This window comes from Streptomyces mangrovi (genome assembly GCF_900114215.1).
Taxonomy (GTDB): Bacteria; Actinomycetota; Actinomycetes; order Streptomycetales; family Streptomycetaceae; genus Streptomyces; species Streptomyces barkulensis.
This window is the reverse complement of sequence record NZ_FOSG01000020.1, coordinates 56,802-112,711: the sequence shown is the minus strand read 5'-3', so window position 1 is coordinate 112,711 and position 55,910 is coordinate 56,802. Positions and strand designations below refer to the sequence as shown.

Annotated in this window: 51 protein-coding genes, 1 tRNA gene and 1 pseudogene (2 of these 53 cut by a window edge); 31 read left to right on the top strand and 22 right to left on the bottom strand. The window is 74.2% G+C overall.

From position 1 onward, the window contains the following. Positions 1–35: the start of a response regulator transcription factor gene (locus tag BM237_RS23540; protein WP_093851717.1), read on the bottom strand. The gene continues 751 nt to the left of window position 1, outside the view; only the first 35 of its 786 coding nucleotides appear in the window; it begins with the start codon at positions 33–35; its stop codon lies beyond the left edge, outside the window. Between the two features lie 413 nt (positions 36–448). Here BM237_RS23540 and BM237_RS23535 point away from each other — a divergent pair, with 413 nt between their 5' ends. The 4 genes from BM237_RS23535 to BM237_RS23520 all read left to right on the top strand — a co-directional run bounded on the left by BM237_RS23535 (position 449) and on the right by BM237_RS23520 (position 4,460). Further along, positions 449–1,180 (top strand): ScbR family autoregulator-binding transcription factor, encoded by a 732-nt coding sequence (locus BM237_RS23535; protein WP_093851716.1) that lies wholly within the window; start codon positions 449–451, stop codon positions 1,178–1,180. Positions 1,181–1,366: 186 nt separating this feature from the next. Further along, a complete protein-coding gene (locus BM237_RS23530) occupies positions 1,367–2,524 on the top strand; it encodes a sensor histidine kinase (RefSeq protein WP_093851715.1) in 1,158 nt (385 codons plus the stop codon). Between the two features lie 119 nt (positions 2,525–2,643). Further along, the gene (locus BM237_RS23525; RefSeq protein WP_245793976.1) at positions 2,644–3,303 is read left to right on the top strand and encodes a ScbR family autoregulator-binding transcription factor; all 660 of its coding nucleotides are present in this window, start codon (positions 2,644–2,646) and stop codon (positions 3,301–3,303) included. 203 nt (positions 3,304–3,506) lie between these two features. Next, entirely contained in the window at positions 3,507–4,460 is a 954-nt protein-coding gene (locus tag BM237_RS23520; protein ID WP_245793974.1) for a ScbA/BarX family gamma-butyrolactone biosynthesis protein, read from the top strand. Between the two features lie 109 nt (positions 4,461–4,569). Here BM237_RS23520 and BM237_RS23515 read toward each other — a convergent pair whose 3' ends face one another. From BM237_RS23515 to BM237_RS23505, 3 genes are all read right to left on the bottom strand, one after another. Continuing rightward, positions 4,570–5,550, bottom strand: a complete 981-nt coding sequence (locus tag BM237_RS23515) for an NAD-dependent epimerase/dehydratase family protein (protein WP_245793973.1) — start codon at positions 5,548–5,550, stop codon at positions 4,570–4,572. Between the two features lie 165 nt (positions 5,551–5,715). After that, positions 5,716–7,275 carry an alpha/beta fold hydrolase gene (locus BM237_RS23510; RefSeq protein ID WP_093851712.1) on the bottom strand — a complete coding sequence of 520 codons (1,560 nt, stop codon included), beginning with the start codon at positions 7,273–7,275 and terminating at the stop codon, positions 5,716–5,718. Positions 7,276–7,312: 37 nt separating this feature from the next. Continuing rightward, on the bottom strand, positions 7,313–8,830 hold the full coding sequence (locus BM237_RS23505; RefSeq protein WP_093851711.1) for an MFS transporter: 1,518 nt from the start codon (positions 8,828–8,830) through the stop codon (positions 7,313–7,315). Positions 8,831–9,039: 209 nt separating this feature from the next. Between BM237_RS23505 and BM237_RS23500 the strand changes: the two genes are divergently transcribed. The 4 genes from BM237_RS23500 (at position 9,040) to BM237_RS23485 (ending at position 12,228) form a co-directional block, all read left to right on the top strand. Next, positions 9,040–9,363, top strand: coding sequence for a 2Fe-2S iron-sulfur cluster-binding protein (locus BM237_RS23500; protein WP_093851710.1), 324 nt, complete (start codon positions 9,040–9,042; stop codon positions 9,361–9,363). Further along, complete coding sequence (locus BM237_RS23495; protein WP_093851709.1) at positions 9,363–10,739, top strand: NAD(P)/FAD-dependent oxidoreductase; 1,377 nt, start codon at positions 9,363–9,365, stop codon at positions 10,737–10,739. Before BM237_RS23500 ends, BM237_RS23495 begins: the two co-directional genes overlap by 1 nt. Continuing rightward, positions 10,732–11,283 carry a hypothetical protein gene (locus tag BM237_RS23490; protein WP_093851708.1) on the top strand — a complete coding sequence of 184 codons (552 nt, stop codon included), beginning with the start codon at positions 10,732–10,734 and terminating at the stop codon, positions 11,281–11,283. The genes BM237_RS23495 and BM237_RS23490 overlap by 8 nt, the downstream gene beginning before the upstream one ends. A gap of 177 nt (positions 11,284–11,460) precedes the next feature. Further along, positions 11,461–12,228 carry a VOC family protein gene (locus BM237_RS23485; RefSeq protein ID WP_093851707.1) on the top strand — a complete coding sequence of 256 codons (768 nt, stop codon included), beginning with the start codon at positions 11,461–11,463 and terminating at the stop codon, positions 12,226–12,228. 106 nt (positions 12,229–12,334) lie between these two features. Here BM237_RS23485 and BM237_RS23480 read toward each other — a convergent pair whose 3' ends face one another. The 3 genes from BM237_RS23480 to BM237_RS23470 form a co-directional block, all read right to left on the bottom strand. Further along, complete coding sequence (locus BM237_RS23480) at positions 12,335–13,669, bottom strand: cytochrome P450 (protein ID WP_217655915.1); 1,335 nt, start codon at positions 13,667–13,669, stop codon at positions 12,335–12,337. A 115-nt stretch (positions 13,670–13,784) separates the two neighbouring features. Next, on the bottom strand, positions 13,785–14,963 hold the full coding sequence (locus BM237_RS23475) for an acyl-CoA dehydrogenase family protein (protein WP_093851706.1): 1,179 nt from the start codon (positions 14,961–14,963) through the stop codon (positions 13,785–13,787). A gap of 157 nt (positions 14,964–15,120) precedes the next feature. Continuing rightward, on the bottom strand, positions 15,121–15,588 hold the full coding sequence (locus tag BM237_RS23470) for an SRPBCC family protein (RefSeq protein WP_093851705.1): 468 nt from the start codon (positions 15,586–15,588) through the stop codon (positions 15,121–15,123). A gap of 210 nt (positions 15,589–15,798) precedes the next feature. Here BM237_RS23470 and BM237_RS23465 point away from each other — a divergent pair, with 210 nt between their 5' ends. The 4 genes from BM237_RS23465 to BM237_RS30360 all read left to right on the top strand — a co-directional run bounded on the left by BM237_RS23465 (position 15,799) and on the right by BM237_RS30360 (position 18,412). Beyond that, entirely contained in the window at positions 15,799–16,596 is a 798-nt protein-coding gene (locus tag BM237_RS23465) for an SDR family NAD(P)-dependent oxidoreductase (RefSeq protein WP_093851704.1), read from the top strand. A 107-nt stretch (positions 16,597–16,703) separates the two neighbouring features. Then, on the top strand, positions 16,704–17,222 hold the full coding sequence (locus BM237_RS23460) for a flavin reductase family protein (protein ID WP_093851703.1): 519 nt from the start codon (positions 16,704–16,706) through the stop codon (positions 17,220–17,222). Positions 17,223–17,264: 42 nt separating this feature from the next. Beyond that, positions 17,265–18,254 (top strand): MBL fold metallo-hydrolase, encoded by a 990-nt coding sequence (locus tag BM237_RS23455; protein WP_093851702.1) that lies wholly within the window; start codon positions 17,265–17,267, stop codon positions 18,252–18,254. Positions 18,255–18,289: 35 nt separating this feature from the next. Further along, entirely contained in the window at positions 18,290–18,412 is a 123-nt protein-coding gene (locus BM237_RS30360) for a hypothetical protein (RefSeq protein WP_277622935.1), read from the top strand. A gap of 157 nt (positions 18,413–18,569) precedes the next feature. Here the strand turns inward: BM237_RS30360 and BM237_RS23450 are convergent, their stop codons facing one another. The 3 genes from BM237_RS23450 to BM237_RS23440 form a co-directional block, all read right to left on the bottom strand. After that, the gene (locus BM237_RS23450; protein ID WP_093851701.1) at positions 18,570–19,028 is read right to left on the bottom strand and encodes a nuclear transport factor 2 family protein; all 459 of its coding nucleotides are present in this window, start codon (positions 19,026–19,028) and stop codon (positions 18,570–18,572) included. 147 nt (positions 19,029–19,175) lie between these two features. Continuing rightward, positions 19,176–21,962, bottom strand: coding sequence for a helix-turn-helix transcriptional regulator (locus BM237_RS23445; protein WP_093851700.1), 2,787 nt, complete (start codon positions 21,960–21,962; stop codon positions 19,176–19,178). Between the two features lie 392 nt (positions 21,963–22,354). Then, positions 22,355–24,130: a S8 family peptidase gene (locus BM237_RS23440; RefSeq protein WP_093851737.1), complete on the bottom strand. Its 1,776-nt coding sequence runs from the start codon at positions 24,128–24,130 to the stop codon at positions 22,355–22,357. A gap of 782 nt (positions 24,131–24,912) precedes the next feature. Between BM237_RS23440 and BM237_RS23435 the strand changes: the two genes are divergently transcribed. From BM237_RS23435 to BM237_RS23420, 4 genes are all read left to right on the top strand, one after another. Continuing rightward, positions 24,913–25,095 carry a hypothetical protein gene (locus BM237_RS23435; RefSeq protein WP_093657563.1) on the top strand — a complete coding sequence of 61 codons (183 nt, stop codon included), beginning with the start codon at positions 24,913–24,915 and terminating at the stop codon, positions 25,093–25,095. A 103-nt stretch (positions 25,096–25,198) separates the two neighbouring features. Then, positions 25,199–25,984: a hypothetical protein gene (locus BM237_RS23430; protein WP_093851699.1), complete on the top strand. Its 786-nt coding sequence runs from the start codon at positions 25,199–25,201 to the stop codon at positions 25,982–25,984. After that, entirely contained in the window at positions 25,981–26,916 is a 936-nt protein-coding gene (locus tag BM237_RS23425) for a DUF6895 family protein (protein ID WP_093851698.1), read from the top strand. Before BM237_RS23430 ends, BM237_RS23425 begins: the two co-directional genes overlap by 4 nt. 5 nt (positions 26,917–26,921) lie before the next feature. Next, positions 26,922–28,040 (top strand): serine hydrolase domain-containing protein, encoded by a 1,119-nt coding sequence (locus BM237_RS23420; protein WP_245793971.1) that lies wholly within the window; start codon positions 26,922–26,924, stop codon positions 28,038–28,040. 84 nt (positions 28,041–28,124) lie between these two features. Here BM237_RS23420 and BM237_RS23415 read toward each other — a convergent pair. After that, positions 28,125–28,562: pseudogene (locus BM237_RS23415) on the bottom strand (ATP-binding protein); the annotation flags it as partial. Between the two features lie 130 nt (positions 28,563–28,692). Here BM237_RS23415 and BM237_RS23410 point away from each other — a divergent pair. The 4 genes from BM237_RS23410 to BM237_RS23395 all read left to right on the top strand — a co-directional run bounded on the left by BM237_RS23410 (position 28,693) and on the right by BM237_RS23395 (position 31,674). Beyond that, positions 28,693–29,511, top strand: coding sequence for a helix-turn-helix domain-containing protein (locus BM237_RS23410; protein ID WP_245793970.1), 819 nt, complete (start codon positions 28,693–28,695; stop codon positions 29,509–29,511). After that, positions 29,508–29,690: a DUF397 domain-containing protein gene (locus BM237_RS23405; protein ID WP_093851697.1), complete on the top strand. Its 183-nt coding sequence runs from the start codon at positions 29,508–29,510 to the stop codon at positions 29,688–29,690. Before BM237_RS23410 ends, BM237_RS23405 begins: the two co-directional genes overlap by 4 nt. Before the next feature lie 83 nt (positions 29,691–29,773). Beyond that, on the top strand, positions 29,774–31,000 hold the full coding sequence (locus tag BM237_RS23400; protein ID WP_093851696.1) for an AAA family ATPase: 1,227 nt from the start codon (positions 29,774–29,776) through the stop codon (positions 30,998–31,000). Then, positions 30,997–31,674, top strand: a complete 678-nt coding sequence (locus BM237_RS23395) for a hypothetical protein (RefSeq protein ID WP_245793969.1) — start codon at positions 30,997–30,999, stop codon at positions 31,672–31,674. The genes BM237_RS23400 and BM237_RS23395 overlap by 4 nt, the downstream gene beginning before the upstream one ends. A 72-nt stretch (positions 31,675–31,746) precedes the next feature. Here BM237_RS23395 and BM237_RS23390 read toward each other — a convergent pair whose 3' ends face one another. From BM237_RS23390 to BM237_RS23380, 3 genes are all read right to left on the bottom strand, one after another. Continuing rightward, positions 31,747–33,045 carry an RNA polymerase sigma factor gene (locus tag BM237_RS23390; protein ID WP_093851695.1) on the bottom strand — a complete coding sequence of 433 codons (1,299 nt, stop codon included), beginning with the start codon at positions 33,043–33,045 and terminating at the stop codon, positions 31,747–31,749. A 24-nt stretch (positions 33,046–33,069) separates the two neighbouring features. Then, positions 33,070–33,489 carry a YciI family protein gene (locus tag BM237_RS23385; RefSeq protein WP_093851694.1) on the bottom strand — a complete coding sequence of 140 codons (420 nt, stop codon included), beginning with the start codon at positions 33,487–33,489 and terminating at the stop codon, positions 33,070–33,072. Between the two features lie 172 nt (positions 33,490–33,661). Then, positions 33,662–34,468 carry an aminotransferase class IV family protein gene (locus tag BM237_RS23380; RefSeq protein ID WP_093851693.1) on the bottom strand — a complete coding sequence of 269 codons (807 nt, stop codon included), beginning with the start codon at positions 34,466–34,468 and terminating at the stop codon, positions 33,662–33,664. Positions 34,469–34,651: 183 nt separating this feature from the next. Between BM237_RS23380 and BM237_RS23375 the strand changes: the two genes are divergently transcribed. From BM237_RS23375 to BM237_RS23365, 3 genes are all read left to right on the top strand, one after another. Next, a complete protein-coding gene (locus tag BM237_RS23375) occupies positions 34,652–34,996 on the top strand; it encodes a MerR family transcriptional regulator (RefSeq protein WP_093851692.1) in 345 nt (114 codons plus the stop codon). 116 nt (positions 34,997–35,112) lie between these two features. Then, a complete protein-coding gene (locus tag BM237_RS23370; RefSeq protein WP_245793966.1) occupies positions 35,113–35,658 on the top strand; it encodes a GNAT family N-acetyltransferase in 546 nt (181 codons plus the stop codon). A gap of 375 nt (positions 35,659–36,033) precedes the next feature. Beyond that, positions 36,034–37,020 carry a hypothetical protein gene (locus tag BM237_RS23365; RefSeq protein ID WP_245793963.1) on the top strand — a complete coding sequence of 329 codons (987 nt, stop codon included), beginning with the start codon at positions 36,034–36,036 and terminating at the stop codon, positions 37,018–37,020. Positions 37,021–37,070: 50 nt separating this feature from the next. On the opposite strand, the gene BM237_RS23360 is transcribed toward BM237_RS23365, so the two are convergent. After that, complete coding sequence (locus BM237_RS23360; protein ID WP_093851690.1) at positions 37,071–37,751, bottom strand: enoyl-CoA hydratase-related protein; 681 nt, start codon at positions 37,749–37,751, stop codon at positions 37,071–37,073. A gap of 268 nt (positions 37,752–38,019) precedes the next feature. On the opposite strand from BM237_RS23360, the gene BM237_RS23355 reads away from it, so the two are divergent. Next, the gene (locus BM237_RS23355) at positions 38,020–39,390 is read left to right on the top strand and encodes a PP2C family protein-serine/threonine phosphatase (RefSeq protein WP_093851689.1); all 1,371 of its coding nucleotides are present in this window, start codon (positions 38,020–38,022) and stop codon (positions 39,388–39,390) included. An 81-nt stretch (positions 39,391–39,471) separates the two neighbouring features. On the opposite strand, the gene BM237_RS23350 is transcribed toward BM237_RS23355, so the two are convergent. Beyond that, on the bottom strand, positions 39,472–40,140 hold the full coding sequence (locus BM237_RS23350) for a lytic polysaccharide monooxygenase auxiliary activity family 9 protein (protein ID WP_093851732.1): 669 nt from the start codon (positions 40,138–40,140) through the stop codon (positions 39,472–39,474). A 216-nt stretch (positions 40,141–40,356) separates the two neighbouring features. Between BM237_RS23350 and BM237_RS23345 the strand changes: the two genes are divergently transcribed. Further along, on the top strand, positions 40,357–41,001 hold the full coding sequence (locus tag BM237_RS23345) for a class I SAM-dependent methyltransferase (RefSeq protein ID WP_093851688.1): 645 nt from the start codon (positions 40,357–40,359) through the stop codon (positions 40,999–41,001). Positions 41,002–41,042: 41 nt separating this feature from the next. Here BM237_RS23345 and BM237_RS23340 read toward each other — a convergent pair whose 3' ends face one another. After that, positions 41,043–42,581 (bottom strand): AAA family ATPase, encoded by a 1,539-nt coding sequence (locus BM237_RS23340; protein WP_093851687.1) that lies wholly within the window; start codon positions 42,579–42,581, stop codon positions 41,043–41,045. 154 nt (positions 42,582–42,735) lie between these two features. Here BM237_RS23340 and BM237_RS23335 point away from each other — a divergent pair, with 154 nt between their 5' ends. The 6 genes from BM237_RS23335 (at position 42,736) to BM237_RS23310 (ending at position 47,215) form a co-directional block, all read left to right on the top strand. Beyond that, positions 42,736–43,221 carry an archease gene (locus BM237_RS23335; protein WP_093851686.1) on the top strand — a complete coding sequence of 162 codons (486 nt, stop codon included), beginning with the start codon at positions 42,736–42,738 and terminating at the stop codon, positions 43,219–43,221. Between the two features lie 171 nt (positions 43,222–43,392). Continuing rightward, positions 43,393–43,839 carry a DUF2267 domain-containing protein gene (locus tag BM237_RS23330; RefSeq protein ID WP_093851685.1) on the top strand — a complete coding sequence of 149 codons (447 nt, stop codon included), beginning with the start codon at positions 43,393–43,395 and terminating at the stop codon, positions 43,837–43,839. 71 nt (positions 43,840–43,910) lie between these two features. Continuing rightward, positions 43,911–45,335 (top strand): RtcB family protein, encoded by a 1,425-nt coding sequence (locus BM237_RS23325; protein ID WP_342746253.1) that lies wholly within the window; start codon positions 43,911–43,913, stop codon positions 45,333–45,335. A gap of 789 nt (positions 45,336–46,124) precedes the next feature. Further along, a complete protein-coding gene (locus BM237_RS23320; protein WP_093851684.1) occupies positions 46,125–46,307 on the top strand; it encodes a hypothetical protein in 183 nt (60 codons plus the stop codon). A 264-nt stretch (positions 46,308–46,571) separates the two neighbouring features. Beyond that, positions 46,572–46,823, top strand: coding sequence for a hypothetical protein (locus tag BM237_RS23315; RefSeq protein ID WP_093851683.1), 252 nt, complete (start codon positions 46,572–46,574; stop codon positions 46,821–46,823). Beyond that, positions 46,823–47,215 carry a type II toxin-antitoxin system VapC family toxin gene (locus BM237_RS23310; protein ID WP_093851682.1) on the top strand — a complete coding sequence of 131 codons (393 nt, stop codon included), beginning with the start codon at positions 46,823–46,825 and terminating at the stop codon, positions 47,213–47,215. Before BM237_RS23315 ends, BM237_RS23310 begins: the two co-directional genes overlap by 1 nt. 111 nt (positions 47,216–47,326) lie before the next feature. On the opposite strand, the gene BM237_RS23305 is transcribed toward BM237_RS23310, so the two are convergent. The 5 genes from BM237_RS23305 to topA form a co-directional block, all read right to left on the bottom strand. Then, positions 47,327–47,400: transfer RNA gene (locus BM237_RS23305), tRNA-Thr, on the bottom strand. Positions 47,401–47,505: 105 nt separating this feature from the next. Then, entirely contained in the window at positions 47,506–49,110 is a 1,605-nt protein-coding gene (locus tag BM237_RS23300) for an alpha/beta hydrolase (protein ID WP_093851681.1), read from the bottom strand. A gap of 75 nt (positions 49,111–49,185) precedes the next feature. Next, the gene (locus BM237_RS23295; RefSeq protein WP_093851730.1) at positions 49,186–50,415 is read right to left on the bottom strand and encodes a DNA polymerase III subunit delta'; all 1,230 of its coding nucleotides are present in this window, start codon (positions 50,413–50,415) and stop codon (positions 49,186–49,188) included. Between the two features lie 198 nt (positions 50,416–50,613). Further along, complete coding sequence (tmk, locus tag BM237_RS23290) at positions 50,614–53,751, bottom strand: dTMP kinase (RefSeq protein WP_093851680.1); 3,138 nt, start codon at positions 53,749–53,751, stop codon at positions 50,614–50,616. Between the two features lie 140 nt (positions 53,752–53,891). Next, positions 53,892–55,910, bottom strand: partial view of a type I DNA topoisomerase gene (gene topA / locus BM237_RS23285; protein ID WP_093851679.1) — the 3' portion only. It continues 831 nt past the right edge of the window; the window shows 2,019 of its 2,850 coding nt (coding positions 832–2,850); its start codon lies beyond the right edge, outside the window; the stop codon is at positions 53,892–53,894.

Genomic DNA, 55,910 nt, shown 5'->3' with positions numbered 1-55,910 from the left:
CCGGGGTCCAGGGATTCGATGGTCTGCAGTGTCATCTGCTGCTCCTGCTCGAGGCGGTTGGCGCATCACGAGTGGACCGTCGCGCCGGACATTACAAACCGGGTCGCTGGTTTGTCAACTTCCCCTCAAGTCCCGCACCGCCTCCGCGCGAGCGCCGGACCTCCCCGACGGGACCCTACCGACCTTCCGTCGCCGCAGGTCACAGGCGAAGCTGAGGGGAATGAGGCCTTCCGGCATATCCGGGGAGCCATTACCGCAGGCCAGAGCACACGGGTCCGCACAGGGAAGGGACCGGCCGTTTTCACGTGAGTGACTGGCATGTAAACCATCCAGTTGGTTTTATTGTTGCCATGATGGAGCCTCCAACTTCCCCCGCTCGGGTGCTCCCCGTCCCCGTCCTCCGCCACGGGCGGTCGGCACGACGCCCTCACCTCCCCCGGAGGTGCTCGTGACCAGACAGGAACGGGCCGTACGCACCCGCCACGCGCTCATCCGGTCCGCGGCCGAGCTGTTCGAGCGGCACGGTTACGTCCAGGCCCGCCTGACCGAGATCAGCTCGGGCGCGGGCGTGAGCCCCGGCGCCCTGCACTTCCACTTCGAGAACAAGGCCGCCGTGGCCGACGCCGTCGAGCACGCGGCGTCGCGGGCCCTCCACCGGGCCTCCCGGCACGTCCTGGGGTCCGGCGCCAGCGCCCTGCAGCAACTCACCGATCACACCCACGTCTTCGCCAGGATGATCCGCGAGGACGTGGTGGTGCGCGCCGGCTACCGGCTCAACCGCGACCCCGCCCGGCCCTCCGGACCCGACCTGCGCCAGGAGTGGCACTCCTGCGTCCACGGCATCCTGGCCCGGGCGGCCGACGAGGGCGCCCTGCGGGGGGCCGCGTCCCGCCAGGCCGTGGCCGCCACGGTCGTCGCCGCGACCACCGGGCTGGAATCCCTCGGGAAGAGGAACGAGCGGTGGCTGTCGCGCGGCGGGCTCACCCGCTTCTGGGAGGTGATGCTCCCGGCCATCGCGGCCCCGCACGCCCTGGAGTCGGTGGACCCCGCGGGGACGGAGTCCGTGGTGGCCTCCGCCGCACCTCCTCCCGCGTATCCCCCGGCCTCTCCCCCCGCCCCTCCTCCCGCGCTTCCGGCCTGGAAGGGGAGCGACGGACAGGCGGCCGAAAACCTTCCTTGACAAACAGGGAGCCCGGTTTGTTAGCTTCCACATGTCCTGCTTCTCGGGCGAACGCGAGAGGCGGTGGCCGCTCCGTCCGCCACCGCACCGGTGCGTGACGGCCCGCGGCACAGTCGATCGGGGGACGACGTGAGGACTGACGCTCCATTCGGAAGCGGCTCCGGGACAGACCTTCTGGAGGCCCTGGTGGGCCGCGGCTTCGCCGCCGCCCTGCAGGACGGCCTCAGCAGGTCCTTCCCTCCGGCGCCGGCGGCGGTCGGCAGGACCGCGCCGCCGGCGCCGGACCGCCCGCGCCCCGGCGGACGGCCCGGCGCGGCGCCCCGGGGCCCCCTGCTGCTGCCCGGTGAGACACGGGCGATCCTGCGCCGCTTCGAGGAACGGCTGCCCGTCCTGCTCGGCTCCCCGGGAACCGGCGACCCGCTCGCCCTGCGCCCCGCCCTGATCGCCCACGCCCGGCGGCTGCTCGGCGACGCGGCGGGGACCCCCGGCACCGGAGGGCCCCCCACCGGCGAGGACCGCACCGGGCCGGTGCACTCCGGAACGGACCGCACCGGCCCGGAGGTCCGCCGCCCCGCCCTGGACCGGGGGCTGGCCGCCGACGCGGGCGTCCTGCTGGTCGAGTGCGCGCTGCTGCACGTCATGGCGGTCTCGGCAGCCGAGGACGCACTGCCTCGCGCGGCCGCGCTCGTCGGCGCGCTGGGCCGGTCGCTGCGGGATCGGCCGGCGGCGTCCGGACGGCCGTCCGGAGGGGATCACGACGAGCCGTGGCGCGAGTGCCGCCGGGCCGCCCGCACCCTGCACGACGAGGTCGGCACCCAGCTCTCCGTGGCACTGCACCGGCTGGAACTGCACACCTCGCGGGCCGAGGACCCCGAAGGGCACCTGGCCACCGCCGGGGACTGCCTGCGCTCGGCGCTCGGCCGCACCCGGGAGCTCGTGACCGGCCTGGCCGAGGCGAGCGACGTACCACCGCTGGAGGAGGCGGTGCGCTCCTTCGCCGCGCAGGCCTCACCGGGCACGGAGGTCCGCGTCACCGCCCGCATGACCGGTGACGAGCAGGGCCTGCCGCAGGCCCTGCGGCGCGAACTCCTCCTCGCCGTGCGGCAGTGCCTGCACGAGGGCATCCGCCGTGCCCGGTCCACCCGGATCGCGGTCGTCGGCAGGGTGACCCGCCGCTGGGTCCACATCAGCGTCCGGGGCGACGGGGAGGGCACGCCCGGCCTGCGCACCGTCTCCGACCGGATCGAGGACCTCGGCGGCCGGGTGGCCTTCGACAGCGCGCCCGGCCGGGGCACGCGGATCGACATCCACCTGCCCCTGGGCGTCAGGGGCGGCCGCCCCTGACGGCGCCCGCGCGGGCTTCCGGCCGCCGCCCGGTGCCGCCACCCCGGCGGAAACATACCGGACGGTCTATACTTGACCGCGTACGGCGAACAGAGTCTCACCAGAGGACGGATGCCCATATGGCCAGACAGGACCGTGCCCTCCGGACACGCCGAGCGATCCTGGAGGCCGCCGCGTCCGTCTTCGAGGAGAAGGGATACGACGCCGCGAAGCTGACGGAGATCCTCGAACGCGCGCATGTCACCAAGGGCGCCCTGTACTTCCATTTCGCCTCCAAGGAGGAGCTGGCGCAGGCCGTCCTGGACGTGCAGACCAGGGAGGGCACGGTCTCGCTGGCCCAGCCGAGCAAGGCACAGGAGTTCGTCGACCTCGGGATGGTCTTCGCCTACCGCCTCACCACCGACCCCCTGCTGCGGGGCAGCATCAGGCTCGCCCTCGACCAGGGAGCCGGGCACGTGCCGTACCGCAGCCGCCCCTACCAGGAGTGGATGGAGATCTGCGTCGGCACGCTGCGGGAGGCGCGGTTGAACGGCGAACTCCTGTCGCACGTCGACCCGGTGGAGAGCGGCGAGCTGTTCGTCGGCGCCTACACCGGCATCAACCTGGTGGCGCAGATACTGGGCCGCCGCGACTCCCTGGAGAACTCCGCCGCGGCCCTCTACCGCCATCTCATGCCGAGCATCACGCTGCCGGCCGTCCTGTCCACGCTCGACCTCCGCCCGGAGCGGGGACGGGACGTGTGGCGACAGGCCAATGGAATGATCACTTCCGGAATCTGATCCCCCAATGTCAGCGATTCACCAAGATTTGACAAAGAACTCCTTAGAAAAAAACCGAGCACCAGGTATCTTTCCCTCGAAGCACGACACAGCAAGACGCCCGCCCATCCGGTCGTAAGCAGTGCTTGGGGGATCTCATGATCGATGCCTTCGTCGCCGGTTCCGCCGGTCCCGCCGGCTCCGCCGGTTCCGGTGCACCTTTCGTGCCCGCCGTTCCTCGCCCCCGCCTCCCCGGGGGGCTGACCACGACGGTCCCCCGGGAGTACGTCCACCGGGCCGCACTGGCCGAGGTCTTCCTGACCGGCTGGTCACCGCTCGACGGCGACCGCTGCACCGTGACCGCCCAGTGGCCCCGGGGGCACAGCTTCTTCGCGCCGGTCCCCGGGGACCGCGGACGCCACTACGACTCCATGCTGATGGCCGAGACGATCCGCCAGGCCGGAACGCTGATGTCGCACGCCTGCTTCGGCGTGCCCCTCGGCCACCCCTTCCTGATGTGGAACCTCAACTTCTCGGTCCTGCCCGGCAGTCTCGCGATCGGGGGGTCCCCCGCGGACCTCCGGCTGGACATCACCTGCTCGGACGTCAGCCACCGCGGAAACCGGCTGGCCGGAATGCGGTACACCGCCACCGTCCGGGTCGACGGCGAGGTCGTGGCCACCGGCGGGGCCCGTTTCACCTGCGTCTCCCCGGCCGTCTACCGCAGACTGCGCGCCGGCCGCACGCAGGTGTCCCGTCCCCCGGCCCCCGGCCTTCCCGTCACCCCCGGCCTCGTGGGCCGCTCCTCGCCCTTCGACGTCGTCCTCTCCCCCACCGGCGAGCCGGGGCGCTGGTCGCTGAGGAACGATCTCAGCCACCCCGTCCTCTTCGACCACCCGGTGGACCACGTGCCCGGCATGGTCCTGCTGGAGGCCGCCCGCCAGGCGGTCCACGCGCTCGACGGCACGGGGCGTCCGCTGCTGCTCACCAGCCTGGACAGCACCTTCGAGAAGTACGTGGAATTCGACCGGCCGTGCTGGATCGAGGCCGAGCCCGTGCCGTCGGCCCCCGGCATCCCCGGCGACACGGTCCGCGTCACCGCGCACCAGGACGGTGAGGCGGTCTTCACCACCACGGTCACGGCCATGTCGCGCGTGCCGGCCCTTCAGCCCGCCTGACCGGCCCCTCCCGGAGGCACCGCCCCGCACGCGGTCCCGGCCGGTCCGGCCGGCCCCCTGCCGGAGGGGCCGGCCGGACCGGCCGTGCAGCGCTCGTCGCGGTGCCTGTTCAGCGGCCGTCCCGGTCCGCCCGCCGTCCGGCGAGCAGGCCGCGGTACCAGGGCGCGGCCTCCTCCAGCCGCGCCAGCGGTCCCGGGCCGGCGGGGCAGCCCGCGACCCGCCAGACCTCGTCGCTGCGGTACCAGTGGTCGAGCCCCAGCAGGGCGAACCGGCGTTCGTCCACCGTGCCCGGTGTCTCCCGCAGCCGCCGCAGGCAGTCCTCCCAGGGCAGGTCCTCGAAGACCCCGGGCAGCACGCCCAGCGACGCCAGGCGGTCCATGAGGTCGCGCAGGCGCACCGGCCGCGGGTGGCCGGCGTGGTACACACCGGCCGGCGGCTCCCCGGGCGAGCACGCCAGGGCGGTCACCAGCCGGGCCAGGTCGCCGGCGTCCACCATCGACACCAGCGCGGCGCCGCCGTCCCAGCGGGCCGGCACGCGCTCCAGCAGTTCGGCGAGGGCCGGCACCACCCACCGGTCGCCCGCCCCGAGCACGAGGTTGGGGCGGAGCACGACACCGCCCGCCGCGAGGGCGGGCTCCTCCCCGGCCAGCCGGGTGACGCTCGCGGCGGACACCGGGGCGGGTTCGGTCTCGCCCACGCCGATGCCCCGGTGCGGGCCCGGCCCGTAGACCGCGGCGGTGGACAGGTGGACGATCCTCCTCACCCCGGCCTCGCGCGCCTCCTCCACGAGGGCCGCGGTGCCGCGCACGTTGACCGCCGCGCACTCCGCCTCGCTCCCGGTGATCCGCGAGGCGAGGTGGACCAGTACGTCCTGCCCGCGGGCCGCGCCCCGCAGCGAGGAGGGATCGCCCAGATCCGCCCGCGTCCACGAGAGCCCGGGGACGTCCGGCGCGCCGGACGGCACGGTGCGGCCCAGGGCCCGCACGGAGGCCGCCGGCCCGTCGGCCGTTCCCTCCCCCAGCAGCGTGCGCAGCACCCTGGAGCCGATGAACCCCGTCGCTCCGGTCAGCAGGATCCGCGGCCGGCTCACCGGACGGTCCCCCTTGCGGCCCTCCGGGCCCTCCCGCCGGGCCGCGCCCATCCGCGCGGCCCGGCTACCGGACCGCGCGAACACGGGTACGGATACGGGTACTTCACGGTCGGTCCCCCTCTCCCTCCGAGAACGGAGCCCCACCGTAGCGCCGCCCCGGGCGGGTCAGACGCCCGCCGGGACGCCCGGCGGAACGTCCGCCGGGGCATCCGCCGGGACGTCCGGGCGGGAGACCGTGCCCGGGCAGGTGGTGCCCGGGGGCGGGAGGACGCCGTCGGTCAGATAGCGCTCGACATGGGCGTCGACGCCGGGGTTGCCGGCCAGGGCGTAGACCTCGTGGTCGCCGGAGTCCTCCACGGTGAGCAGGGTGTGGCCGAGCAGCCCGGCCATGGCGACGCCGCCCTCGTAGTGATCCAGCGGATCGCCGTCGGCCTGGACGACCAGGCCCGCCGGGTAGCCGTCGCGCGTGATGCGGGTGGGCTCCTCCGGTGCCGTGAAGGTGCGGAACGCGCCGACCCACGGCTGGGCGCGCAGCACGCCGTAGCCGTAGGGGAACCGCTCGCGGAAGTCGCGCATGTCCTGGTGGTAGACCTCCAGGTCGGCGGGCCAGGCGTGTTCCAGGGTGATGGCCTCCAGAACGCCGACGCGCAGGTCGCCCTCGCTGTCCTCGGGCCGCCAGGTGCCCTGTTCGGCCAGGAGCTCGTGGCAGCGGTCCAGGTCGCCGGCGGCGGTCGCCTCCCGCAGTCCCGCCACCAGCAGGCCCAGTTCCTCCCATCTGCTCCGGTCGGTCGCGCGGTTGCCCACCGCGCCGTCGAGGAGGGTGCGCAACCGCGGTGTGTCGCACTGCTCGTCCAGGCGCGCGACGACCTCCTCCACCACGGCGAGCACCTGCTCGGGTCCGGTGCCCAGGCCGAAGTGACCGTCGCGCTCGCCGGTCCACCCGGCCCACCGGTCGACGTTGCGCCGGACGGCGTCGCCCTGCCACAGGAACTGCTCGCGCCAGGTCCACCCGGGGTGGACGCAGGAGTCGAGCACGCTGCGGTCCAGGCGGTCGGGGAACATGCTGCCGAAGACGGCGCCGACGTACGCGCCGTAGGCGTAGCCCACGAAGCTGATCCGCTCCTCGCCGAGGACGGCGCGGATGACGTCCATGTCGCGGGCGGTGTTGCGGGTGCTGATGTGGCGGCGCAGTTCGCCGCCGGCCCGCTCGCAGGCCAGCTCGCGCAGCCGCATGTCCTCGGCCAGGGCCTCGAACGCGGAGTCCGGGGGCCGGGAGTCGAAGGGGGCGGCGGGGACGGTGACCTCGGCGTACAGGCGGGTGGAGTCCCCGGTGCCGCGCGGGTCGAAGCCGATGAGGTCGTAGACCTCGTGGACGGGGCCGCCCTCGTACTTGCCCGGCAGCTCGCGGCCCAGGCCCCAGTCCCCGCCGGGCCCGCCGTTGACGGCCAGCAGGACGCCGCGGCGGCGGGCGGGGTCGGTGGCCCGGCGGCGGCTGAGGGCGATGGTGACGCGCTCACCCTCCGGGTCGGCGTAGTCGCGGGGGACCTCGATGGTCGCGTACTCCACCCGGGCCCCGGTGCCGCTCCCCCCGCTCCCCTCGCCGGTGCCTTCGGGGTCCTCGGGTCCGTCGGTGCCGCCGGGCGTGCGGACCGTCCACTGCGGCCGCTGGGAACCGAACGCGCGCAGCGCGTCGGCGCCCGCCGTTACGGGCGGATTGGTCGCCATCGGAAACCTCCGTTCTCGTCAGGGCGCCAGCGTCCCGTCACCGTCTCGAAGACGGCTGGAGCGCCCTTGGACCGGAGTGCCCTTGGACCGGAGTCCCCCGGCCCGGTACGGCGAGGGCGGCCAGCAGTCCCGCGGCGGTGAACAGCGCGGCGCCGGTCAGGGCCAGTCCGTAGCCGGAGGCGAGCGCGTCCTCCAGGGCCGCCCCGCCGGCGAGTTCGCGGTCCGCGCGGGCGGTGGAGAGGGCGGCCAGGGTCACCAGGCCGGCCGCGCTGCCGAGCTGGCGGGTGGTGTTCAGCAGGCCCGAGGCCAGTCCGGCGTCGCGGGCGGGCACCCCGGCGGTGGCGGCGTTCGTCGTCGCGTTGAGGACGGCGCCCATGCCGAAGCCCAGCAGCAGGGCGGGGCCGAGGACGTCGGCCGTGTAGGCGGAGCCGGCGTCCACCCCCGACAGCCACAGCAGCCCGGCGCACGACAGCGACAGCCCGCCCAGCAGCACCGGCCGGGGGCCGGTGCGGGGCACCGTCCAGGCGATGCCCCAGCCGCCGAGGGCGATGCCCAGGGACATCGGCAGATAGCTCAGCCCGGTGCGCAGCGGGCTGTAGCCGAGCACCTGCTGGAGGACCAGGGTGAAGAAGTAGAAGGTGCTGAAGAGGGCCGCGATACCGAAGAAGGCGACGAGGTTGGCGGCGGTCAGCGACCGGTTGCGGAAGACGCCGAGCGGCACCAGGGGGTGCCGGGCGAACCGGGCCTGGTGGAGCACGAACAGGCCCAGCAGGGCCGCGCCTGCCGCCGTCGTCCCCCAGACCCGCGGTGAGTCCCAGCCGTGGGCGCCGGAGGCGGCGACGCCGTGGACGGTGGCCATCAGGCCGCAGGTGACGGCCAGCGCGCCCGGCAGGTCCAGGCCCTTCCTTCCGCCCGGCCCGTCCCGCCGCGCCCCGGTCCCGGGGACGGCCCAGTACACGGCGGCCAGCAGCAGCAGGCCCAGGGGCACGTTGATCAGCAGTACCCAGCGCCAGGAGAACCACTGGGTGACCACGCCTCCGACCAGCACCCCGGCCGCCCCGGCGACTCCGGAGACAGCGCTCCACATCCCGAACGCCCTGGCGCGGGCGGCGGGTTCGGTGAACGTGGTGCCCAGCACCGTGAGGGTGGCCGGGGCCATGACGGCCGCGCCCAGTCCCTGGAAGGCGCGGGCGAGCACGAGCGTGACCGGGTCGTCCGCCGCCCCGCCGACACTGCTGGCCAGTGTGAACAGGGTGACGCCGAAGAGGAAGACGCGGCGCTGGCCGAACAGGTCGGCGAGCCGGCCGCCGAGCAGCAGGAAGCCGCAGACGGCGATGGTGTAGGCGTTGTTGACCCACTGCAGGGTGTGTCTCTCGAAGCCCAGTTCCTCCGCGATGACGGGCAGGGCCACGTTCACCACCGAGGCGTCGAGCACGTTCATGAACTGTCCCAGGCAGCAGGCGAACAGCACGAGGCCGAGCCGTCCGCCCCTCCCGCCGTCCGCTCTGGTGTCCCTGCCGGTGGTGCCCGATGCGCGCGGTGTCCAGGTGGTCATGCGGCGACGCTGCGGCGGCGGGGTGGACGGCCGGTAGCGGCCCGGTCGAGCCCGTCCGTGCGCCCGGTCCCCGGCCGCACCGTGCTCCGGCCCCGCCTCCGTCGTGCTCCAGAAGCGCTCCAGCGCGCTCCCAGTGCGCCCCCAGACACCGCTGCCACCGTTCGCTGCCTACCGATGTGCGGCCGGCCGATTTCGCCGAGGAGAGCGCCATGGCCAAGATCACCTACAAGCATCCCAACGGCACCGAGACCATCGTCGACGTGGCGGCGCCCAACACGGTCATGCGCGGCGCCAAGATCAACAACATCGACGGCATCGAGGCCCAGTGCGGCGGCTCCGCCCAGTGCGGAACCTGCCACGTCTACGTCGACGAGGCCAACACGCTGCCGCTGCCGGAGATCCACGAGTCCGAGGACGAGGTGCTGTACGGCACCGCCTGTCCCCGCCGCGACAACAGCCGCCTCAGCTGCCAGCTCCCGGTCTCCGAGGAGATCGACGGCCTGGTGGTGCACCTGCCGGAGGCGCAGAGCTGATGGCCGGGGCGACGGAGGAAACGGCGCGGGGCACGGCGGGAGGAACCGCCGGGGAGCCCGGCGCGCCGGACGTGGTCGTCGTCGGCGCGGGCCAGGGCGGCGTGGAGACCGTCGCGGCGCTGCGCGCCCGCGGCTTCTCCGGCCGCATCACACTGGTCGCGGAGGAGACCGCGCTGCCCTACCAGCGTCCGCCGCTGTCGAAGGGCTATCTGCTGGGGACGGTGGACCGGGCCGGCCTCGAACTGCGGCCCGACGACTTCTTCTCCGCCCTCGACATCGATCTGGTCCGCGGCGACCGGGCGGCCGGGATCGACCGGGACCGCAGGACCGTGGAGCTGGACTCCGGCCGTGAACTGCCCTACGGGCGCCTGGTTCTGGCGACCGGCTCGCGGCCGCGCCGCCTGCCCGTGGCCGGGGCGGACCTGGAGGGCGTGCGGACCCTGCGCTCCCTGGCCGACGCCGACGCGCTGCGCCACCGGCTCACCGGTGGCCGGGAGCTGGACGTGGTGGTGGTCGGCGCGGGCTTCCTGGGCCTGGAGCTGGCCGCCACCGCCCGCACGCTCGGCCACCGGGTCACGGTCGTCGAGGCGGCCGCGCGGGTCATGTCCCGGGCGGTCACCGGGGCCGTCTCGGAACACGTCGCGGCCGAGCACCGCGGGCAGGGCGTCCGCGTCCTGACGCGCCGCGAGGTGGTGGCGCTGCACGGCGGCACCGGCTCCGAGGACCCCGGGCACGTACGGGTGGTGGAGCTGGACGGCGGCGAGCGCCTGGCGGCCGATCTGGTCGTGGCCGGCATCGGCGCACTGCCCAACGTCGAACTCGCCACCGCCGCCGGACTGCTGGTGGGCGACGGCGTCATCGTCGACCCGCGGCTGCGCACCAGCGATCCGGACGTGTACGCCGTCGGCGACTGCGCCCGCTTCCCCAGTCCGTGGACCGGGCGGCACATCCGCCTGGAGTCGGTGCAGAACGCCTCCGACCAGGCCCGCCGCGTGGCGGCCGACATCCTGGGCGAGACCGGGCCGTACACCGCGGTCCCGTGGTTCTGGTCGGAGCAGTACGGGCTGCGGCTCCAGATGGCCGGGCTCACCGCGGGCCACGACGAGGCGGTGGTCGCCGGCGACCCGGCCGCCGGGCGTTTCTCGGTGTTCTGCTTCCGCGCCGGGCGCCTGACCGGCGTGGAGTCCGTCAACCGGCCCGCCGACCACGGCATCTCGCGCCGCCTCCTCGCCTCGGGCACGGACCTGACGCCGCAGGACGTCGCCCGCCCCGGCTTCGATCTCAGGGCCCGCGCACAGCAGCGGCCCTCACCACCGGCACAGCACGCACAGCACGCACAGCACGCACAGCACGCAGAGAGGCCAGTCCATGCCTGACACAGCGACCATCCCGCCCGCCACCGCCGCCCACTCCGCCTCCGGCACGCGACGACGCGTCCCGCCGCGCGTACTCGCCGTCTGGTTCGCGGTCCTGACGGTGTTCGCCGGCCTGCTGGTCACGGCCGCCGACTCCGACCAGGCCCGGGCGCACGGCCGGGGCCCGGCGATCACCGGCGCCTGGGAGGTGGCCGTCACCGTCGGCACCGGCCCGGACGCCACCACCGCCGTCTCGCGCTTCGTCTTCCACGACGACCGCACCGTGACGACCGACGGCACGCCCGACGAGAACGGTGTGCCGCAGTACCCGGGCACCGGCTACTGGACGGCCCGCGGCAAGAGCGCCTTCTCCTTCTACGTGACCCACCCCGGTCCCTCGGAGCCCGCCGAGGGCGTCTTCCCCGGCACCGTGCACGCCGTCCACCTGGGCAGGCTGTCGGGCAACGCCTTCGCCACGACCGCCACCGCCTTCACCGTGCTGGAGCAGGACGGCACCGTCTTCGGCCCCGTCACGGTCTCGGCGCGGGGCACCCGGCTCGGCTGAGCCCGCCGTCCCGCGCCCGTCCGCACCCCGCGCACCGCGCACCGCCCGTGCCCGGCTCCCCGCGAGCCGGGCACGGGCGCTTCTCGTCCGCCGCTCGAGCGCCCGCGGATAGCGTCCGGACGACCGCAGGACGTGCCGTGCACGACGAGGACACGACGTGATGGAGAGGAGCGGGACGTGACCGCTTTCGAGGCAGGGTTCCCCTGCTGGGTGGACGCGACGGTGCCCGACCTGGAGGCGGCGAAGCGCTTCTACGGCGAGCTGTTCGGCTGGACGTACCACGACACCGGCCACGGTGCCTCCGTGGTGGCGCTGCGCGACGGCAAGACCGTGGGGGCGCTGGCCGCGGACCCGGAGGGCGCCTCGGGCGCGTGGAACCTGTACTTCGCCTCGGCGGACGCGGCCGGCGCCGCGGACCGGATCGGGGAGGCCGGCGGCCGGGTCGTCGCCGGGCCGTCGGTGGTGCCCGGCATGGGCACCAGCCTGCTGGCCACCGACCCGGGCGGCACGGTCTTCGGCCTGTGGCAGGCGGACGGCCACGCGGGCTTCGACCTCCACGGCGCGCCCGGCTCGTTCTTCTGGCCCGAGGTCTACACGCGCGACAAGGAGCGCGTCGACCCCTTCTACGAGACCGTCCTGGGCTATCAGGGTCAGCAGGTCTCGGAGGGCACGGAGTTCGACTTCAAGCTCTTCTCGCTGCCCGGCAGCCCGCAGCCGGTCGCGGCCCGCCTCCAGATGGGGCCGTACCAGCCCGCCGACCTCCCGGCGCACATGCTGGTGTACTTCTCCGTCGAGGACTGCGACAAGGCCGCGGAGACGGTCCACTCCCTGGGCGGGGAGGTCCGGCGCGAGCCCATGGACAGCCCGTTCGGCCGTTCCGCCCTGCTCTCGGACGACCAGGGCGCGCGCTTCGCCGTGATGGGCCCGGTGGCCGACGCCGGCTGACGCGGCTCCCGTGCGGCGATTCGACGGAGCCGGGCCCGGACGCTGATCCCAGCGTCCGGGCCCGGCTCCGTCACGTCCGCGGTGGCCGCCGTGCGGCCGCGGGGGCTCACTCCCCCCAGGTGACCGGCAGGGAGGTGAGGGTGTGGTTGATCTCGCCGGTGTGCCAGGGCAGTTCCTCCTCGGGCACGGCGAGCCGCAGGCCGGGGAAGCGGCGCACCAGTCCCTCGATCGCGATCTCCATCTCCATCCGGCCCAGGTGCTTGCCCAGGCAGTGGTGGACGCCGTGGCCGAAGGAGATGTGCGGGTTGTGGGAGCGGGCCAGGTCGAGCCGGTCGGGGTCGGCGAAGACGGCCTCGTCGCGGTTGGCCGACGCCAGCGCCAGCAGCACCGCGTCCCCCTTGGCGATCGTCACCCCGCCGACCTCGACGTCGGCGGCGGCGATGCGCGGGAAACCGGTGGTGTCGGTGGCGAACAGATTGACGTGGCGCAGCAGTTCGTCGACCGCCACGGGGATGCGCCCGGGGTCCTCGGCCAGCCACAGCCACTGCTCGCGGTGGTGCGCCAGCAGGGCCAGCACGGAGTTGGCGAGCTGGTTGGCGGTGGTGTCGAAGCCGGCGCCGATCAGGGTGAAGCCGAAGGTGACCAGCTCCTCCTCGCTGAGCCGGTCGCCGTCGTCGCGGGCCGTGATCAGTTCGGAGAGCATGTCGTCGGCCGGGTCCGCCCGCTTGTCGGCGATCAGCCCGACGATGTACTCGCTCAGCTTGGCCAGGCCGTTGAGCGACTCCTCGCCGCCGGCGCGGTCGTCGACGGTGGCGAACGCGCGGGCCCACTTCTCGAAGTCGCGCAGGTCCTTCGACGGCACGCCCAGCAGTTCGCCGATGACGGTCAGCGGCAGCGGCAGCGCCAGCTGCTGGACCAGATCGACCGTGCCGCCCTTGGCCAGCATGTCGTCGAGCAGTTCGTCGGCGACGCGCTGGACGCCGTCCCGCATCCGCTGGACGCGGCGCAGGGTGAACGCGCCGGCCACCAGCTTGCGGAGCCTGGAGTGCTCGGGCGAGTCCAGCGAGATGATCATCTCGGGGGTGGTGTGCATCGTCCCGCCGATGCGCGGCGCGCCCGGCCCGCAGGCCAGGGCGCGGCTGAGCCGGGGGTCGGCCGACAGCTCGCGCACGTCCTCGTAGCGGGTGACCAGCCAGGCGTCCACGCCTCCGGCGGTGTGGACCTTCACCACCGGCTGCTCGGTGCGCAGCTTCGCGTAGCGCGGGTCGGGGCCCCGGTACGACGATCCGGGGAAGGGGTAGGTCTCCATCCCCCCGTGGGCGACCGGGCAGCCGGCCGCGGCCGAGGCGGAGGCCTCGGCCCCGGCGGCGGACTCCGCGAGGGGGCCGGCGAGAGGGTCGGCGAGGGGTTCGGCGGGGGATTCGACGGGTGAGACGGACAAGGTGGCACCTCCGTGGGAGCGGGCGGGAGACCGCGCCGGCGGGCGCGGGCGGGTGTGGCGGAGCGCGCGACGGCGGGGCCGCGGAGGCTCCGCCCCCGCACGGGCCCCGCCCGTCTCACTCCTCCTCGGGGCCGAGCAGGACGGCCGAGTAGTTCTTGCGGGCGGCGGTGTCGTACTGGAGCGCGACATGGCTGGTCGCCGAGGTGATGTCCCGCCAGAACCGCTGCAGCGGGCGGCCCTCGTCCAGTCCGCCGGTGCCGGCGGCGCGGATCAGCAGGGTGACGGCCTCGTTGACGATCTCCGCGGCGAACGTGGCGTTCCGCTCGTTGCGGGCCATCAGCGCGGGGGTGAACGCCCGCTCGTCGATGACCTCGGCGTTCTGCTCCACCAGGTGCCGGGCGGCGTCGATGCGGCCGGAGGCGCGCACCACCTTGATCTCATTGGACGGGTTGCGCCGGCGCCCGGTGACGGTCGCCGCGCACGCCTCCAGCGCCCCGGCCGCCGCCCCGACCACGGGGGCGATGAACGTCAGACCGCCCACCGCCTGGAAGGGCACGTTGTGGGAGGGCAGGTGCGAGCCGGCGTTGCGGCCGGTGAGCATGTCGGTGCGGTCGAAGGACAGGTGCGCGGGCACGAACGCGTCCTCGACCACCACGGTGTGGCTGCCGGTGGCCCGCATCCCGACGCTGTCCCAGCTCTCCACGACCGTGTAGTCACCGGCGGGCAGCGCGAAGAAGCGCATCCTCGGCGGGCCCTCGCCGCCGGCCACCGCGGCGCACACCAGCGCCCAGTCGGCGAAGTCGACTCCGCTGACGTAGCTCCACCGGCCGCCCAGCCGCCAGCCGCCCTCGGTGGGGGTGGCCCGGCCGGCCGGCATCAGGGCGGTGGCGATGACGGTGTCGGGCGTGGCGCCCCACAGGGCGCGGTGGCCCTCCTCGGGCAGGTGCGAGGCGAAGCGGGCCGAGTAGGCGCTCAGCGAGGCGCACCAGGCGGTGGCCGCGCACCCCTCGCCGACCGTCATCACGGCACGGGTCAGCTCGGCGAACGACCCCTCGGAGCCGCCCCACCGGGAGGACACGAAGTGGCGGGCGAAGCCGGACTCCCGCAGCGCCGCCACGACCTCGGGCGTCAGCGCACGGGAGGTGTCGGCCACGGCCGCGTCCCGGGCCGCGAGGATCCGCAGCTTCTCCGCGGCCACCGCCAGTCCGGCGTCCGACAGTGTGTCCGGCGGTACGTCCGACAGTGCGTCCGGCGTTACGTCCGGCAGGGTGTCCGGCAGTGTGTCGGCAGGCATCCTGGTGACCTCCTGTGGTGAAGGGCCTTCGTTGGCCGGGCCAGCTTGCGCACCCCGCCTCGAAGGCCGCTGCACCGTCACTGGACCCCGGCCCGGGCCCGGCGCGCACCGCCCGTCACCGCCGGACGGGCGCGCCCGGAGCGCCCGGAACCCGCGGTCAGAACAGCTTTCCGAAGCGCTCCAGGGTCTCGCCCGGGCTCGGGCCGTCCAGCGCCTGGAAGATGCGCCGCGCGCCCTCGCCGTGCTTGTGCAGCTTCACATGGGCCAGCTCCACCTTCGTGGTGCCCGCGTCGACCGGCGTGAAGTCGACCTCGATCTCGCTGGCGCGCTCGTCGTCGGTGATGGACTGCCAGTTGCCGTCGATCCGCCAGGTCATCACCAGCCGACGCGGCGGGTCCCACTCCAGGACGCGGCCCCAGGCGATCTCGTTGCCCTCCACGTCCCACTCGTAGTAGCGGCCGCCGACGCGCGGCTCGAAGGCGAGGCCGGCGCGCTCCTTCTTCAGCAGGACGTGGGACGGGGGCCACCAGTCGGCGGGGCGCCCGGTGAAGACCTTGAAGCTCTCCTCGGCCGTGGCCGCCACGGTCACCGACTTCCGCACGTCCGGGATCGTCTGCTCGGGCATGGGCTCCTCCTCGCTCCTGGGACGGCGCCTGGGGTGGCGCCTGGTCGCGCACAACGGACGGGCCCACCCTCACGGGCGGTGCTCGACCGGGTGTCGAGCACCGCTGGAACCCTTCCCTCCCGGGAGGTCTCCAGGAGGAGTCGAGAGACCCGCAAGGTGCGCCGGTCACGGTCGTCGTCACCCAAGCCCCTACGGATACGGGAGAGCACGATGACAGACGCGGGGACAGGCACGGGACGCCGGGTCGCTTTCGTCACCGGCGCCACCAGCGGCATCGGACTCGCCGTGACCGAGCTGCTGGCCCGGCAGGGCGTCGCGGTGTTCGGCGTGGCGCGTGCCGAGGAGAGCGTGAAGGCCGTGGTGAAGCGGCTGCGCGCGGAGGGTCTGGAGGTGTCCGGCACGGTCTGCGACGTCTCCTCGACCGAGCAGGTGCGCCAGGCGGTGACCGCGGCGGTGGCCGAGTACGGCCGTGTCGACATCCTGGTCAACAACGCCGGCCGGGGCGGCGGCGGCGTCACCGCCGAGATGCCCGACGACCTCTGGCTGGACGTGATCGACACCAATCTCAACGGCACCTTCCGCGTCACCCGCGAGGTGCTGAGCACCGGCCGGATGCGCGAGGGGGACTGGGGCCGGATCATCAACATCGCCTCCACCGGAGGCAAGCAGGGCGTGGAGCTCGCCGCGCCGTACTCCGCCTCCAAGCACGGGGTCATCGGCTTCACCAAGGCCGCCGGCAAGGAGCTGGCGAAGACCGGCATCACCGTGAACGCCGTCTGCCCCGGCTACGTCGAGACCCCCATGGCCCAGCGCGTGCGCCAGGGCTACGCGGGCCACTGGGGCGTGACGGAGGAGGACGTCCTGGAGAAGTTCCAGGCGAAGATCCCGCTGGGCCGCTACTCCACCCCGGAGGAGGTCGCCGGCCTGGTCGGCTACCTGGCCTCCGACATCGCCGCCTCCATCACCGCGCAGGCGCTCAACGTCTGCGGCGGTCTCGGCAACTACTGACCCGCCCACCCGCCGCGACCAGCCGGCCGGCCGACGACCGGCCGGCGGCCCCACCAGCCAACGACAGCGCGGACCGGGGACGGGCGCGCAGAGACGGAGCCGGGACCATGACCGACACGGGCACCACACTGCTTGCCGGGCCCGAGCCCGACATCAGCTCCTTCCGCACGGCGATGGGGTGCTTCCCCACCGGCGTCACGCTGCTGACCCAGGGCAGCGGGGACACCCTCTCCGTGATGACCCTCAACAGCCTGACCTCCGTGTCCCTCGACCCGATGCTGCTGCTGGTCTCGGTGAAGCGGGACGGCAGGATGCGGCCGCGGGTGGCGGCCGGCGGCGGCTTCGCCGTGAACGTACTGGCCGAGGAACACCGGCTGCTCTCGGGGGAGTTCGCCCGGCCGGACCGGCCCGTGGGCGAGGAGGCCATGCGGCGCATCGGCGCGGTGGAGGGGATCACGGGCAACGCTGTCGTCCCCTCGGCGTCGGCCTCCTTCGAGTGCCTGCTGCACGCCGAGCACGAGGCGGGCGACCATGTGCTGCTCGTCGGGCAGGTGGTGGCGCTGAGCTCCGAGCCCGGCGCCCGCCCCCTGCTGTTCCACCGGGGCCGGTACGCCTCGCTCCGCTGAGCGCCCCGGCACACGCCCCCTCGACACACGGACGGAGAACCGATGGCCACGCCCACGGCGGCGATCGGGAGCACCGCCTCCCCGATCACCGCCCACCCGACCGCAGCCTCCCCGATCACCGCCGCCCCCGCCTTGGAGGAGGTCGCCGACGGTGTCCACGCCTTCGTCCAGCCGCCGGGCGGCTGGTGCCTGAACAACGCGGGCCTGGTGACGGGCCGGCCCGGCGGCGAGGGTCCGCCCGTCCTGATCGACACCGCGGCCACCGAGTCCCGCGCCCGGCTGCTGCGCCGGGAGGCGGAACGGGTCGCCCCGGGCGGACCGGGCGTCGTCGTCAACACCCACTTCCACGGCGACCACACCTTCGGCAACAGCCTGTTCACACCAAGGGCGGTGGTCGTCGCGCACGAGGGCACCCGCGCCGACAGCGCCGAGGCGGGGCTGGGGCTGTGCGGGCTGTGGCCGGGGGTGGAGTGGGGCGAGATCCCGCTGACCCTGCCGACGCTGACCTTCCGCGACGGGCTCACCCTCCACGCCGGGGGCCTGCGCGTGGAGCTGCTGCACCTGGGCCCCGCGCACACCGCCGACGACACGGTGGCGTGGGTGCCCGAGCGCGGTGTGCTGTTCACCGGCGACCTGGTCTGGTCGGGGGTGACGCCGTTCGTGCTGATGGGTTCGGTGACCGGTTCGCTGCGGGCGCTGGAGCGGATGCGGGCCCTCGCCCCGCGCGTGGTGGTCCCCGGCCACGGGCCGGTGGGCGGACCGGAGCTGCTGGACGCCACCGAGGCGTATCTGCGATGGCTGCTGCGGATCGCGGAGGAGTCCGTGCGCGACGGGCTCCCCCCGCTGGAGGCGGCGCGCCGCGCGGACCTGGGCGGCTTCGCCCCACTGCTCGACCCCGAGCGCCTGGTCGGGAATCTGCACCGCGCCCGCGCGGAGCTGGAGGGGCTGCCGCCGGGGGCGCGGATGGACGTGGCCGGCCCCTTCGGGGAGATGGTCGCGTACCACGGAGGACTGCCGGACTGCCACGCCTGAGGCGGCGTGCCGGATCCGGTGGGGAGGAGATGAGGATGATCACCGATGCGCCGGAGCGTGAGCCCCTGAACCACGACTTCTGGGACATCCCCGTTCCCCTGCTGGCCGGAGAGGAGGAGGACGCATCCGAGCCGCACATCTGGCGGGGCATCGACTGACGGGCCCCGCGGAGCCCCGGAACGAAAACGAAAGGGTGCGCGAGCGGCGGCGGTGCGGGCGCCGCACGGCACCACGGCGGTGGCCCCCCGATGGGATTCGGGGGGCCACCGCCGTGGTGCCGTGTGCCGTACCGCGCGCCGCGCGGACCGGGGCGCCTCAGGAGGCGGGGAGCTCCACGGGGGTGTCGCGGTGGATGACCCGCGACCGCGTGAGCAGTTCGCCGTCGCGCCGCACCAGCACGTCGTCGACGGTGAAGGTCGGCTGGAAGGAGACCTTCCCCTCCCGGTCGGTCTGGGTGACGAGCGTGTAGTACGACACCCGCAGGGTGTCCTCGTCCGCGGGGTCGGTCTCGATCAGCAGGTGGTCGAACCAGTGCCGGACGGCGATGTCCCGGTAGCGCGGCAGGTTCGCCCGCATGCCCGCGACCATCCGCTCCCGGCCCTGCGCCCGCTCGCCGTTGGCGTGCACCACCACGCCGTCGTCGGTGAAGGTGTCCGCGAAACCCTCGATGTCCAGGGCGTCCACGCGGCGCATCTGCCGCGCGTAGAACGTCTGCACCTCCGCGTAGAGGTCCCCGGTGACCTTGCTCCTGACTGCCTGGACCGCCTGAGACACGGCGACTCCCTTCGATGACGGCCTGCGCCGCCGAAGGCCGGCGGCGCGATCGCCACCACGCTGCCGCGCCCGGCTTCAGCACCGCTGGAGACCGGCTCGTACGGAGCGGCTCACACGGGCCGGGCGGAAACCGGGGGGCCGCGCCGGTCAGTCGTCGCGCACCACCACGGCGAGCTGCGCCCGGCCGCGGACGCCGAGCTTGCGGTAGATGCGGGTCAGCCGGGCCTCGACGGTCTTGACGCTGAGGAAGAGCCTGGCCGCCGCCTCCTGGTTGCTCGCCCCCTGCCCGACGAGCAGGGCCAGGCGCCGCTCCGCCTCGGTGAGCCGCTCGGTGAACCCGGCCGGCCCGCCGGGGAACGGTTCGGCCCCGCCGCGCGGCGGGGCGCCGCCGGCCAGCCGCGCCCAGGGCCGGGCCCCGGCACGGTCGAACACCCCGGCCGCCTCGCGCAGTACGGCCTGCGCGGCCGCCCGGCGCCTGCGGCGCCGCTCGGTGCGCGCCAGCGCCAGCAGGGTGCGTCCGGCCTCGATGGGCAGCCCGTGCGCGGTGAAGCGGTCGGCGGTCTCCCGCAGCAGCTCCGCCCCCGCGTCCGGATCGCCGGTGGCCGCCAGGTACTGGCCGCGGACCCGGTCCAGCGCCGTCAGCACGGTGGTGCGCCCCAGCCGCCGCGCCACCGGGGTGACCTCCGCCAGCAGGTCGGCGGCCCTCTCCGGCTCCCCGCCGGCCACGTACGCCTCGGCCAGCTCCTCGTGCCAGCGCAGGACGGACGGGTCGGTGGCCAGGGCGGTGATCGGCAGGTCGCGGATGCCGCCGAGCGTCTCCAGGGCCAGGGCGGTCTCGCCCATGGCGAGCTGTACGCGCCCCAGCGCGTACAGGGAGCAGTGCACGAAGACCTGGTCGCCCTCCTCCTGGGAGGCGCGCAGGCTGCGGCGGGCGTAGTCGGCCGCGCGCCGGAAGCTGCCGCCGGCGGTCTCGGCCAGCGCCGCGCTGTACCACAGCGGCCCCGGGGAGAAGCCGGCCTCCAGCGCGATGGACACCGCGCGGCGGGCGTGGGCGAGGGCCGCGGCGCACTGTCCCTGGCGGGCCTCGACCTCGGCCAGCGAGCGCAGCGCCACCACCAGGTCCTCGGTGGTTCCCAGCCGTTCGAGTTCGGGCAGCAGGGCGAGCAGTCCCTCGCGCGCCTCGGTGAGCCGGTCGTCGAACAGGGCGTGGCGGCAGGCGAGCAGCCGCGGCCCGTTGCGCAGCGCGGGTGGGAGCCCCTCCCGCCACACGGTCAGGGCCTCCTCGGTGTGCGCCTCGGCCTCGGGCTCGCCCAGGGCACGGCTGATGCGGGCGCGGGCGGTGGCCGCCAGTACGGCGGTCCCCCGGTCCCCGGCGGCCAGGGCCAGACGGTACGCCTCCTCGGCGGTGGCGCGGGCCGCGGCGCTGTCGCCGTCGGCCAGTTGCTGCTTCCACACCAGCCGGACCAGCACGGCCGCGCGCATCGACGGGTCGTCGCCGGCGTCGGCCAGGGCGTGGGAGAAGGTCTCGTCCAGGTCGGTGAGGCCCTGGAACGCGGTGTCCAGGATGGCGAGCCGGGCGCTCAGCCGGGCGGCGGGCGGCACGTCGCGGGCGAGGATGGCGTCGGCGGCCCGCCTGGACAGGTCGGGCCGGGCGGCGCCGGCCGCGTCGGCGGCGGCCCCCAGCAGCCGCGCCACCTCCTCCTCCGGGTGCCCGGCGGGGGTGCGTTCGGCGGCGAGCAGGCCGAGTTCGGCGGCCAGGGCCCGGTCCCCCCGGCGGCGGCAGGCTTCCAGGGCCCGGTCGAGTTCCCCGGCGATCTCCGCGCCGGCGTCGCGGGGATCGGAGGCCAGGGCCCGGTGGCGTACGGCCTGCACGGGGTCTCCCACGGCTTCGGCCAGGGCCGCGTGGCAGGCGGCCCGCTCGTCCCAGTCCGCCTCGGCGGCCAGGGTCGCGGGCACCACTTCGGCGGTGAAGGCGACCGCTCCGTCCTCGCCGACGGTGACCAGCCCGGCCCGCTCGGCGGCCGCGAGGTCCGCCTCGGCCGAGGTCCGGCCCGCCCTGCGCAGCACGGTCGTGGTCGGTCCGGTGGCCAGCGCGGCGAGCAGCAGGGTGGGGTGCGCCTCGGCCGGCACCTCGGCCAGCATGCGGCGGGCGGCGGCGCGGGCCTCGCCGCCCGGCGGCAGTTCGTCGGCGTGGTGGACGAAGGTGCGGGTGCCCGCCAGGGAGCGGCCGATGGCCAGGGCGAGCCTGGGGTTGCCGCCGCCGGCCCGGTGGATGCGGCCGGCCAGCCGGGCGGGGAGTTCGTGGTCGGCCAGCAGCGCGGCGATGTGGTCGGCGCCCAGCGGCGGGACGTGGACGACGCGGGGGCCGGTGTGGCCGAAGAGGGTCTCCGCGTGCAGCGGGCTGGTGTGCTGCCGCTCCGCCACCAGGGCCCGTACCGCGGGCGGCGCCTTGTGCAGGGCGAAGCGGAGCAGGGCGGAGCTGTCGGGGTCCAGCCACTGGGCGTTGTCCACCACCAGCAGCACCGGCCCCCCGGCGGCGATCAGGCGCAGTGCCTGGGCCACGGCCAGCCGCAGGGCGACGCGGTCCTGTCCGGCGGCGGGCGCCTCCGTCTCGCGGCGGGCCACGGCGACGGCCGCGCGCTGCGGCCGGGGCAGTTGTCGCAGAACCTCCTCGGGCATGTCGTCCAGCAGTCCGGCCGCGCCGGCGCCGGGGATGTCCCGGTCCTCCTCCTCCGGGGCCAGCCACAGGACGGTCTCTCCCCGCGCCCGGCGTTCCCGAGGCCTGGCCACGGCGGCGACCAGGGCCGTCTTGCCGATGCCCGGCGGGCCGGTGAGGGCGACCCTGCCGTGGTCGCGCAGGGTCCGCTCCAGGTGGTCCAGCAGATCGCCGCGCCCGACCAGCGCCGGACGGGGGGCCTCCCGATCCAGACCCATACACCGCCTCCGGTCGTGTTCATGCCCGTGCTCCGCGAGGATACGGAGGAGACGGGCTACCGGTCGATGGTCTTCGGCGTGGACGTTCGACGGTTTTTCGACGGAGGTTCCGGCGCGGGCCCGGCGCGGGTTCCGGTGGATTCCCGTGCGGGCGCGGTGGATCGGGCGCCGGGAAGCCGTCAGGGCCTGCCGGCGGGTGCAGCGCCGGCAGGCCCTGGTTTGCCGGCCGGTGCGGACCGTCTCGGTGGCGGTCCGGATCAGCGGCCGGAGATCCCCGGTGGGGGCGGGGACCGTCGGTGGGAACCGTGCGGGGCCCGCCCCGTCGGGTGGACGGGCCCCGGTCCGGTGGCCGGCCGGTCTCCCGGTCGGTCGCGGTCGGTTCGGTCAGAAGGTCAGAAGGTCAGGCTCCAGGAGTCGATGTAGCCGGTGTCCCCGGCGTAGACGTCCTTGACCCGCAGCTTCCAGGTGCCGTTGGCGAGCACCGAGGAGGCGTCGACGGTGTACGTGGCGATCACGTTGTCGGCGCTGTCGTAGGCGGACTCCTTGAGGGTGGCGTAGCGGCCGTCGGGGGCGACCAGCTCGATGACCAGGTCACCGCGGTAGGTGTGCTTGATGTCGACGGCGACCTGGAGGTCGGCCGGCGCGTGGCCGCTGCGGCCGCTCACCGCGATCGGGGAGGTGACACCGGTGGTGCTGTTGTCCGGGATGGAGACGTTGGCGCTGTTGGTGTAGGTGTCGCCGACCGGGTCCTCCCCGCCGCCGCTGTCGCCGCCCGCGGCCGCGACGGTCGCGGCGGCGTCGGCCAGGCCGGCGCCGCAGCCGCCGCTACAGGTGCCGGGCAGGGTGCGGGCCTTGGACTTGATCAGCTGCTCGATCTGGGCCGGGCTCAGCGAGGAGTCGGCCGACTTCATCAGCGCGGCCAGGCCGGCGATGTGCGGGGCGGCCATGCTGGTGCCCTGGTAGTAGGCGTAGCTCTCGCCGCTGGGCCGGGTGGAGCCGGAGTCCACCGTGGAGAGGATGCCGTTGGTCCGGACCGCGGTCTCGCCGCCGGGGGCGGTGATGTCGATGATCGAACCGTAGTTGGAGTAGGAGGCCCGGTTGCCCTGGCGGTCACTGGAGGCGACGGTGACGACGTTGGAGCAGTTCGCCGGGACGAAGCCGGAGGCGTTGGTGTTGCTGTTGCCCGCCGCGACGACGACCGTGGTGCCGCGGCCGACGGCGCCGTTGATCGCGTTCTGGTAGGTGCTGGAGCAGGTGCCGCCGCCGCCCAGGCTCATGTTGATGACGTGGGCCGGGGTGGGGTTGGCCGGGACGCCGTAGACGGTGCCGCCGGAGGCCCAGGTGATGGCGTCGGCGATGTCGGCGGTGGTGCCGCCGCACTTGGCGAGCACGCGGACGGGCTGGATCTTCGCGTTGTAGGCGATGCCCGCGATGCCCTTGCCGTTGTTCGTCGACGCGGCGATGGTGCCCGCGACGTGGGTACCGTGCCAGGAGGAGGGGCTGTCGTAGGTGGCGCCGCACTCGCCGGCGTTGAACCAGTCGCCCTCGTCGGCGGGGTTGCCGTCGCGGCCGTCGCCGTCCCGCGCGTTGGTGGCGTCGGAGACGAAGTCGTAGCCGGGGACGATGTTGGCGGCGAGGTCGGAGTGGGCGACGTAGCCGGTGTCCAGGACGGCGACGACGGTGCCCCGGCCGGTGGACTTGTCCCAGGCGCCGGGCACGCGCATGCCGGCGGTGGACTCGAAGAGGTCCCACTGGCTGCCGTACCGCGTGTCGTTGGGGGTCGCCATCGCGTACATGCGGGTGTTGGGCTCGGCGTAGGCGACGTCCGGGTCGCTCTCGAAGGCCTTGACGATCTTGTTGATCTCGGCCTGCGAGGTCTTGCCCTCCACCTCGTACAGGGCCGCGCCCGTGGCCAGGCGGCGCTCGAACTTCAGCTTCTGCCCGGTCTTCCTCCCCTTGGCCCGAGCCTCGGCCCTGGCCTCGGAGTCGGACTCGGCCGCGCTCGGGGAGGCACTCGCGGCCTTGGTCTCGGTGCGGTTGCGGTAGGCGACGATGACACCGTCCGCGGGCGCCTCGGGGAGTTCGGTGCGCTGCTCGCCGGCCTCGGTGGCGGTCTCCCCCGACTGCGGGGCCGCGGTCGCGCCGGACGCGGTGGCGGCTCCGGTCATGAGGGTGGCGGTCGCCGCCAGCACTGATATCAGTCTTCGCCTTGGGGCCTTCACGGGGGGGTTCCTTTCGAAGCTGCCCGGGCGGGCCGGGCAGTGGGGGTGCCTGGTGCGGGGGTGCACCGGGGTTCCGGGCGGGGTGGGGCATGACGTCGGTTCCGCCCGGAACTCCGGTGCCGCCGACCATAGGAACGCCCCGGCCGGCCCCGATACGGGGAAAACCCTTGCGTCCCCTCCCCGGTCCGCGGCGGGCCGGCCCACAGCGCGGGGAACGGGGGGTGTACGTCCGGAAAAGCCCGGATGCAGCCGTCGGGTCGCCTCCCTGACGGCCCGCCGGACATCCGGTGAATTCGCGCCGGCCGGCGCCCGGATACCGGACACCCGGCGCCGTTTCCCGGAGCACTCCGGCCGCCTCGCCCGTACCCGGCGCGGGGGCGGACAGCCGTCGAAGGCGCGCCCGACCGCTCCCGTACCGGCGGTGCACACGGTCCGGCCGCAGGCCGCGTCCGGGTGGCGGGTGCGGGCCGCTCCGCACCTCGTCCATCTACTCCGTACGGGTGAATACTCGACCGCCCTTCCGGGCCCGCCCCTCCCGGGCCGCCGGCGCGCCCCGACTCGTCCCCCGTGGTCAGCCGCCCCCTCCCGCCCCATACACGGAACACGGAACCCCGCAAAGCGGATTGGAAGCGCGCATGCACATCAAACGGTGCGTACGTAACGTCATATGTGAAGCCGCCCGCACCGGGCGGCGACATCCACCTGGCATCCCACCGAGGAGGACCCAGATGCTCACCCACACCACGGGAACCACCCTTGCCCCCGCCGCTCCGGCCGAGCGGGACATGGTCGCCGACCTGATGACCACGCGCGAGGCCCCGGTCAGCGACGCGCCCGTGTGGGCGCCGGAGGCGATCGGCCTGCTGCTGCTCGCGCTCCTGCTCTCCCCCAGGGAGCCGCGGGAGAAGTGACGCGACCGCTCCACAGCGGGATGCGACAGGAAGCGGCACGATGCGACAGAAACGAACAGAACCGGCATAACATGACACACCGAACAAGAGAGGTGGGTCACTGATGCCGAATCCGGACACCCCATCGCGCACGGACTACGCCGCGGCGGTGGAGAGTCTGGCCGACCGTGTCCTCGGCGCCCTGCGGGGCGCCGGGGAACCGGCGGTGGTGGCCTCCCAGGTGGACGAAGCCCCCGACCCCAAGGTCGCACTGGCGGCCGTACGGGTGCTGGGACCCGACGTGTTCGCCCCCGCCCTGCTGGCCGGAGCGCCCTTCGGGCCCGGCGACGCCCGGGCGGTGGCCGAGTCCCTGCGAATCTTTCCGCCCGCTCCGGACGCCGCGCCCGAGGCCGCGTGGCGCGACTGGACGACCGTGCGGCTCCTCGCGCGGTACGGCGGTGGCTCCCCCGGCGAAACCCTCACCGACACCCCGACCGACACCCCCACCGACACCCCCGAGGACACCCTGGGCGTACGCGAACCGGCACCCCCCGACGGCGCCGGATCCTCCTGGCGCGAGCTGTCCGCGAGCATGGCGCAGCTCTCCCCGCTCGCCCTGCCGGACGTAGACGGCCCCGTCCACCGGGCCGCCCTGGACCGGCTGCGCGACCTGAGCCGGGGCACCGCCCGCGCGATGCTCCGCCGCGACTACCCCACCGCGGCCCGCCTGGCGCGCTGGCTCGCCCGCGCACCGCACCACGGCGCGCGTCCGGACCTCGACACGGCCGCCCTGGTGCGGCACCTCGAACTGCACTGCGGGGGCGGCGGGCGCACCGCGCTGGACACCGCCGTCGCCCGCGGCCTGCTGAACCGTTCGCAGCCGCAGAGGCCGGGAGGACCGACCGCATGAGCACGCCCCGCACCACCGCCGAGGCCCCCGCCCCCGTGGGGCGGTCGGCGCACCGGGTGGCCACCCGCGCCCTCGGCTGGCTGCGCCGCCACTGCGAGCTGGGCACCCTGCCGCCCGGCACCACCTCCGACATGGCCGACCCCGACAGCGTCTACAAGCCGCTGGGCGAGACGGCCCTGGCCGCCTCCCTGGTGCTGCGCGAGGGGCTGGCCTCCGCGAGCGAGGAGCGCACGGCCCGCGAGCTGCTCGACTTCGCCTGGTGGGAGCTGCGCGGCGGCGACATGCTCTACGAGCGCCAGTTGCGCTACATGATGATGGTCGACCCGCTGGAGCTGTACGCGCACTTCGTCCGCGCCGGCTACCGCCACCGGCGCCTGGAGGCGCTGCTGGACCACCTCGGCGGCCTGGTCACCATGGACGCCGTCGAACAGGTGCCCAACCGCCGCCTCGCCGTCGCCAACGCCGCCCGCCTGACGGGCCTGGGGCGCGAGACCGACTGGAAGCGGCTGACCGACGCCACCTGGCTCGGCAACACCCCCGAGCCGTGGGTGATCGACTGGATGACGGCCTACTGCGTGACGCACACCGTCTTCCACATCACCGACTGGGGCGCCCACCCCGGCGACCTGCCGCCGCACCTGGAGGAGTACCTCCAGCTCTGGCTGCCGGTGTGGCTGGACATCTGGCGGGAGGTCCAGGAGTGGGACCTCGTCACCGAGCTGCTGATCGTCGGAAGCTGCCTGCGCGAGCCCTACGCCGACCCCGCGCTGTGGGAGGAGCTGGCCTCGGTGCAGCACGAGGACGGGCTGATGCCCCGGGACGGCAAGGAGGTCGAGGGGGACGCCGCCCAGCGCTTCCGGGACCACCACCACCCCACCGTCGTCGCGGCCGTCGCCGGCACCCTGGCGCTCTCCCGCGCCGCGCGGCGGTGAGCCCGGTGTCCTCCGACACGGCCCCCCGCCCCGGACCCGAACGGGAACCCGGCCCCGACGCCTCCCCCGCCACCGACGCCGGGCCGGACACCGCCCCCACCGCACAGCCCGAGTCCGCCCTCTCCCTCCCCCTGGAGACGGTCGCCGCCGCCGCGCCCGGCCCCGCGGTGGCGGTCGTGGCGGTACGGGCGGGCGAGTCCAGGACGCTGTGCCGGGGCGCGTCCGCCGCCACCCGCTTCGAACTCGGCTCGGTGACCAAGACGTTCACCGCCCTGCTGCTGGCCGAGGCGGTGGCCCGGGGCGAGCTGGGCCACGACGACCCGATCGCCGAACGCCTCCCCGCGGCCGCCGTGCCCGAGGGCTACGGCGACCGGATCACCCTCGCCCATCTGGCCTCGCACACCGCCGGGCTGCCCGTTCTCCCGCCGGGGCTGCTGGCACGAGCCGTGCCCCGCTTCTACACCAACCCCTACGAGGGCTTCACCCCCGACCACCTGCTGCACGCCCTCTCCCAGACCCGGGTGCGCCACCCTCCCGGGCAGCGGGTGCGCTACTCCAACTTCGGCGTCGGGCTGCTGGGCCGGCTGCTGTCGGACGCGGCCGGCGCCCCGTACGGCGAGGCGCTCGCCACCCGGATCCTCACACCGCTGGGCCTGGCCGACAGCACCTGCGACCCCGAGCTGCCCCAGGCCACCGGCCACTGGCACGGCCGCCCCCGCCCGCCCTGGCGCATCCCCGGCCTGCCGGGCGCGGGTGCGCTGCGCTCCAGCGCCCGCGACCTCCAGCGCTACCTGGAGGTCCTGCTCTCCCCGCCCCCGGAGGTCGACGAGACCCTGCGCACCGCCCTCCACGACGTCACCCGCCCCCGGGCGACCGCGCCCGGCGGCGACCGGATGTGCCTGGCCTGGAAGGCGCGCACCCACACCGCCCGCGACGGCGGCGACTTCGACCTGCTGTTCCACTCCGGCGGCACCCGCGGCTTCACGTCCTTCGCCGGCTTCTGCCCGGCCGCCCGCATCGGCCTGGCGGCGGTGACCAACAGCTCCCCCACCCTGCGCGGCGCCTTCATCCGCACCGCCTACCGCACCCTGCGCGACCTCGCGGCCGAAATCCCCGCCCGCTGATCCCCACCGGGTCGGGAGCACCGCCGGCCGGTGCGCCCGAGTCCCCTGTACGCCGCACGCCTCCCAGCGGCAGTGCAGCTCGAACCAGACGGTCTTGCCGATCCCGCAGGGGCGCGGGTACGCGCCCCAGGCGTCGGAGAGCGCCGCGACCAGGGCCAGGCCCCGGCCCGACTCGTCCTCCGGCGACGTGCCGCGCGGACGCGGCACGCCGTCGCCCGCGTCGCGGACCTCCACCCGCAGCCCCCGGTCGCCGAGCACGCAGCGCAGGGCGATCTCCCGGCCGGGCGGGGTGCGGGCGTGGCGGCAGGCGTTGGCCACCAGCTCGCTCAGCAGCAGTACGGCCGTCTCCGCCGCCGCTTCCGGCACCTTCCAGGCGCTCAGCCCGTCCCGCAGCAGGGCCCGCGCGCGTCCCGCGCTGCGCGGGTGGTTCGGCAGGCGCCATTCCGCCCGCTCCGGCAGGTTCGCTCCAGCGGAGAGCGGAGTCTCGGGTGTTTCGGGTGTCTCGGATCGGTGTGCGGTCATCGTGCCCTCGTACGAGTGGTCTTCGCTGATCGGGCCTCACACGGTGCCGACCTCTGCCTAGCGTCTCCAGTGACCGGCCGGGTACGGAGCGTGCCGTACTCATGGCTCACGAGGGGGAAGGCGGGAGACGATGACCGAGGGGACCACCCAGCAGCCGCCGATGGCCTGGCGTTACTGCGGCAACCAGATCAAGCGCTGGCGCACCCGTGCGGGGATCAGCCGCGAGGCGCTGGGCGACGAGGCGGGCTACGGCTACGAGACCATCAAGTCAATGGAGCAAGGGCGCCGCAAGCCGACGGTCCGGCTGCTGGAGGTCGCCGACGAGATGTGCGACGCGCGGGGCCTGCTGGTGGCGGCCCAGGAGTACCTGAAGCCGGACAGGTTCCAGTCGTACGCGCAGGAGTTCGTGGACGCCGAGGACCGCGCCATCGCCCTGCATTCGTACGAGGCGCTACTCATCCCCGGACTGCTCCAGACCGAGGCGTACGCGCGGGCGCTGATCGGCAACCACCACCCGCCGCTGGACGACGAGACCGTCCAGGAGCGGGTCGCGGCCCGGCTGGAGCGGCAGGAGAAACTCGCCCGCAGGCCGACCGTGGCGTTCGGCTTCGTGATCTACGAGGCCGCCCTGCGCACCCGCGTAGGCGGTGACGAGGTGATGCGGGAACAGCTCCACCACCTGCTGGAGATGGGTGAGTTGCGCAATGTCTCCGTCCAGGTGCTCCCCGTCGAGCGCGGGGTGTTCGGCGGACTCAGCGGGCCCATGGTGCTGCTGGAAACGGCCGAACACGAGTACTACGCCTATGCGGAAGGGCAGGAGACAGGTGCGCTCTACTCCGACCCGGAGAAGATCAGCGTGCTCACCCAGCGCCATGGAATGATCCGCATGCAGGCTCTCAGCACCGAGGAATCGGCGCGCTTCATCAGGAAGGTGGCGGAGGAGCTATGAGGGACGGCCTGGTCTGGTTCAAGTCCAGCCACAGCGACTCGGGCGGCGGCAACTGCGTCGAGGTGGCCGCGTGCGCCGACGCCGTGCACGTGCGCGACTCCAAGGCGACGGACGGGCCGCAGCTCGTGCTCCCGCCCGCCGCCTGGGCCGACTTCGTCGCGTACACCGCCCGCGCGTGACCCGTTGCCCGGCCGCCGGATGAGCCCGGCGGCCGGGCAGCGGGCTGTCCGTTCCACGGTTGTTCTCCCGATAGGTTCACCCCATGCCCGGCCGCCTCCTGGAACTCCACGTCGAGAACTTCCGCAGTCTGCGGGATGTGACGATCCCCCTCGGTCCGCTCACCGTACTCGTGGGCCCGAACGGGGTCGGCAAGTCGAACGTGTTGAAGGTCTTCGACTTCCTTGCCGCCATCATCCGCACCGATCTCCAGCCCGCACTCGACGAGCGGGGCGGCTTCGACGAAGTGGCCTTCTGGGGCGGGGAGAAGCCCCCGACATCCCTGAAGATCCGCCTCAAGGCGACCTGGACGACGCATGCGAGCCCCAAGGCCCCCGACGAGTACTCGCTGACCATCCGCAGACGGTCCGCCTCGCACGACCACGGCTCCTACACCCTGTCGCGCCAGGAGAGTTTCGAGTTCAAGCGGACCCGGGGCAGGGGGCGGCGCATCAAGATCTCCGGCGAGGAGGCCCATGTGGTCGACAGCCGGGCCGGCCAGGAGTCCGACAGCGGCAGCTTCACCATCCAGCGGTTGAGCAGCGGACTGTCGACGCTTCCACGCCTGGGCCCGTCGGACGGCGGCAGAGAGGTCTCACGGGTGGCCGAACGCCTCTCCTCGTTCCGGGTCTTCGACGTGGACGTCACCGCCGCACGGCAACCCACCCGGGCCCACTCCTCCGCCCTCGCGGGCCACCTGGAACCGCACGCGGAGAACCTGGCCGCCTTCCTGGTCCGGCTCAGCTCCGACGAGGAGTGCTGGAACGGTCTCACCGCCGACGCGCGCCGGATCCTCCCGCAGTTGGAGGCGATCGAGTTCGAGCAGGTCGGCGGGTACGCGGACCGTCTCGCCGTCGTGCTCCACGAGCGGGGACTGCGACGCACGACTCCGCTGGCCGACGCCTCGTTCGGGACGGTACGCCTCCTGGGTCTGCTCGCCATGCTCTACGATCCGGCCCCGCCCGCGCTCACCTGCGTCGAGGAGATCGACCACGGCCTCCACCCGCAGGCCCTCGAACTCATCGTGGAACGCCTGCGGGAGGCCTCCGAGCGGACACAGCTGATCGTCGCCACCCACTCCCCCGCACTGGTCGACCGGCTGGTGCCCGAGGAGTTCATCGTGTGCGACCGCGACGAGGACGGCGCGTCGATCATCCCCGCCTTCTCGGTGGAAGAGGTCAGGGAGATCGCCGCGGAGACGGGCGACCAGCCGCTCGGCGAGCTGTGGTTCTCAGGTGTGCTCGGCGGCGACCTGACGGAGGACGATCTGTGAGCCGCCGGGACGCGGACCGGCGATCCGCCAGGAGGATCGTCGTCCTCGCCGGTGAGAGTTCCAACGACCGTCGTATACTCGCCTCTTTCATCAGAGCCGCGCATCCCGGTCTCGCCTCCGCCGTACGCCTCACCGAAATCACCGATCCGGTGAGGCTGCGGAAGAAGGCGGGCCCGGAACTGAGCGCGGCGGCGAAGACCCTGGTGGACAAGGCACGTGGCAAGGCGAAGCAGCAGAAGGGGGAGTTCGTGGGCATCGCGGTCCATGAGGACATGGACGCCTGTCCCGGCCCCGCCTATGACCGTGCCCACCGGTCCGTCTCCACCGCGCTCGCCAAAGCGGCCGGTGCCTGTTCATCCGTCTACGCACTCGCGGCGGCCGAGTCCGAGGCATGGCTCCTGCTCTTTCCGGACGCGTTCCCGCTGTACAAGCCGTCGTGGCGGCTTCCCGACTCCTGGCACGGGCGGGACACAGGACGACGCCAGACCCCGAAGGAAGATCTCGAGGGGCAACTCGTCCGGCCTCGGTACCGGGAGAGCGACGGGCCCGAGATCATCCGCAAGGCCCTGGAGCAGGGACTGCTCACCAGGCCCAGCGGCTCCAACCGCTCGTACAGCGAGTTCATCGCGGACCTGAAACGGTGGCCGATCCCTTCCCAGCGCTCACGCCAGTAGGTACACCGCCCGCACGTGATCCACCGCCCGGCCGCCGGCTGAGCCCGGCGGCCGGGCTCAACCGGCGGGCGGTCAACCGAGGCCGGCGAGTTTGCGGCGCAGTACCGTCCGCTCGCGGTCGTTGCCGCACAGCCGGACCGCGCGCTCCAGTTCGGCGCGCGCCTCGTCGGTACGCCCCAGGCGGGCGAGGAGTTCCCCGCGGACGTTCGGCAGCAGATGGGAGCCGGACAGCGCCTTGGCGTCGGCCAGCCCGTCCACGATGGCCAGGGCCGCCGCCGGCCCGTGCGCCATGCAGACGGCCACCGCCCGGTTGAGGTCGACCACCGGTGAGGGCGCGAGCCGGCCGAGCGCCTCGTAGAGGAGCACGATCCGCTCCCAGTCGGTCTCCTCGACCGAGGGGGCGGCGGCGTGGCACTCGGCGATCGCCGCCTGCAGGCCGTAGGCGCCCAGGCCCCGGCCGGTCCGCTCGGCGCGGGCCAGGGCGGCCCGCCCCCGGCGGATCGCGGAGCGGTCCCAGCGGCGGCGGTCCTGGTGCTCCAGCAGCACCGGCTCGCCGTCCGGCCCGGTACGGGCGGGGAAGCGCGCCGCGGTCAGCTCCAGCAGCGCCAGCAGGCCGTGGACCTCGCCCTCGTCCGGCATCAGCCGGCTGAGCACCCGCGCCAGGCGCTGCGCCTCGCCCGCGAGGTCGAACCGGATCAGATCCCCGCCCGAACTGGCCGAGGACCCCTCGGTGAAGATCAGGTAGACGACGCTGAGGACCGAGCCGAGCCGTTCGGCCCGCTCTCCGGCCGTCGGCGTCTCGAACGGCACCCGGGCCGCCTTCAAGGTCTTCTTCGCCCGGGTGATCCGGGCCTGCACCGTGGCGGTCGGCACCAGGAACGCCCTGGCGATCTCGTCGCTCGTCAGACCGCCGACCACCCGCAGGGTGAGCGCCACCCGCCCCTCGCGCGGCAGCACGGGATGGCAGGCGAGGAACATCAGCGCGAGGGTGTCGTCGTCGATGCGGTCCGGGTCCCACAGCACGTCACCGCCCTCCCGGGCCGGGTCGGGAGGCGCACCCCCCGAGAGGCCGCCCGAGACGATGCCGCCCTCGCCCAGGCCGTGGGCGAGGGCGGCGTACCGCTCGCCGAGGGCGGAGCGCCGGCGGAAGGCGTCGATCGCGCGGCGCCTGCCGGCGGTGAGCAGCCACCCCGCCGGGTCGCGGGGCGTGCCCTCGCGCGGCCAGTTCACCAGCGCCTCGGCCAGTGCCTCCTGGGCGCAGTCCTCGGCCAGCGCGAAGTCGCCGGTGTACCGCGCGAGCGCGCCGGTGATCCGCGCGGACTCGATCCGCCAGACGGCGGCGACGGCCTCACGGCCGGTGGGGTCGGCCATCTCCCGCAGCTCCCCCAACTCCCCTCAGAGCTGGCCGGTGGCCTCGCGCCAGGCCCGCTCCTTCTGGATCCACTCGTTGTCCTGGGGGAACTCGTCGATCGTGGTGACCCGGCGGATCTCGGTCTTCAGGCCCGGGCCGCTGAACGGCGCCCGCCTGGCCCACTCGACGGCCTCCTCCTTGGAGGAGACGTTGAGGATGTAGAAGCCGCCGAACAGCTCCTTGGTCTCGCCGTAGGGGCCGTCGGTGACCACGGGCGGCTCGGAGGAGTGGTCGACGACCACGCCCTCGGCGGCGTCGTCCAGGCCCTCCGCGGCGACCAGCACACCGGCCCGGATCAGCTCGTCGTTGTACCGGCCGATGGTCTCCAGCATCTCGCCGAAGTCGACGTCCGCCATCCCCGCGAGGGCCTCGTCGGTGGCGCGCATGATCAGCATGTACTTCATGACTCTGTCTCCCTGGCGGTTCCGGGGCCTCTCCCGGCCCCTCTCACCCATAGGTCGAACGGGGACGGCGCGGATCAACACGGCCGCCGATTTTTTTCCGGGGAACTTCCGGCAGCGTATGGCACGCCCCGGCGGCCGGTCCCGGTGCAGGCGGCCGGGCGCGCCCCGGCGCTCACGGCGCGGCGGGAGGTTCGGCCCGGTAGGCGCGGTGGAGCAGGTCCGTGAAGGCCGGGGCCGCGGGCAGGGAGGCGGAGCCGATCCGGTGTACGGCGGCCCCCGGCGTCCATGAGTTCATGACGGCGGCCCCGGCCAGTCCCGGCAGGTCGGCGAGGGTGATCTCCCGGACGCGCTGGGGTACGCCCAGGCGGTCGAGCCGCCGGCGCAGGACGCCCATCGTGACCCCGGTCAGCACCTCGGCCTCGGGCCACACCACCGCCGAGCCGTCCCAGAAGGCCAGGTTCCAGATCGTCGCCTCGCCGATCCGGCCCCGGCGGTCGGTGAAGGCGGCGTCGTCGAAGCCCTGCGCGGCGGCCCGGCGCAGCAGATACGTCTTGGCCGCCTCGCCGACGAGCTTGACCGACGGCAGGAAGCGCTCGTGCTCGAACGCGGCCAGCGTCAGCGGTCCTTCGGGCCCGGAGGCGGGCGGTCCGGTGCGGACCAGCATCTCCGGTTCGGCGTCCGCCGCCGTGAACTCGCCCGCCGGGGAGTACACCACGACCGTCAGCGACACGTCCTGCGGCCCGCCCTCCAGCGCCGTCCGCAGGCGGGACCGCACCAAGTCGTCGGGCAGCGCCCGGCCGTACAGCTCCAGCGAGGCCGAGCGCAGCCGGGCCAGATGCAGGTCGAGCCCCCGGACCCGGCCGCCGCGCACCTGCATGGCGGTGAAGTGGGCGTGGCCCGCGAAGGCGAGCGGCGCCAGCTCTCCGGCGGTGGCCCTGCGGCCGTCGCGGTGGACGGCGTAAGGGGTCGATGGGGTCATGTGCGTCCCTCCGAAGCTCGGGTCCCGGGAGTTCATGGGCCTCAGGGATTTCAGGGGTTTCAGGGATTTCAGGGGTTTCAGGGGTTTCAGGAAAAGGTGCGGCGGGCGCGGAATGCCCGCTCGCGGGGCGACGTTAGGGCTTCACACCGGTGTGAAGGTCAACTCCCGGGAGAGGTGGGGCACATGCTGATCGGGGAGCTGTCCCGGCGCACGGGGGTCAGTACGCGGCTGCTGCGGTACTACGGGGAGCAGGGGCTGCTCACCCCCGAGCGCGGCCCGAACGGCTACCGCACCTACGGCGAGGACGCGGTGCTCACCGTGCGGCAGATCCGCGCCCTGCTGGACGCGGGCCTGACCACCGAGGTGATCCGCTCGGTGCTGCCGTGCGCCCGGGGCTCGGAGCCGGGCTTCGACTGGTGCGCGGATCTGCGGGGCGCGCTGGAGCGGGAACTGGCGGCGCTGGACGAGCGCATCGGCGAGCTGGCGCGCAGCCGCGACGCGCTGGCCGCCTACCTCGCCCGCCCCTGAGCCCCGGGTCCGCCCGGGCCCGGGTCACCGCTTCCGCCGGACGCGGAAAAGTCCACGGACCCACGGCCGCGGCCCCGGATATGCTGCCTCGTCCTACGGAGCCAGGGGGAATCACCGTGAGCAGCAGCAAGCCGCCGTTTCCCGACCGGATCGAGCTCAGCGGGGAGGGGCTCGTCCTGCGTGACTGGACGGAGGCGGACGTGGCCGCGATGCCGGATCTGTTCGACCACCCCGACATCGCGTACTGGACGCCGATCGTCTCGCCCTTCGACGAGGCGGCCGCCCGCGCACGGCTCGACCGTGTCCGGCAGCTGCGGGCGGACGGCACGGCCATCCTGCTCGCGATCACCACCGACGGCCGCGCGCCGCTCGGCGAGGTGATGCTGCGCCGCGCCCCCGAGGGTACGGAGCTCGGCTACGCGGTCGGCCCGGCGCACCGGGGCCGGGGGCTGGCCGTACGGGCGGTGCGGGTGATGGCCGCGTACGCCTTCGAGCAGTTGGGCGCCGAGCAGGTCATCCTGGAGCTGGAGGCGGAGAACGCCGCCAGCGTCGCCGTGGCCACCAAGGCGGGCTTCGGCCTGCTCGACGTGCCGCTGATCGAGGGGGAGGAGAAGGGGCGGCCCTACGTCCTCCAGACCTGGGGCCTGCGGCCGGCGCCGTGAGACCGTCCGGGCGGGGACGGGCGCGCCGGTGAGTCGGTGAGCCGGTGAGTCGGCGCGGGGTGCGTGACGCACTCGCCGCGCACCCGATCCACGGGCCGCCGGGGAGTGCGCCGCCCGCTCCGGAGGGCCGGGAATCCGGCCCGGAGCTCGGGTGCCGGGGGTCGGGATCCGGGATTCGAGCGCCTTCTCCAAGGAATGGGTGGGAGGTCTCCTCCCACCCTCCCACCCTGCGGTTTTCCACTCTCAGCGACCGGGTCGCCACACACCGCGTCGGCGGTGTAGCGTGCGGAACGACAAGAGAACGACCCCCGCCGGTGGGCCAACACCGGGCGAGGGTCTGACCATCCGGATCGATCGGACCTCGACCCCATGGCTATGGCCAACAGTAGCGCCGACGTGCGCCCGTACGCCCCTCCGATGGCCGCTCCCGGCTACGGAAAGCGCTCCGCACCCGGACAACTCCCCCGTAAGCGCGGCGACTTCGAACACCTGCCGCCTCGCGAGGCGTCGGTGGCCGCCCACATCGACCGGCTGCCGGACGGCGCGGCGATCGACACCAAGACCCTCGCCCGCGAACTGCCCGCCTACGGGCAGCAGGCGGTGCGGTCCGCGCTGAACGCGCTGTCGCGGGCCGGGCATCTGCGGCGGGTGCGCGAGACCGTGGGCGAGGGCCGCACCCAGTGGGTGTACCGCACGTACTTCTCGCGGACGGCGCGGGACGACGCCTGGTGGGGGGCGTTCCTGCGGGAGGGCACGCCGCCCGGCGAGGCCCCCGGTGCGGAACGGGAGCCGGTGCCCGCCCCGGAGCCGGTAGCGGAGGCCGAGGAGGCCGGGGACGTACGGCCGTCCCGGCGGGCGGAGGCGTACGAGGTGCTGGCCGCGCTCGGGCAGGCCGACCCGCGTATGACGCTCTCGGCCGCCGAGTGCGCGGACCTGGCCGGTCCGGCCGCCGTCTGGCTGGAGCGCGGGGCGAGCCCGGGGCAGCTCGTGCTGGCGCTGACGTCCGGGCTGCCGGAGACGGTGCACTGCCCGGGGGCGCTGGCCCGGCGGCGGCTGGCCGACCGGCTGCCGCCCGAGGCGGCGGCCGTGTCCGCCGCACCCGCGTCCACACCCGTACCCGTCCCAGCGCCCGTACCCGCGCAGGGGACGGCGCCGCGCCGGGTGATGGAGTGCACCGGGTGCGGGCGGCCCGGACGTCCCGAGGCGCTGCCGGGCGGGCTGTGCCGGGACTGCCGCGGGTTGCCGGAACCGGCGCCGGCCGGGCCGTCGGCCGCCGAGGTGCGCGCCCGGGTCGAGCGGCTGCGGGCGGGCCTGCGCGCCCCGGCCGACCGGGACCGGGGTCCGGTCCCGGTCTTCGGCTGAAGCGGCTGAAGCGGCTGAACGGCCGCCCAGCCGATCGACCGGTCGCCCGCTCAGCCGCCCAGGCTGAGCGGGATCTCCTCGGCGCGCAGCTCCGCGACGGCCGGGCCGTACATCCGGGACTTGATGGTGCCCAGGGTGGGACTGGCCTTGGCGGTCAGGGAGGCGGCGATCTCGACCGCGGTGGACCGGACGGCGTCCTCCTCCACCGCGCGGTCGACGATCCCGGCGGCCAGCGCGTCCTGCCCGCCGTAGCGGCGGGCGGTGGTCATGGACTCGTGGGCCGTCTGCGGGGTCAGCCGGGCCTGGATGAGGGCGGACATGCCGGGGGTGAAGGGGATGTGGATGTCGGCCTCGGGCAGGCACCAGAAGCCCCGGTCGGCGCGCATCACGCGGAAGTCGTGGGCCAGGGAGAGCATCGCGCCGGCGGCGAAGGTGTGGCCCTGGAGGGCGGCCACGGTGATCAGCGGCAGGGTCAGCACCCGGGCGAAGAGTTCCTGGACGCTGCCGGCGTACTCGGCGGCCTTGTCGGTGTTGGCCAGCAGCCATTCGAGGTCGAGGCCGTTGGAGAAGAACTTGCCGGTCGCCGCGGTGACCAGGGCGCGCGGGCCCTCGGCCTTCTCCACCTCGTCGAGCAGGGCGCCTACGGAGACGAGCCAGTCGGGGTGGAAGCGGTTCTCGCCGTCTCCGAGGTCGAGGACGAAGACGTCGCCTTGGCGGTCGAGCGCGGGCATGGCTGCTCCTTCGGGCGGGAGTGGGACCGGCCGTGTCCTCTCGTGATCTTCCCGAACGAGAACCTACTGACCGGTAACGGCGATGGCCGCATGCTACCCAGCCGCCCTCCGGACCACATCCCCGGCACCGAGCCGCCGGACCTCACTCATCGGACAAAAGGGTCTTAGCATATACCCTGTGGGGTGTCACCGGAGAGGAAACAGAAGCTCTCCCCCGGCGGGTGTCCAGGCCGGGTAGCGTGCCCGGTCCGCAGCGACGAGGAGACTTATGGAGCAGGGCCAGGGGGCACGGTGGCACAGGCGGCGGTCCCGCACCGCCCCGCCGGCCGACCCGCAGGCCGACCCCGGCCGGGAGGCCGGGGCTGCCGACTTCACCGAGCAGATCCGGTCGCTGACCCGCGCCCAGCAGCGGCTGCAGAGCCTGCTCGACGCCGTGCTGGCCATCAGCAGCGAGCTGGAGCTGCCCGTGGTGCTGCGCCGCATCGTCACCACGGCGATGGAGCTGGTCGACGCCCGCTACGGAGCGCTCGGCGTACTGGACGAGAGCGGCGAGAAGCTGGAGCAGTTCATCCCCGTCGGGCTGAGCGAGGACGAGGAGGCCGCGCTCGCCGGTGTGGAACTGCCCCGGGGCCACGGCCTGCTCGGGCACCTGATCCACAACCCCGAACCGCTGCGGGTCGAGCACATCGGAGCCCACCCCAACTCCTCGGGCTTCCCGCCCGGCCACCCGCCGATGCGCACCCTGCTCGGAGTGGCGATCGGCGTACGGGGCGAGATCTACGGCGACCTGTACCTGACCGACCGGCGCGACGGCCTCCCCTTCGACGCCCAGGACGAGAACATAGTCGTCGCGCTGGCGGGCGCGGCGGGCGTGGCGATCGAGAACGCCCGGCTGTTCGAGCAGGTCCGCTCCGGCGCCGAGAACTTCCAGCGCCTGCTGCTGCCCCGGCTCCCCGACCTCCACCCGTTCAGCGGTTCGGCCGTCTACCGGCCCGCGACCGCCCCCGGACAGCTCGGCGGCGACTGGTACGACGTCATCCTGCTGCCGGACCAGTCCTGCGCGGCCGTCATCGGGGACGTCGTCGGGCACGACCTGAAGGCCGCGGCCTCCATGGCCCAGACCCGCAACATGCTCCGCGCGCTGCTGTACGACCGGCGCACCCCGCCGAGCCTGGTCCTCTCCCAGCTCGACCGCACCCTCCACGCGATCACCGAGAGCTCCGTCACCACCGCCTGCCTGGCCCGTATCGAGCCGGAGGGGGACGGCTGGTGCCTGCACTGGAGCAGCGCGGGCCATCTGCCGCCGCTGGTGATCACACCGGACCGGAAGACGGTCTATCTGCACGCCGACCCCGGCGTACCGCTCGGGGTGGACACCCGGCAGCCCCGCCCCGACCACACCCACCCCCTACCGGGTGGGAGCACGGTGGTCCTCTTCACGGACGGGCTGGTGGAGCATCCGAAGCGGTCCCTGGACGTGTGCATGGACGAGCTCGCCGAGGTCGCCGCCGCCCACGCCGGCGAGCCGCCGGACAAGCTGTGCCGGATCCTGGCCGACAACCACACCAGCGACGGCCACGACGACCTGGCCGTCCTCGTCCTGCGCACCCCGGAGGCGTCCGGGGCCCCGGACGCCTGACCGCCCGGGGACTGACGGCGGGCGGCCCGGAGCCGCGCGGGCGCCGGGCCGCCCGCCGCCCGCGCGGCGAGGGGCTTCGGCTCAGCCGAAGTCCACGTCGCTGCAGATGTAGTAGACCTGGTCGGCGTGCGAGGCCTTCCAGATCGTGTAGACGATGTGGTGCCCGCTGCGGCCGGGGGCGCTGACGTCCACCCTGATGTCCGAGGCGGGGGCGTACCTGCCGGTCGTCTCGATCAGTTCCAGGTCGCCCCAGCCCAGCCGCTGGGTGGTGGGGTCGAAGCCCTGGCGGGTGACGTAGATCTGCAGGTAGTCGGCGCCGTGCCGGGCCTGGTCGCGCAGGTGCACGGTGAAGTCGCGGCCGACGCTCGTCTTCTTCCACTGGCCGGGGACGTCCATCGCGCGGTAGCGGCCGTCGCTGGTGTGCCCGGCGCTGCACAGCTGGCCGTCGGGGACGAACGCCCGGTGGTTGCCGCCGACGTTGTCGCGGTAGAGGCCGTTCCAGTTCCACATGGCGTTGGTGTCGGTCTGCCACGCCTGCCAGCACATCGGGTCTTCCTGCTGCATGGCCGGGTTCTGGAAGTCGCTGCCCCAGCGCAGCCAGCAGCCGTAGTTGCGGGAGGCGGGGTCGATGACCGAGCCGTGGGCGGAGGCGGTCCCGGCCCACGGGAGCATGCCGAGCAGCACGGCGGCCAGCACGGCGAGGAGGCGGGCCGTCCAGCGGCCACCTAAGACGCGCTCATGACAATTCATCGCGGACACTTCGCTTTCATGCTGTGAGGGGGTGTGGGGGTGCGACCTGGGAGCGCTCCCAGGTCGTCATTCGTGCGTTCCCCCGCGGCAACCGGACCGAAACACATTCGACAGTAATTCGACAGAAATCCACTTCCGGGCCACCGGACGCGGCCACTCGCGCCACGGCACCGCCGACACAGCCGACACAGCCGACACCGTGGCATCGTCGGCGCCGTGCCCTTCGACCACAACGACCACTACCACCGGCTGCTGCTGCGGCAGATACCGCCCGGCTGCCGTACCGCCCTCGACGTCGGCTGCGGGACCGGGCGCTTCGCACGGCTGCTCGCGGGGCGGGGGATCGAGGTGGACGGGATCGACGCGTCGGCCGAGGTGATCCGGGCCGCCCGCGCGGCATCGGCCGGTCTGCCGCCACGGCACCGGCCGGACTTCCGCCACATGGACGCCACCCGCGCCCGACTACCGCCCGGGCGATACGACTTCATCTCCTGCCTGGCCGCCCTCCACCACATGCCGTTCGGCACCGTCGCCGCGCTGCGGGACGCGCTGGCGCCCGGCGGTGTCCTGGCCGTGCTGGGCTGCTACCGGGAGGCGTCCCCGGCCGACCGGGCCTGGAGCCTGGCCGCCGTACCCGTCAACGCGGCCGCCCGGATCGCGGTCGCCGCACGGGAGGCGGCCCGTCCGCGCGGCGGCCGCGATCCCGGCCCGCCGACCGCCAAGGCGCCGGTGAGGCGGCCGGAGGCGACGCTGGAGGAGATACGGCGGGAGGCGGCCGTACCGCTGCCCGGCGCGACTCTGCGCAGGCTGCTGTTCTGGCGGTACCTGCTGGTCTTCCGCAGGCCCGGCGCGGACGGCTGACCCGCCCGGCCGCCCCTTCGGCGGCCGGCCGGTCCATCGGCCTACGAGCCGCCGAAAGCGCCCTCTTGCCTTCCCCCGTACAGCCGGTCGAGGCCGACGAGCAGCACCTCGCCGTTCGCCTCCGCCGCGCGCAGGGCGGGGGTGAAGCCCGCCCCGGAGTAGCAGGCGGGACGGGTGCGCGCGGTGTCCTCGCCGTGGGCGGCGAGATGGGCGATCAGCCGGCGCAGCCGCTCCAGGTGGGTCACGTCCAGCACCTCGTCCCAGCGGGCCGGCCCGACCGACAGCAGCGCGCCGGGGCGCTCCCCGGCCGGCCCCCGCACCACCACCTCGGCGGCGGGGGCGGCGTCCGGCGGCGGGTGGGCCGGGGAACCGTGGAACGCCGTGGCGGGCTCCTCCCCGAAGACCCCGGGGCCGGCGTACCGCACCGCCCAGTCCCGGCACACCTGGGCGAAGTGCGGCGCCGCCACCCGCGCCCCGAAGTCGGGACGCGCCCGGCGCCACAAGGCGGCGGGGTCCTCCCGCTCCGCCGACGGGCGCCGCGGCCGGACGACCGCGTACTCGAAGGCGAGCAGCGGCTCGGCGATCCGCAGCCGGGTGACGTTCGGGCGCAGCGCGTCGGGTTCGGCGCCCAGCAGGCCGCTCTCGTGCAGCAGTTCCAGGCAGCGGGAGACGTCGGGCAGCGGGACCTCCACGCGCTCGGCGATCTCGCCGGCCGTGGAGTGGCCCGAGGCGACGGCGGCGAGCACGGAGTGGCTCAGGGCGCGGTCGAGGTGGTCGGTCTCCTCCAGCACCAGCAGCCGCGCCTCGCGGTACAGGGGCGTGCCCGGGTCCAGGGCCGTCCGGCACACCCAGGCGTCGAAGTCGTCCGGCCCGCCGGGGGTGTCGCCGCGGACGTGGTCGTACCGGTAGGCGGGGGTTCCGCCCACCACGGCGTGCACCAGGAACGCCAGGCGGGGGTCGTCCAGGCCCCACATGCGCGCGGCCTGCCGGAAGTCCGGCGGGCGCACCTCCATCTCCAGGTCCGCCAGCCCGTGCAGTGGTGAGGGGCCGCTGAACAGCCGGCGCATCACCGGCAGGTCGCTGCCGCACAGCAGCAGCCGGGGCCGGGCCCCGCCGTCCGCCCCGGCCGCCGCGCTCCGGCGGTGCAGGGCGGCGCAGATCACGGACGGCAGCGACGGGCTCTGCCGCACCAGGCGGGGGAACTCGTCGACCACGACCGGCAGCGGCCGGCCCTCCCCCAGCCCCAGCAGGGCGTCCACGGCCGCCTCCCAGTCGCGTGGGCGGTCTCGCGCGGGTGCGCCGGTGTACTCGGCGGACTCGGTGAACTCGGCGATCCGCTCGCCCAGCATGCGCAGGGACTCCGACCGCACCGCCTCCTGCGCGCCGAACCAGAAGCCGCCGGCGGCCTCGGTGAGCGCCCGCAGCAGATGCGTCTTGCCCTGCCGCAGCCGTCCCGAGACCACGCCGAGGCCGGGCCCGGGGCGGGGGTCGGAGGCGAAGGCGGTGAGCGCCTCCCACTCGGCGTCGCGGCCGAGGACCGTATCCGGCTTGGCGTACCGGAGGGCGTCGGTGCGGGACACGGGCCGCTCCCATCGGTCGATGGCGCTCCTCCTTTCCATTACACCTCCGGCCGCCGGCCGCCGCGACGCGCGTACGCCCGCCCGCGGGGCGAGGATGGAAACGGACGACGGGCCGGAAGGGAGCCGGGGGCCGGGAGCCGAGGAGGGCGGATCCATGGCGCGAACGGAGGACTCCACGCGGCACGGCGGGCCGCGCGACGAACCGCACGGCGGACCGCACGGCGGCCCCCGTGGTGGGCACCGCTCCGTCCCGCACACCGCCGACCTGCGGGTGGAGGCGTGGGCCCCGACCCGCGAGGAGTGCCTGGCGCACGCGGTGCGCGGCGTCTGCGAGTCGTTCGTGGACCTCTCTGGGGCCGTCGGCCGGCGCCGCAGGGATGTCGAGGTTCGGGCGGAGACGGACGAGGACCTGCTGGTGGCCCTGCTGGACGAGGTGGTCTACCGGCTCGACGCCGACGGCGAGGTGCCGGTGGAGGCGGAGTCGGCCGCCGTGCCCGGCGGGATGCGGGCCGTACTGCACATGGCCGACGTCGGCACGCTCGCGGAGACGGGCGCGGCGCCCAAGGCCGTCACGCTGCACGGGCTGAGCTTCGGCCGCGGCGGGCACGGCTGGGAGTGCTCGGTGACGCTCGACGTGTGAGCGGACCCGCCGGGCGGGGCAGGCGGGCCGAGCGGGTGACCGCGTGAGCCCGCCGCAATACCATGGACCCCAGGACAGGGACGAAACGGCCATATCCGGCCACCGGTTCCGTACGGCGTCCCGCGGCGCCCCCACGGCGCCACGACCTCTTTCTCCAAGGGGGGAAGTTCCATGTCCGCCACGCACGCGGCCGAGTTCGAGCACGTCATCCACACCGCGAACATCTGGCTGAAGGCGGTGTCCGAAGCCCTGGGGACTCAGGACCGGCACCTGGCCAACCGCGTCCTGCGCACCTGGCTGCACACCCTCCGCGACCGACTCACCGTCGACGCCGCGGCCCACTTCGCCGCCCAGCTCCCCGAACTGCTGCGCGGCGTCTACTACGACGGCTGGGTCCCCAGCTCCGCGCCGGTCAAGTACGACCGCGAGGCCTATGTGAACCGCTTCGCCCAGGAGGCCCTGGTGAGCACCGAGGCCGTCCCCCGGATCGTCCCGGCGGTGACCGAGGCCGTACGCGGCCACCTGTCGCCCGGCCAGCTGGAGCGGGCGCTCGACCAGCTCCCGCACGACGTCCGCGCCGTCCTCGAACCCGCGCCGGTCCCGGCCCCCGCCGGCTGAACGTGCGCCGGTGCGCGCCGGCACGCACCGGCACGGGGAGCCCGGCCACCGGAACGCACCCGGAGGGGACCGTGGACATCATCCTGACCGAGGAGAGCCCGTTCCGCTTCCGCATCGAGCGGCGGGGCGCGATGCGCGTGCCCGGCACCGTGTTCGCCACCCGCGACCTGCTGCCCGAGGCGGCGGGCGACCAGGCGCTGGAGCAGGTGGCCAACGTGGCCACCCTCCCCGGCGTCGTCCGCGCCTCCTTCGCCATGCCCGACGTCCACTGGGGGTACGGCTTCCCGATCGGCGGGGTGGCCGCCACCGACGTCGACGACGCCGGCGTGGTCTCGCCCGGCGGCGTGGGCTTCGACATCTCCTGCGGGGTACGCCTGCTGGCCGCCGGCATCGACCGCGGGGAACTGGAGCCCCGCCTGCGGGAATTGATGGACACCCTCGGCGACACCGTCCCGCGCGGCACCGGCCCCGGCGGGCTGTGGAGGCTCTCCGGGCGCCCGCAGATGGAGGAACTGCTGGCCCGGGGCGCCCGGTACGCCGTCGAACAGGGCCACGGCGTACCGCGCGACCTGACCTTCTGCGAGGACTACGGCGCGCTGGAGGACGCCGACCCCTCCCAGGTGGGGGAGCGGGCCGTGGAGCGCGGCATCCGGCAGGTCGGCAGCCTGGGCTCGGGCAACCACTTCCTGGAGGTGCAGGCCGTGGACCGGATCCACGACGAGAAGGCCGCCGCCGCCTTCGGGCTGCGCCCCGGCGGGGTGTGCGTGATGATCCACTGCGGCTCCCGGGGCCTGGGCCACCAGGTGTGCACCGACCACGTCCGCGTCATGGACCGCTCGCTGCGCCGCTTCGGCATCCGTCTGCCCGACCGGCAGCTCGCCTGCGCGCCGGTCGTCTCCCCGGAGGGGCGGGCGTATCTGGGCGCCATGGCCGCCGCCGCCAACTACGGCCGCGCCAACCGCCAGTTGCTCACCGAGGCCGTACGCCGCGCCTTCACCTCGGCGGCGGGGGTGGAGGTGGACCTGGTCTACGACGTCTCCCACAACATGGCGAAGACCGAGACCCACGAGGTGGACGGCGTACCGCGCCGCCTGTGCGTCCACCGCAAGGGCGCCACCCGCGCCCTGCCGCCCGGCCACCCGGACCTGCCCGATCAGCTCTCCGGCGCCGGGCAGCCGGTGCTGATCCCCGGCACCATGGGCACCGCCTCCTACGTCCTGGTCGGCGAAGGCGGCAACGACGCCTTCCACTCCACCTGCCACGGCGCCGGCCGGGTCTGGAGTCGCCACCAGGCGCTGCGCCGGGTCCGCGGCGAGGAGCTGCGCGGCCGGCTGGAGGCCGGCGGCGTCGCCGTCCGCCCGTCCTCCTGGCGCGGCCTGGCCGAGGAGACCCCGGAGGCATACAAGGACGTCGACGCCGTCGCCGCCGCCACCGAGGGCGCGGGCCTGGCCCACCTGGTCGCCCGCCTGGTCCCGCTGGGCGTCGTCAAGGGCTGAGGCGAGGAGCCGGGCCCGGCGGTCACCGTACGGGCTACCGGGCGAGCTCCGAGGCCGCCGGAAGGCGGGGGCGGACGTGCCCGCTTCGCCCCCCACCCGAGCAAACGCCGCGACGACAAGCGGTCGGGCCTCGGTTTCCTGCCGCCCGAACCCCCCGGCCCGATCCGGTTCCCGCCGAGGAGCCTCGGATAACGGCGAACGTATTACGCGGAACACAAAAGTTTACCGAGATGCAGGTGCACGTGCAGATGCACATGCATCTGCACGTGAACTCGACTACAGTGAGGGGGAGTTGGAGCGATCGGCCAGTAGTCGTCCACATGTCCGCAGGAGGTCTCGATGACCCTCGCGTGCACCGGTACGGCGCTCGGGGCGCACACTGAGGCAGCCCGGCGCAGCCGCGCCCGGAGAGCGTGTTTCCCTTCGCCCGCGTCCGTCGGTGGTGTGCCGTACGACGGCGGCATCGCCCCCGGCGGCTGACCCGGCCGACCGAGCGGGAAGGCCCCGCGACCGCGTCGGCCGGAGAGCCGGACGCACCGCACGAACTCCCGGCCGCCGGTGAGCCCCGGCTTCTTCGGCACCCGCGCGGACCACGCACCCCCGCCGACAGGGCTCCGTCATCCTCAGCGCGCTACGCACAGGCGCGGTGGGGGCCGAGGCGGATTCCGCACCCCTCACGCGCCAGAGAGCCCGCACCCCGACCCCAGGTTTCCTACGCCACCGGGTCGGGTGGGGCTCTCTGCACGGTGACCTCGCAAGCCCGCGAAGAACCTGGAAGGAACACCGGTCATGCAGCATAAGCGCAACGGCGTCTCCGCCACTCAGCGAGCCGGGGCCGCCCTGCGGCGCCTCGCCCGGTGGGGGTTCCGGCGCCGCCGCATCGCCGCCGACCACCTCCTGCGGGGCGTCTGTTCCGGTATCGGAACCGCCGCGGTGGGACTGGCCGTGGTCTGGCTCCGGTCCCACCACTGACAGCACTCGGGTCAGGGACCGCGGCACGCCGGCGGCCCCTGACCCATCCACCGGCCTCCACGAGAGGCCCGAAATTCCTTCCCTGCGGGATGAGGAACGAATTAATCGACGAGCCGGGCCGGACGGGGGCCGCCGGCCCGGTCGCGCTCCCTCGCCCGCTCACGCAGCGCCCGCGAGTGACAGCCACGTACGCACGCGCGGTGAGCCACGTACGGCGCCGCGAACACCCTCGAGACCTTTACCACCTTCGGTAGGATCAGGACCATGAGCGGTAGCAAGAAGTACTCCATCAGTCTCCCCGAAGACCTCGCCGAGTCCGTACGCGCCCACGTGGGCTCCGGCGGATTCTCCGCCTATGTGGCCGAGGCGCTGGAACAGCGTGTGGCCATGGACAAGCTCCGCGAGATCGTCGCCGACTTCGAGACAGACAACGAACCGCTGTCCCGCGAAGAGATCGAAGCGGCCCGTGCCATGCTGCGCCACGACCAGCGCGACTCGGGCGGTGCCGCGGCCTGATGCCCGGCACACTCCTCCTCGACAGCGAGGGGCTGTCCAAGCTCTACCTCAAGGACCGCACCGTCCTGGCCCTCGTCCAGGCGGCCTCGGAAGAAGGCGTCCGGGTCGCCACGACCGCCATGACCACCCTCGAGGCGGACTACGAGCGCATCCACCCCGCCCGCATCCGGTGGGTGCTCTCCCGGATCGATGTCCATGACGTCACCAAGGACGTCACCGGCCAAGCGGCCGCACTGCTGCGTGGCCACCGCCTCAGAGGCCACAAGTACGCCATCGACGCCGTCCTCGCGGCCATCGCACGCTCCGCGCCGGGACCGGTCACCGTCCTCACATCCGACCCCGAGGACATCAGCCTGTTCTGCGGCCCCGCCGTCGAGGTCATCAAAGTCTGATGCACGCGGACCGCGCGCACGCCCGCTCGCATACGGCGCCGAGCAAATACAGAAGGCCCCGTGAGGATCACGGGACCTTCTGTTCGAACCTTCTCCCCTGCTGAGGGGCGGAGCCGCCTAAGGGAATCGAACCCTTGACCTACGCATTACGAGTGCGTCGCTCTGGCCGACTGAGCTAAGGCGGCGATGTGTGCGGCGAACCGCAGCGCGCCCAAGTCTACACAGTGCCCGGGGGTGCCCCGCACCGGATTCGGTGCGGGGCACGGATCAAGGGTCAGGGGATCAGCGGATCAGGAGCACTTCTTGCCGTCGGCGGGGACCTTCCCCCGCAGCAGGTAGTCGTTGACCGCCGAGTCGACGCAGTCGCTGCCGCGCACGTACGCCGTGTGGCCGTCGCCCTCGTACGTCAGCAGGGTCGCCGAGGAGAGCTGCCCGGCCAGGCCCTGGGACCACTTGTAGGGGGTCGCCGGGTCGCGGGTGGTGCCGACGACCAGGATGGGGGCGGCTCCCTCCGCCTCGATGCGGTGGGGCTCGCCGGTGGGCGGGTGCTGCCAGTACGTGCAGTTCAGGGCCGCCCAGGCGAAGTTGCGGCCGAAGACCTCGGACGCCTCGCGGAAGTCCGGGACGGCCTTCTCCGCCTCGGCCGGGTTCTTGAAGGGGGCGGGCAGGTCCAGGCAGTTCACGGCGGCGTTGGCGTACATGATGTTGCCGTAGCCGCCGTCGGCGCCGCGCTCGTAGTAGTCGTCGGCCAGCGACAGCAGCTCCGCGCCGTCGCCCTTCTGCGCGGCGGTGAGCGCCGAGCGCAGCTTCGGCCAGTAGTACTCGGTGTACATGGCGTTCAGCACACCGATCGTGGCCAGCGACTCGGTCAGTTTCCGCGACTCGCCCGTGGCGAGCGGCCTGGCGTCCGTCTTCTCGAAGAAGGCACTCAGGCGCTCGCCCGCCTCCTTGACGCTCCCGGTGCCCAGGGGGCAGTCGTCGAGCTTGACGCAGTCCTCGGCGAAGGCGGTGAAGGCGGTGTCGAATCCCGCGGTCTGGTCGAGGTTGAGCTGCTCGGAGGTGAGCGAGGGGTCCATGGCGCCGTCCAGGACGAGCCGGCCGACGCGGGACGGGAAGAGTCCGGCGTAGGTGGCGCCGAGGTAGGTGCCGTAGGAGGCGCCGAAGTAGGTCAGCTTGTCATCACCGAGCACCTCGCGCAGGACGTCCATGTCGCGGGCGGCCTCGACGGTCGAGACATGGCCGAGCAGATCGCCCTCCCGCTTCTCGCAGCCCTCCGCGAACTTCTCGAAGGCCGCCGCCAGCTTGTCGATCTCGCCCTTGTCGTCAGGGGTGGCGTCGGTGCGGACGTATTCGTCCATCTCCCTGTCCGTCAGGCACTCGATGGGCTCGCTGCGGGCCACGCCGCGCGGGTCCATGCCGACGATGTCGTACCGGGCGCGCACCGGGGCCGGGTAGCCGACGCCCGCCGCGAGCTGAACGTAGTCGACGGCGGAACCGCCCGGGCCTCCCGGGTTGACGTGCAGGGTGCCCAGCCGCTTTCCGGGGCCGGAGGCCTTCTTGCGGGTGACGGCGAGTTTCAGGTCCTCGGACTTCTTCGGCGCGGCGTAGTCCAGCGGCACCTTCAGCTCGGCGCACTGGAAGCCGGAGACGCCGCACTTCTTCCAGCTCAGCTTCTGCTCGTAGTACGGTTCGAGGTTCGCCGGGATCGCCTCGGGCAGCGGCTGGAGCGGCTTGGCCGGGTTCACCGCGCGGTCGTCCGAAGGGCGTGACGACGAACGGGAGGGCTCGGAGCCGCGCTCGGGTTCCGGATCGTCCGAACCGGAGCAGCCCGACAGCAACAGCGCGGCCGTCGCGAACGCGACGCCACCGGTACGGAGCAGACGCCTGGTGTCCATGACCTTGGAGCGTATACGGGCCCAAGCCGCCAGGGGGCGAGCCGCCGCCGGAGTCCGCAGCGGCTCAGGAGGAGGTCAACCCGCGCGGAGCGCCACCGCCATCGCCTCAACGGCCAGCAGGGGGGCCACATTGCGCTCGATGGCGCGGCGGCACTCCAGTACCGCCTCCATGCGGCGCAGCGTCTGCTCCGGACGGGTGGAGGAGGCGATCCGCTCCACCGCGTCGCGGACGTCCTCATTGGCGATCATCACCTGTGAGCCGAGCTGGCGGACCAGCACGTCGCGGTAGAAGGCGGTGAGGTCGAGCAGGGCGAGGTCGAGGGAGTCGCGCCTGGCGCGGGTTGCGCGGCTTTTCTGGCGGTGCTCCAGGTCCTTCATCACCCCCGCCGTACCCCGTGGCAGCCGGCCGCCCTCGGAGGCGCCGAGGGCGGCGCGCATCTCCTCGGTCTCCCTGGCGTCCACATCCTCGACGGCCTCCTTGGCGTCCTCGCCGGCCGCGTCGACCAGTTGCTGGGCCGCCCGGAGCGCGTCGCCGATGTCCTCCATCCGGGTGGGCAGGGCGAGGACCGCGGCGCGGCGCGTACGGGCCCGCGCGTCGGTGGCCAGGCGCCGGGCCCGGTCGATGTGGCCCTGGGTGGTGCGGGCGGCGGCCACCGCCACGTCCGACTCGATGCCGTCGCGCCGGATCAGCATGTCGGCGACGGCGTCCACCGGCGGTGTGCGCAGCACCAGATGGCGGCAGCGGGAGCGGATGGTGGGCAGGACGTCGTCGGAGGAGGGCGCGCACAGCAGCCACACCGTGCGGGGGGCGGGCTCCTCGACGGCCTTGAGGAGGACGTTGGCCGCACTCTCGGTCAGCCGGTCGATCTCTTCCAGGAGGACCACCTGCCAGCGGCCTCCGGACGGGGAGAGCTGGGTACGGCGGACCAGATCGCGGGTGACGTCCGCGCCGATGCTGAGCTGGTTCGTGCGAACCACCTCGACGTCGGCGTGCGTGCCGATCAGCGCCGTGTGGCAGCCGTCGCAGAAGCCGCAGCCGGGTGCGCCGCCCAGGGCGCGGTCGGGGCTGACGCACTGCAGGGCGGCGGCGAAGGCGCGGGCGGCGGTCGCCAGGCCGGAGCCGGGCGGACCGGTGAACAGCCAGGCGTGGGTCATCGCCGAGCCGGAGAGCCCGGACGGTCCCGGCGCCCGGTCCCCGTCCTCACCGGAGGCGGCGGCCGTGACGTACGCGTCGGCGTCGCGCGCCGCCGCGGCGAGCTGCTCCACGACCCTGTCCTGTCCGACCAGGTCGTCCCATACGGCCATGTCCCGTCGCCCTCCCTCCGCGCGTCGCCCGGCCCGTTCGGCCCGTTCGGCCCGTTCGGCCCGTTCGGTCCGTTCAGTGCCGTCCGGTGCCATCCGCTGTTCGGCGCCGGACGGCGTCTTCGCCATTGTTCCGCACGGCTGTGACAGCCGCGGACGGCCGGCCCGCGCCGCACCCCGGCCCGCGGGCCCCGCGGGGTGTCAGCCCCGGCGGCCGTCCTCCTCGTCCTCGGTGAACTCCTGGTGGGGGCCGAGGAGTTCGTCGGCGAGGGTGGGCAGGTCGTCCATCGGCGTCTCCTCCGCCCACTCGGGGCGGCGGCGGGGACGGCCCGCCTCGTCGACCTGCGGCAGCTCCCGGGTGCGCTCCTCCCCGGCGGCGGGCGGGGCGGACGGGGGCTCGGTGCCGGGCTCGTCCTTGCGCAGCGACCACGAGGGCGTCTGCTCCCCGGGCGCCACCCGCGGCAGCCGGGTGGTCTCGTCCCCGGGGGCCGCTGCCGGCCCCGCCGGAGACGCCGGAGGCGCCTGCTGCGGCAGGACGACCGTCTCCTCCGCGTCCGGCGAGACCTTCGGCAGGACGGTGGTCTCCTCGGCCTCGCTCCCGCCGTTTCCGGTGCCGGCACCGGCACCCGGCGTCTCGTCCTTGCGCAGCGAGTGCCTGCGCCGCGCCTCCTGGGACTCCCGTGCCTCCCGCTCCCGGCGGGCCGCCTCCTCCGCCTCGGCGGCCCTGCGGGCCCGCTCGGCGCGGAGCAGGGCCTCCTCGGCCTTGCGCTGCTTCTCCAGCCGGCGCTCCTCGGCCTCGGCCCGCAGCCGGGCCTCCTCCTCGGCCATGCGGCGCCTGCGCTCCTCCTCCTTGCGGCGGGCGCGCTCCTCGGCCTCCCGGCGGGCGCGTTCCTCCTCCGCCTGGCGGCGGGCCTCCTCGGCTCGCTGCCGGGCCTCCTCGGCCCTGCGCAGCTCCTCGCGGCGCCGGGCTTCCTCCTCCTCGCGCTTCCTGCGCTCCTCCTCCTCGGCGCGCAGCCGCTCCAGACGCTCCTGGCGCTCGCGCTCCAGGCGCTCCTCCTCGGCCTTGCGCGCGGCCTCCTCCTCCGCACGCCTGCGGGCCTCCTCCTCGGCCCTGCGGCGCGCCTCCTCACGGGCGGCGATCTCGGCCTCGGACAGCGGCAGCACCTGGTCGAGCCGGTGCCGCACCACCGTGGTGACGGCCTCGGGCTCCAGGCCCGCGTCCACGACCAGATAGCGGGTGGGGTCGGCGGCGGCCAGGGCGAGGAAGCCGGAACGGACCCGCCGGTGGAACTCGGCGGACTCCGACTCCAGCCGGTCGGGCGCCTCGGTGAACCGCTCGCGGGCGGTCTCCGGCGAGATGTCCAGCAGTACGGTCAGATGGGGCACGAGCCCGCCGGTGGCCCAGCGGGAGATCCGGGCGACCTCCGTCGGCGACAGGTCGCGCCCGGCGCCCTGGTAGGCGACGGAGGAGTCGACGTAGCGGTCGGTGATGACGACCGCGCCGCGCTCCAGGGCCGGGCGGACGACCGAGTCGACGTGCTCGGCCCGGTCGGCGGCGTAGAGCAGGGCCTCGGCGCGGTGCGACAGACCGGCGGAGGAGACGTCCAGCAGGATCGAGCGCAGCCGCTTGCCGATCGGGGTCGCGCCCGGCTCGCGGGTGACGACGACCTCGTGGCCCTTGGAGCGGATCCACTCGGCCAGCGCCTCCACCTGTGTGGACTTGCCCGCGCCGTCGCCGCCCTCCAGGGCGATGAAGAAACCGGTGGGCGAGGGTGCCTGGAGCGGCTCGGCACCGCCGCCGAACGCCTCGCGCAGGTCGCGCCGCAGCGATACGCCCTGCCGGTCGTCGAGGCGGACCAGGACGAGGGCCGCCACCGGCAGCAGCAGCGCGCCGACCAGCATCAGGGTGAAGGCCGCACCTCCGTGGGCGAAGACGAAGTCGCCGCCGGCGACCCGGTGCGGGCCGATGAGGGCCGCCAGCACGGGCGCGGCGACGGCCGCGAGCGCGACGGCGACGTGCACGCACGCGTGCAGGTGGTCGGTCATCCGGGCGCGGCGGGACTCCTCGGTCTCCTCGTCCAGGAGGGTGTGCCCGGTGTTCGCGGCGACCCCGGCGGACAGACCCGCGAGCAGGAGCAGCAGCAGTACGGCGGTGGTGTCGGGAGTCAGCCCGGCCGCGAGCAGGGCCAGGCCGGCCAGCGCGACGGACAGGGCGAGCAGCCGCCTGCGGGACAGTGCGGGCAGTACGCGCGGGGCCCGGCGCACCCCCGCGGCGGTGCCCGCGGTCAGCGCCAGGACGAACAGCCCGAACAGGACCGGACCGCCGCCCAGGTCCATGGCGTGCAGCGCCGCGAGCGCGGCGACCGCGGCGACCGCGGCGGCCACGCAGGCGCCGGTCAGGACGAGCAGCGGGGCGGCGCCGGTGCGGCCCCTGTCCACGGCCTTGCGGACGGTCTTGCCGTCGGCGCCCTTCTCCGGCCTGCCGGTGCGGGGGCGGCGCAGGCCCTCCAGCGGGGAGCGGGGGCGCGGGGTGTCGCCGCCGGGCAGGTGCAGGAAGTACAGCAGGGCGATCGACGCGGAGAACAGGCCGGCGGCGGCGTACGACGCCAGTGCCGCCTGGTGGGTGGTGAACCACTCGATGCCCGTACCCAGCAGGTTGCCGACCAGGGTGATCGCGACCAGCCCCGCCGCGGCCGCCGGGATGGCCAGGAAGCCCGTGCGCAGCCACAGGCGGCGCAGCGCGTCGTGGTGGTCCGGCAGGGGGCGCACCGCCGCGCCCTCGGGGGGCGGTGCGGGCAGCAGCGTGGGGGCGGCGCTGTCCTTGGCCACGCCACGGACCCGTTCGGCGACCCCGGTGAGGAAGACGGTGACCAGCAGGAACGCGAACGCCTGGTCGGGGGTCCAGTCGATCCACAGCGGCGCGACGATCATCAGCGCCAGCCGTACGCCGTCCGCCCCGATCATGGTCCAGCGGCGGTCGAGCACGCCGCCGGAGTCCGCGGTGAGGGAGGAGAGCGGGCCCAGCAGCACGGCGCCGAAGAGCAGGGTGGCCAGCAGCCGGACGGCGAGGACGGCGGCGACGGCGAGCGCCACGCCGCGGTAGCCGCCGCCCAGGACGGGGGCGCCTCCCATGGCCGGTACGGCGACGGCCGCCTGGAGGGCCAGCAGCACCAGGACCAGCAGGGCGAGGGCGTCGCCGACCCCGCCGGCGAGCTGTGCACCCCACAGCCGGCGCAGGGGGGCATGCCTCAGCAGGGCCCGTACGGCGCGCTCGCGGGAGTCCGCGGCCAGGGCGTCGGAGGTGGAGGACACGACCGGTGGCTGCTCTGCACGCGTCATCCCGCCAGCCTATCGGTCGGGGGTACGGGGGCGGCGATGCGGCCGGAGGAGCGGCCGGGGAAGCTGATACGGACGGGCACGTGCGGAAGGTTCCCGCACGTGCCGTACGTATGCCTGCCCCGCGTGCTTACTCCGCGGGGCTACTCCGCGTCGGCCGCCGTGGTGTTCCGGGCGGCCGTCTTCTTCGCGGTGGTCTTCTTGGCCGCCGTCTTCTTGGCCGCCGTCTTCTTGGCCGCGGTCTTCTTCGCGGTGGTCTTCTTGGCCGCCGTCTTCTTGGCGGTCTTCTTCGCCGGCCCCTTGGCGCGCTTCTCCGCCAGCAGTTCGTACGCGCGCTCCGGCGTGATCGTCTCCACGTCGTCGTCGCGGCGCAGTGTGGCGTTGGTCTCGCCGTCGGTGACGTAGGGGCCGAAGCGGCCGTCCTTGACCACCACCGGGCGCTCGCTGGCCGGGTCGGTGCCCAGCTCCTTCAGCGGCGGCTTGGCCGCGGCCCGGCCGCGCTGCTTGGGCTGGGCGTAGATCGCCAGCGCCTCGTCCAGGGTGATGGTGAAGATCTGCTCCTCGCTCTGGAGCGAGCGGGAGTCGGTCCCCTTCTTCAGGTACGGCCCGTAGCGGCCGTTCTGCGCGGTGATCTCCTGGTCGCTGTCGGGGTCGGTGCCGACCACGCGCGGCAGGGAGAGCAGCTTCAGCGCGTCGTCGAGGGTGACGGTGTCCAGGGACATCGACTTCAGCAGCGATGCCGTGCGCGGCTTGACCGCGTTCTTGCCGGTCTTCGGGGTGCCCTCGGGCAGTACCTCGGTGACGTACGGCCCGTAGCGGCCGTCCTTGGCCACGATGGGGCGGCCCGTCTCCGGGTCGGTGCCCAGCTCGAACTCGCCGCTGGGCTTGGCCAGCAGCTCCCGGGCGTACTCCGCCGTCAGCTCGTCCGGCGGCAGGTCGGCGGGTACGTCGGCGCGGCGGCCGGTCTCGCCCTCGGCGGCCGGCGGCTCCTCGACGTAGGGGCCGTAGCGGCCCACCCGCAGCACGATGCCCTCCCCGACGGGGAAGGAGGAGACGCCCCGGGCGTCGATCGCGCCGAGGTCGGAGACCAGCTCCTTCAGTCCCCCGAGGTGGTCGCCGTCACCGTTCCCGGCCGCCGCGGCGGCGGTGCCCTCGGCGCCCGGCTCGTCGGTGCCGAAGTAGAAGCGGCGCAGCCACGGCACGGCCTCGGCCTCGCCGGCGGCGATGCGGTCGAGGTCGTCCTCCATCTTGGCGGTGAAGTCGTAGTCGACCAGGCGGCCGAAGTGCTTCTCCAGCAGACCGACGACGGCGAAGGAGAGGAAGGAGGGGACGAGCGCCGTGCCCTTCTTGAAGACGTAGCCGCGGTCGAGGATGGTGCTGATGATCGACGCGTAGGTGGAGGGGCGACCGATCTCGCGCTCCTCCAGCTCCTTGACCAGCGTGGCCTCGGTGTAGCGGGCCGGGGGCTTGGTGGCGTGGCCGTCCGCGGACATCGCGGTGGCGGTCAGCGGGTCGCCCTCCTCGACGCGCGGCAGACGGCGCTCGCGGTCGTCGAGGTCGGCGCCGGGGTCGTCGGCACCCTCGACGTAGGCCTTGAGGAAGCCGTGGAAGGTGATGACCTTGCCGGAGGCGCTGAACTCGGCGTCCCGGCCGTCCGTGCCGCGACCGCCGACCTTGACCGTGACGGACTGCCCGGTGGCGTCCTTCATCTGGGAGGCGACCGTCCGCTTCCAGATCAGCTCGTACAGCCTGAACTGGTCGCCGGTCAGGCCCGTCTCGGCGGGGGTGCGGAAGCGGTCGCCGGAGGGGCGGATCGCCTCGTGGGCCTCCTGCGCGTTCTTGACCTTGCTCGCGTAGGTGCGGGGGCGCTCGGGCAGGTAGTCGGCGCCGTAGAGCTGGGTGACCTGGGCGCGGGCGGCGGCGACGGCGGTGTCGGACAGGGTGGTGGAGTCCGTGCGCATGTAGGTGATGAAGCCGTTCTCGTACAGCTTCTGCGCCACCTGCATGGTCACCTTCGCGCCGAAGCCGAGCTTGCGGCTGGCCTCCTGCTGGAGGGTGGTCGTACGGAAGGGGGCGTACGGCGAGCGGCGGTACGGCTTGGACTCCACCGAGCGGACGGCGAAGTCGGCGCCCTCCAGGGCGGCGGCCAGCGCGCGGGCGGC

Excerpts from the sequence above, each read along its gene's own strand:
- BM237_RS23410 (WP_245793970.1), top strand. The coding sequence starts at position 28,693 with ATGACCGAGGGGACCACCCAGCAGCCGCCGATGGCCTGGCGTTACTGC.
- BM237_RS23360 (WP_093851690.1), bottom strand. The coding sequence starts at position 37,751 with ATGCCCGCGCTCGACCGCCAAGGCGACGTCTTCGTCCTCGACCTCGGA.
- BM237_RS23430 (WP_093851699.1), top strand. The coding sequence starts at position 25,199 with ATGCCGAATCCGGACACCCCATCGCGCACGGACTACGCCGCGGCGGTG.
- BM237_RS23375 (WP_093851692.1), top strand. The coding sequence starts at position 34,652 with ATGCTGATCGGGGAGCTGTCCCGGCGCACGGGGGTCAGTACGCGGCTG.
- BM237_RS23465 (WP_093851704.1), top strand. The coding sequence starts at position 15,799 with ATGACAGACGCGGGGACAGGCACGGGACGCCGGGTCGCTTTCGTCACC.
- tmk (WP_093851680.1), bottom strand. The coding sequence starts at position 53,751 with ATGACGCGTGCAGAGCAGCCACCGGTCGTGTCCTCCACCTCCGACGCC.
- BM237_RS23335 (WP_093851686.1), top strand. The coding sequence starts at position 42,736 with ATGGCGCGAACGGAGGACTCCACGCGGCACGGCGGGCCGCGCGACGAA.
- BM237_RS23460 (WP_093851703.1), top strand. The coding sequence starts at position 16,704 with ATGACCGACACGGGCACCACACTGCTTGCCGGGCCCGAGCCCGACATC.
- BM237_RS23330 (WP_093851685.1), top strand. The coding sequence starts at position 43,393 with ATGTCCGCCACGCACGCGGCCGAGTTCGAGCACGTCATCCACACCGCG.
- BM237_RS23475 (WP_093851706.1), bottom strand. The coding sequence starts at position 14,963 with ATGCCTGCCGACACACTGCCGGACACCCTGCCGGACGTAACGCCGGAC.
- BM237_RS23320 (WP_093851684.1), top strand. The coding sequence starts at position 46,125 with ATGCAGCATAAGCGCAACGGCGTCTCCGCCACTCAGCGAGCCGGGGCC.
- BM237_RS23315 (WP_093851683.1), top strand. The coding sequence starts at position 46,572 with ATGAGCGGTAGCAAGAAGTACTCCATCAGTCTCCCCGAAGACCTCGCC.
- BM237_RS23425 (WP_093851698.1), top strand. The coding sequence starts at position 25,981 with ATGAGCACGCCCCGCACCACCGCCGAGGCCCCCGCCCCCGTGGGGCGG.
- BM237_RS23440 (WP_093851737.1), bottom strand. The coding sequence starts at position 24,130 with ATGACCGGAGCCGCCACCGCGTCCGGCGCGACCGCGGCCCCGCAGTCG.
- BM237_RS23400 (WP_093851696.1), top strand. The coding sequence starts at position 29,774 with ATGCCCGGCCGCCTCCTGGAACTCCACGTCGAGAACTTCCGCAGTCTG.
- BM237_RS23390 (WP_093851695.1), bottom strand. The coding sequence starts at position 33,045 with ATGGCCGACCCCACCGGCCGTGAGGCCGTCGCCGCCGTCTGGCGGATC.
- BM237_RS23510 (WP_093851712.1), bottom strand. The coding sequence starts at position 7,275 with ATGGCGACCAATCCGCCCGTAACGGCGGGCGCCGACGCGCTGCGCGCG.
- BM237_RS30360 (WP_277622935.1), top strand. The coding sequence starts at position 18,290 with ATGATCACCGATGCGCCGGAGCGTGAGCCCCTGAACCACGACTTCTGG.
- BM237_RS23310 (WP_093851682.1), top strand. The coding sequence starts at position 46,823 with ATGCCCGGCACACTCCTCCTCGACAGCGAGGGGCTGTCCAAGCTCTAC.
- BM237_RS23300 (WP_093851681.1), bottom strand. The coding sequence starts at position 49,110 with ATGGACACCAGGCGTCTGCTCCGTACCGGTGGCGTCGCGTTCGCGACG.
- BM237_RS23365 (WP_245793963.1), top strand. The coding sequence starts at position 36,034 with ATGGCCAACAGTAGCGCCGACGTGCGCCCGTACGCCCCTCCGATGGCC.
- BM237_RS23500 (WP_093851710.1), top strand. The coding sequence starts at position 9,040 with ATGGCCAAGATCACCTACAAGCATCCCAACGGCACCGAGACCATCGTC.
- BM237_RS23295 (WP_093851730.1), bottom strand. The coding sequence starts at position 50,415 with ATGGCCGTATGGGACGACCTGGTCGGACAGGACAGGGTCGTGGAGCAG.
- BM237_RS23505 (WP_093851711.1), bottom strand. The coding sequence starts at position 8,830 with ATGACCACCTGGACACCGCGCGCATCGGGCACCACCGGCAGGGACACC.
- BM237_RS23380 (WP_093851693.1), bottom strand. The coding sequence starts at position 34,468 with ATGACCCCATCGACCCCTTACGCCGTCCACCGCGACGGCCGCAGGGCC.
- BM237_RS23385 (WP_093851694.1), bottom strand. The coding sequence starts at position 33,489 with ATGAAGTACATGCTGATCATGCGCGCCACCGACGAGGCCCTCGCGGGG.
- BM237_RS23405 (WP_093851697.1), top strand. The coding sequence starts at position 29,508 with ATGAGGGACGGCCTGGTCTGGTTCAAGTCCAGCCACAGCGACTCGGGC.
- BM237_RS23435 (WP_093657563.1), top strand. The coding sequence starts at position 24,913 with ATGCTCACCCACACCACGGGAACCACCCTTGCCCCCGCCGCTCCGGCC.
- BM237_RS23490 (WP_093851708.1), top strand. The coding sequence starts at position 10,732 with ATGCCTGACACAGCGACCATCCCGCCCGCCACCGCCGCCCACTCCGCC.
- BM237_RS23350 (WP_093851732.1), bottom strand. The coding sequence starts at position 40,140 with ATGAATTGTCATGAGCGCGTCTTAGGTGGCCGCTGGACGGCCCGCCTC.
- BM237_RS23455 (WP_093851702.1), top strand. The coding sequence starts at position 17,265 with ATGGCCACGCCCACGGCGGCGATCGGGAGCACCGCCTCCCCGATCACC.
- BM237_RS23495 (WP_093851709.1), top strand. The coding sequence starts at position 9,363 with ATGGCCGGGGCGACGGAGGAAACGGCGCGGGGCACGGCGGGAGGAACC.
- BM237_RS23445 (WP_093851700.1), bottom strand. The coding sequence starts at position 21,962 with ATGGGTCTGGATCGGGAGGCCCCCCGTCCGGCGCTGGTCGGGCGCGGC.
- BM237_RS23525 (WP_245793976.1), top strand. The coding sequence starts at position 2,644 with ATGGCCAGACAGGACCGTGCCCTCCGGACACGCCGAGCGATCCTGGAG.
- BM237_RS23470 (WP_093851705.1), bottom strand. The coding sequence starts at position 15,588 with ATGCCCGAGCAGACGATCCCGGACGTGCGGAAGTCGGTGACCGTGGCG.
- BM237_RS23355 (WP_093851689.1), top strand. The coding sequence starts at position 38,020 with ATGGAGCAGGGCCAGGGGGCACGGTGGCACAGGCGGCGGTCCCGCACC.